This window comes from Xenorhabdus griffiniae (assembly GCF_037265215.1).
Lineage (GTDB): Bacteria > Pseudomonadota > Gammaproteobacteria > Enterobacterales > Enterobacteriaceae > Xenorhabdus > Xenorhabdus griffiniae.
Map to the genome: position 1 here is coordinate 3984186 of NZ_CP147737.1, position 54321 is coordinate 4038506.

The following is a 54321-nucleotide window of genomic DNA, read 5'->3' on the forward strand; positions in this document are numbered from 1 at the left end:
CACCAAACCCCTGTTAGGTGTTCGTGATGCGATATTCAAATCCCCGCCTCAACAGCATGACCGTGTGTTTGTGTACAGCATCAATGCTGAATTTACCGTGAGTGACGTGCAACCTGATAGTCACGGTGGAACACATTTGCAACTCAACAGGGTTAAACGTAAACAATGAACGCATCAACTATACGTAATTTGGTCGTTTTGGCACTCATCGGTAAAACGGATGCGAAATCCCGTGTTTATTCCCCGCGCGACTGGTCAACGCGGGGGCGTGACTATCCGTGTATATTGGTGCAAACGCCGTTTGATCATAAAAAATCGCTGGGCCGTAATATTCCGCAGTTTAATACCGTAACCACCGTCAGGGTCACAGGCAGAATAGAGGAATTTGACGACGATACTGATAGCGGTGCGGAACAGGCAGAACTGGCACTGGAGGCATTGCGGGAGCAAATCGAGCGGGCGGTAATCAACAGCTATGACCTGACAAAAGAAGTCCAACAGTTTGCTGAAATTCGGTCACAAATTGATATCGATGCCAGTGGCGAGGGACATTTTGCGCAGCTCCTGATGGACATTGATATCGAATACTATCAGGGACCGGAGGATTTTTACCCCATTGAGGCAAATCCGCTGGCGAGCATAGACATCACTGTCGCTATGCCTGAGCACACACCAGAACCCCATATTCATATTAATCTGGAGTAATTCCATGCTTGTAAAACCCGTTGCTGGGCGGCGTGTTCGCTGCCCGGTCAGGGGCGAGTTTTTGCCCGAATCCGGTGCAGATGTGCCGGATAATTTGTTTTGGCATCGCCGATTAAGAGATGGCGACGTCGAAATTTATCAGATGGTTGCTGAAACCAAAGTTGCCAAAAAAGGCACTCAGGAGACTGAATAATGGCAATTCCTTTTTCCCGAATTCCCAATAACCTCAGAACGCCACTGTTTTTTGTGGAATTCGATAACTCGATGGCGAATAGTGCCACAGCAACCCAGCGCTCGCTCATTATCGGGCAAATGCTGGATAATGCGGCGGCAACGCCAGATATTCCGGTACGTATTTCCTCCGCAGAACAGGCTGCCTCACAGTGTGGTCACGGCTCATTACTGCATGGTATGACCGCCGCGTATCTGGCAAACGATCAGGCCGCGGAGTTGTGGGTGCTGCCCCTGAAAGACGGCGATAATTTGCTGTCTGCCAGAGGGTCGATTGAGATCACCTCCCAGTCAACCCATGCGGGCGTGATTTCACTGTATATAGCCGGACAGCGTGTGCAGGTCACGGTCATGGCAACGGATAAAATGCCGCAGATCGCCGAGTCTCTGGCTACCGCAATTAACCGTAAAATTGCTCTGCCAGTGACCGCAACCGCGGCCAATAACACGGTCACATTGACCGCGAAAAACAAAGGCGTACACGGTAACGGCATGGATATCAGCCTTAATTATCGGGGGCAGGCAGGCGGTGAGGAAACTCCAGTAGGTATGGCGTTACGTATCACCCCAATGGCAGGCGGTGCGGGCGCCCCAGAGTTGAAAAATGGACTGGCTAACCTCAGCGATCGGGCGTTTGATTTTATCGTCAACCCGTATACTGATACGACGTCACTCGATGAACTCAAATCATTTTTATCCGATACCGGTGGGCGTTGGTCATGGGAAAATCAACTCTACGGCCATTCATTCAGTGCAGTGAGTGGCACCTACGGGGAACTGGCAGATACTGGTGAACGCCGGAATAACCAGCACGAATCGCTGCTGGGGGTCACCAAATCCCCATCCCCCAATTACATTTGGGCGGCGGCAATCGCTGGCGCAACAGCACCGAGTTTGCGTAATGACCCCGGCAGGCCGCTGCAAACATTGCCTGTCATGGGTGTATTGCCTCCCGCAGCAGAAAATCAGCTCGACCTGATTGATCGCAATAACCTGCTGCACAGTGGGATTTCGACGTTTACGGTGGCTGATGATGGCACGGTACAGATAGAAAACGTAATCAGCACCTACCAGAAAAACCCCTACGGCGACAATGACGACAGCTATTTGCAGATAGAAACGTTGTTTTTGCTGATGTTCGTCTCGCGCTATATCCGCACGCAAATTACGTCAAAATTTGGGCGAATGAAACTGGCAAAAGACGGCACCCGTTTTGCACCCGGTTCTGCCATCGTCACGCCTAATATTGTCCGAGCGGAACTCATCGCTCAGTACCGGACACTGGAATATAACGGCTATGTGCAGGACGCTAAATCATTTGCAGACGGACTGCGAGTCGAGGTGAACGCACACAACCCGAACCGTCTGGATGTCCTCTGGACAGGCACCTTGATCAACCAGTTGAGAGTGTTCGCACTGCTCAATCAATTCCGTCTGCAACCGACGTCATGAGGTAACTATGGGAAATACAAGTAGAAGGTTGGCGGGTACAGCCTACGTCACGGTAGATGGTATGTCCATTATGGTTGTGGGGGATTTTACCTACAGCCCCTCAACCGTCACCCGCGAGACATTAACCGGCATGGATTCTGTGCATGGGTATAAAGAAAAACCCAACGTGCCGTATATTTCCTGCCGGGTACGTGACAGTGGTGGGACCACGGTCGCAGATTTTAACAACCAGACCAATGCCACCATTGTGGCAGAGCTGGGGAATGGCAAAACCATCATCGGTGAAGGCATGTGGACGGTGAACACGCAGGAAGTGCGCAGCGAAGATGCGGAGTTCGAGGTTCGTTGGGAAGGTGTCTCGGTGACTGAAAACTAGGAGTTAACGTGGAAAAGACAAAAATTATACGGTTAGATACGCCAATTGAAAGTAACGGTGGCAAAGAGGTTTATCAGGAGATCCATCTTCGGGAGCCTGCATTGATTGAGGTTGAGCAGTTTTATGAGGCCCAGAGTAAAAACGCTCACAGTATATTGCCCGCAATGCGACTGTTAATTGCGTTAGTATCGGGTGTGCCTGAATCGGTGTTGAAAAAAATGGCAATCAGCGATTTTAACGTTTGTAGGGAGTTTTTGACGGGTTTTTTAGTCTACACACCCTCCGAGGTTGGCAACAACTAGCGGCGGATGTCACCTATTTTTACCGCTGGGGGCCACAGGATGCGTGGCTCCTGAGTCGGTCGCGGCTGAATTGGTGGGTTGAACAGGCTGAACGGATCAATAAAACGAGGTCGGGTAATGGGTAATGTATTTGATTTTCAAATGAATGCGGATGAAAACGTCACCAGAGCGATTTCTGAAATGGAGGCCAAACTAAAGCAGCTGAACCCATTGCTGAATTCAACCCGCGATGGATTGCGACTCGGCGGTAGTGAAACGCTGGAAAACACTAGTTCATTGAGCAACAAATTACGGGATATGTCACGCCATGCACAGGATAATGTGCAAAATATCGGTGATATGATCCCGCCGCTCAAGATGTTTGGGGAGTTATCGGGTAAATATCTGGATAAGGGATTAAAGTTGGGAGGTATTGGTGCTATCGGTTACGGTATCACCAAAATGGGGCAAAAGCTCAATGAACAGAGTAAAGATGCATATAACCTGAATGTCATGGCAAAAAACAACAATATGACCCCAGAGGAGTTTTCCCGATTATCCGGTGCGATGGTGATATTAGGTGCTGATGCGGATAAAGCCCGCGAGTCAGTCGATGGGTTATATAAAATCTTCAATGACCCACTCTGGTCTAGGAATGATGCAGCGTTAGCCCAATTAAATGAAATGGGCGTGTCTATTATTCGTAAAGACGATGGCACTGCCGATGTTACCAGGACAATGGAAGAACTAGCGAAGGTGTTTCCGACCTATTCTTCAGCCAAACAAAAAACCATTGCGGATTTTTTGGGTTTAGATGCGAATACACTGGCATTATTGCGTGAAGGCGCAAAATATAAGCAGTTATTAGCTAAATCAGACGCGCTAGGATTAACGGTTCCTAATGAGTTAAACCAGAAGCTCACTGAGTTAAATGGCACAATTAGCAGCTTGAATGCCTCATGGGAAGGGTTTAAGCAACGTGTCAGTAATTCAGTCACGGATTTTGCCCTGTCCGATGATTCAATTAATGATGGCCTTGACGGTATCAGTCAGGTCTTTGAGCATAATGACCGATTCGCCTACATGAAAGCACTGGGGGTGACACGGGGCAAGGAGGCGGATCAGTTACGCGAGGTGAAAGATAAGCCCGAATTCTATGATTCGTTGACTTGGGACGAAAAAACAGCAGTTAATTTAGGAATGATGACTGATGGTGTCAGGGGAAAATATCAGCAGTGGCAGCTTAAATATGGTGATAAAAAAATCGAATCGCCCCAAGTGCCTGAGCAAAAAACCGTTGAGCAGCAAAAGCATTATAAGGATATTTATAAAATGGCTGACTATTCTAACGGTGTGAATGTATTAGGCAAACAGCCTCGAGGCATTCGCAATAACAATCCGTTAAATATTGAATTTGCAAAGCAGAAAGGCGCGACGGTAGAGGATCACCCAGACAAACGGTTTGCTAAATTCAACTCACCTTACACTGGGCTGGAACGTACCGCTTGGCAGCTACGTCGATATTTCAATGGATTAACTGATGGGATCAAGCGCCAATCAGTTGAAGCAATAGTTGGAAAATGGGCACCTCCAGGCAGCACCGATAAAAATAGAACCGAGGCCTATATCCAACGAGTATCAAATATGATGGGGGTTAACAGAAGTGAGCGATTGGATTTAAACAATCATGATGTCATGTATGCGTTAATGAAATCGATGGGAATAGTGGAAAGTAAATCTTTTCCTTATGATAAAGATTTAGTTATGTCTGCTATCACAGGTGCTCCTGTATTAGCTCAGGCCTCAGAACCGGTTAAAGCACCAGTGCTAGCGCAAGCGCCAATTATCACACCACCCCAACTACCCGTTCAAAGTGAAGAGCCAAACATTAACGCTAATGCTGCCAATCACGAGGAGAAGAAAACACCGTCACTGTACGACAAGCAAAAGCAACAGTTTATATCGCTTTATGATCCACAAAGGGAGGTTGATGCAGGTGCTGAAATGACGAAATATTTTGCAAAAGCATTTCAGGAAGCGATAGGCGAAAATCCGCTTAAGCTTGAGATTACTTTGGTCAATGACAAAACGGGAGAACGGCAAAAATTCCTGTCTAATTCTGCCGGAAAAGTTACAACGTCGATGATATATTCTTAAGGAGATTGACATGTCGTCCACAATAGAAAAGAGATTCGATATTGGATGTAATTTCTGCGGCAAAATAAACGATGGTACTCATAAGTTCGTTGCGGGTTCGTATGGATATATCTGTTCACCCTGTATCACACAGTGTGTGAACATCCTTGCATCAGTCGCTGATGGTTCGACCTCTTACACCTTAAAGGGTGAGGAAAAGACTGGCAGCTACAAAAGTTAAATAAACTGCAGGTAAAGTCACAACTTCCATGCGTTATCCTTGAAGATGGCTTATATTTTATTCAGTAATGGTGGCTTTAGCATTCATGAATGAAATATGAGGCAGGTAGATAACAATGACTATATGGAATACTTTTTGGTTTATTATTGTGGTGTTTATTATCTCGCTGGTTATGGCTAAATTTTCAAAGTCAATCCAGCGTAGGAAAGTAGCAACTGTGATAGCTTGGTTGGCGGGCGGGTTTATAATTTTATCTATAATCACCATTAGTTGGCTACTGAATTCAAATGATCATACAGGATGTAATAATAAAGAAGGAGGGTTTTACGGAAGTAATAATAAACTCTGTTTTAATGATAATGAAGTCCAAGCTATAATAAATAAAACCAATGGAGAAAACACGGAAGTTTCTAAATTCACCGTATTGGGAAAGGATAAGGCTGTTATTTACATTAAAAACGCAGGTGAATATTTAATTTCAATTAATGGTAGTGATGTCAAAGTAACTCCATATAAAAAACAAGAGCAAGAAAGCCAAAATAACGATAGTGGCTTTAACAATAAAGAAAATGTAACTAAAATTAGTTGTTATAATAATTACATGGAAGACCCATATGATGGTTTTATATTTCCTAAGCGTAATAGTAGTCTTTATGGAGCGGAAAACCTAGTTTGCTATAAAGGTAGAGATATAACGACATGGGTTGCAGGGCATGGAATGAAAGTTACAACGGCGATAATCCCTAACCCTAGAGAATTATTCGCCATTGTTACGATAGAAGAGGAAAATCCCCAACAATACAAACCCAAAAGCAGCATCAGAGCAATCTATATAACTAGTGATGGTATTCGGGGAAAAAGAGACATCTTTACCCAAAGATACACTCAAGACCCTAAAAAAACATTATCTAAAATGAAAATAGTTGGCTACAACTACGAAAAAGGAATTGTTTATTTTTCTGTTCCTGCTTGGGCTGTTAGTCATGCTATACATGCTTTCACAATTCCTTTCGATAATAATTACAATTACGTAAGAGAGAAATTTATTACAGATGGTGATTTGACATTTGTAAATATGTCTAACTTATCAGGCAATCCAAAGGATGATAAATACATAGGTAGTTTAGTTGTTTCACAAAGTGAAATAATAGAGGGTGAGGGGCGCGTATACAACGAATACCTAATTTCACCAGAGGGAAAAAGGATCTGTGAATTGGATACAGATATTGAAGATTGGAAACTATACCTACCTTGTAAAAAATAGCCCCTAGGGGGCTATTTTGGTTGGCTTTATCAAAACATCTGCGGGAATACCGAACATGCAATGTAGGTTGCGGATCATGGGTAATGTCAAGCTACGCTTACGGTTCAAAACCTCATAAACGCGGTTCGATTTGCCGATAGCGGGTTCCAAGTCTTTAACTGTCAGACCGGATTGCTCCATTCTAAACTTGATAGCCTCAATGGGGTCTGGCGGGTCTATTGGATAATGCTCGGATTCATAAGATTCAATCAACAACACCATGACCTCCATAAAATCAAATTCAGGTGTGCCAATTTCTGGCTGATTATCAAACAGCGGCGCGATGGATTTTAATGCTGCTTGATAGTCTTGTTCAGTTCTAATGGGTTTAATATTCATTATTTACTCCGGTTCTACGGTGTTAGCATCTACAGCATCATATTGTTTATGTGTACCTATAAATTTGATGTACACCCAGCCCGCAGGATAAAAGATGGAGACGATTAATCGATAATCATTTCCTTTAATGTTGAATACCACACGATTGTTTTTCAGTATGCTCGCATTGCGATATTGAGCCTTGATGTCAGCAGGCGTCTTCCATATGGCTTTTTTGGCCTCATCAAACCAAGCTCTTAGTGGTTGTTCTGCGTCGGGGTGTTTTTTCCAAAACGCTTTCAGTGATGCAACGGATATTATTTTCATAATTTAATGATAGTCCCATAATGGGACTTTCGCAAGTGACAGTAAAATTTTTTAAAGAGGGTTCATATGGCCTTTATTAACGATGCCATTTCCTCATTGCTGGGGGGTGGCAGCGATGCGTCATGGAACTGGGTTGAGCATTTGCGCCCAGCGTCATTTCGTGGTGTACCATTTGCCGTCGTTTCTGGTGAGAGTGTTTTTGGTCGGCGTCAGGCCGTGCATGAATACCCCTACCGCGATACAGCATGGATTGAAGATCTAGGTCGGGCAACCCGCCGAATTACACTGAGAGGTTTTATTATTCAGGATAGCGTGATCTATAACGCACCGGATGTCATTACCCAACGTAAAAATCTGGTCGCGGCCTGTGAGACGGGTTCAACAGGCACGTTGGTACATCCGACGCTGGGCGAACTGACGGTCAGTGTGACGGAGAGCGGGTTACGCATGACGGAGAGCGTGGAATCAGGGCGGGTATTTGAGTTCACGTTGACGGTAATTGAATCCGGCCTGAAAGTTTTCGCGGTCACCAATAGCTCTAAATCCGCGACCGCGGTCGGTCAGAACTGGCTACGAACGCACACCACGATGTTAGCAAAATACATCTCAATGGTGCGGGGTGAAATTCGCTCCGTGGTGCAGGGAATACGAATTATTAGACAGACTGCGGATCAATGGATAGGTATGGTCACCCGTTCGGTGAATGAGGTCACAAACCTGAGTGATATGCTGAAAACCACGTTCGGCAGTGAACGTTACGGACGCTATCAGCGTGGGAAAATTGGTGGCACGGTCTCAGGAGCAACGGGTATCCGGTCACAGGATGATAAACCGCATAATGACGCTGAGGTAGTAAAAAAAACCACAGCCAATGTGGTGATGGGGCGCAAGACCATTTCCGATAATATTGAGAAATTGACGACCGCATCGACTGTAGAGGCATTCAGCGAGGCGGCAGGCAATGTCGTGATGGCAATTATCCATTCGGCGGGCAGCATCGATGAGAAAGTGGCGATTTTTGAAAATCTGTCCGCATTTCAAAATACTCGTTACCAGAACGGTGCAGTTGATCGGCACGTTACCGAAATGACGGTTTTATTGTTGGTAGTGTTGTCCGCGGGCGCAATGGCACAGGTCGCCAGTGAATTTACCCCGGCAAATAATCAGGAGGCGCATGATTTGCTGACGCGTGTGTGTCAGGCGCTGGATACCGCGCTGGTAATGGCCGGTGATTTGGGGGTAGACGAAATTTACGATTCTCTGCTGTCATTGCGGGATGAGTTTATCACCAGTGCCACACTGAAAGGCGCAGAGGCCGGCCGGTTAGCTCAATTCGAATTACCCACTACATTACCTGCACTGAATGTGGCCAACCGGATTTATCAGGATGCCGCTCGCAGTGATGAACTGGTTCAGGCTGCCAATCCTCGTCATCCGGCATTTATGCCAACGCGATTCAGGGCATTGAGACAATGAAAAAATCAGATGAATTGTCACTGGTGATAAACGGCAAACGTATTTATGGCTGGGACAGTGTGCGTGTGACGCGAGGTATTGAACGGTTGCCGTCCGATTTTGAACTGATGTTGATGGACTATTATCCGGGTAGCAGTGAAAAACAACTGGTCGAGGCTGGACAATCCTGTCAGGTATTGCTAGGCGATGACCCTGTGATTACGGGGTATATCGATATCTGGAACGCGTCCATAAACAAAAATAGTCATCAAATACGGGTGACCGGTCGCAGTAAATGTCAGGATTTGGTCGATTGCTCAGCCAAATGGCCGCAAAACGTCATTACCTCAGCGACGGCGCTACAAATCGCCCAGAAACTGGCGAAATGGTACGGCATTGAGGTGACCTCCGACGTGACTGATATGAAATCCGTGCCGCAATTTACCCTGAATTGGGGGGAGTCCTCGCAGGAAATCATTGATCGCATCACACGCTGGTCAGCTCTGCTCTATTACGACACGCCGGACGGTAATTTATTTTTGACTCGTGTCAGTGACAAATTGGCGGCCAGTGGTGTGGCACAGGGGAAAAATATCGAGCTGGCCGATTACCAATCCTCCATGAATGAACGATTCTCAGAGTACAGCGGCCTGTCAATGAATGTCAGCGGACTGAGTGAATTATCAGCCGGAAGAGGTTACGACGTGGTGACCATTGCCACGGCGAAAGATCCGGAAGCCGAAAAAATGCGTTATCGCAATTACGTCACCATTATCGAAAGCACACTGCATACATGGGGAAAGGAGCAGGACTCGATTAATTGGGAAATGAACCGCCGCTACGGGCGCTCTAAGGTCCTCAAAGTGCTGGTTGACAGTTGGCGGGATGTTGGCGGAACGTTGTGGACACCCAACACCCTGATACCGATACATTTACCCGTGTTTGGGCTGGAATCTGAACAGTGGCTGTTATCTGAAGTGTCGTATGTTCGTAATAAAGACGACGGCACGCGGGCAGAACTCACATTAATGCCCCCTGCGGCATTTACCGTACAACCGTATGAGTTCTATAGCGCCATTATGGAAACTCGAAACGGAGGATATAACCCAAATGGAAATCACTAAAAATTTATATCGACGGGCCATGATGATGCTCGGTTTAGGCAGGGTAACGACGTGTAACGATACAGGCGTTATCCAGCAGGTACAGTATCAGACTGCGATGGAGGTTCGGGATAATACCAAACGCGTCGCCGAGTTTGGATTCTCGTCAGGATTGCCCGCCAATACTGATGTGGTGCTGGCGTTCCTAGGGGGAGATCGCTCCAATGCCGTGGTGATTGGCAGTAATCATCAACACTATCGGCACAGGGGATTAAATCCCGGTGAAGTCGTGGTTTATAACCAGTGGGGTTTGCATATCCTGCTGACTGAATCGGGGATTACGGTGGAGGCTCAGGGACAGCCTGTTACAGTCAATAATGCCGCTCAGGTAACGGTTAATGCCTCAACGGAGGTTTTGCTGAATACACCCGTGTTACGAGTTTCTGGTGATATTATTGATAACTGTAACAGCAACAAAACCACGATGAAACAGCTACGGGATTCATATAACAGACATACCCATCCGGTTTCCGGTGTGAAATCAGGCGGTTCTACCGTGACCAGCCAGGTTACAGGAGAGACTGTCAAATGAGTGACATAACATCATGGTGGGATGTGAAAAATATCCATGCTGACTGGTCGATTGGGCGCGGGGATTTGATGACCGGAAACGACCTGCAAACCGCCATTATTATCAGTTTATTTACGGACCGACAGGCGCGGGCGGATGATGAAATTGACGGCACAGATCGGCGTGGTTGGTGGGGTGATAGTGAGTCCGATTATCAGATAGGGTCACGGTTGTGGCTGCTCCATCGGCAAAAATTAACCACTGCTGTAGCGTTGGCCGCCGAGGACTATGCACGGGAGGCGCTGCAATGGATGCTGGACGATGGTGTCGCAGCCTCTATTGATATCCGTACCCAGATTGTCTGGCCAAACCGGTTAAACATGATTATTCGTTATCAGCGTCCGGGGCGGGATAACGAGGATTTGCGTTTTTTTTGGGTCTGGGAGCGAGAAAATGCCGTTTAAACGAAAAACCCTCACCGAACTACGGGCACAGAACCGCAGTTATTTGCAGTCAGAATTGCAGGAGGCCGGACCGTTATTGCGTTTTTCCAATATGGGCGTACTGGCTGATATGGATGCGGGGATGGCTCATTTGCATTACGGCTATCTGGATTATATCGCCAAACAAACTACGCCGTTTACGTCCACGGATGAATGGCTGGCAGGCTGGGCGGCATTAAAAAAAATTTTCCGCAAACCGGCGATGGCAGCCGCGTGTGAACAGTATCAGTTCACGGGCGTAGCAGGCACCATTATTCCTGCTGGTACGATATTGAATCGAGGTGATGGTTACCAGTATAAAACACTCATTGAAACACGCATTGATGCCAGCGGACACGGCAATACCCGCCTGATTGCATTATTACCTGCGAGTACAGACGATGACGCCGGAGGCGGTGCAGCAGGCAATGCACCAGCTGGTACGGTATTAACATTGGATCAGAGTATTGCCGGTGTGGATGTGGAGGGGCGGGCAATTGTCGCAATAACCGGTGGGACTGATATTGAGCGTGAATCAGATTTTCGCTCCCGTATGCTCCTTGCCTATCAGGGTTCACCGCAGGGCGGTTCTGATGACGATTATAAACAGTGGGCGCTGGCTGTATCAGGAATTACCCGTGCATGGGTCAGACCCAGAGCGGCGGGCGCTGGGACGGTCGGTATTTACATTATGTGCGACAACAACGGACAGGGTGGTTTTCCCATCGGGACGGATGGGGTTTCATCTCACGAGTCATACGCTGTTCATGCCACAGGGGATCAGTTGCGTGTCGCTGATTACATCTATCGGTTACGGCCAACTACCGCATTAGTTTGGGCGTTATCACCAATAAAACGCACCATCAATTTTACCATTAATGGTATTGCGCATGTTGGAACGGACGTAACGGGTAAAATTGCGGCGGCAATTGATAATGTGCTGTTTGAACATGGCAATCCTGATGGAACAGGACGGATATTCATATCCGATTTGCAATACGCCATTGCGGATGTGCCAGGAACAGCAGGTTTTGTCATCACATCACCAGCAACCAATATTGAATTATCAGTAGGGCATTTGCCGATTAGAGGTGAGGTGCGATACACGTGAAACAATACAGTGTGAATAATTATACCGTTGCGCTGAATGGGTTATTACCAACAGGCATGGCATGGACGCGTCAGCCAAAATCGATAATGCGTGTGGTTATTCGGGCTATGGCGCGTAGTTATCAGCGGAGTGATCAGGACAGCCATTTGTTGTTAGAGGGCAGTTTCCCTGCGACGGCGACCATTATGTTACCAGAATGGGAAAAATCTCTGGGGCTGCCTGATGACTGCGCGATTGGGGAAATTGACAGTATTTCATTGCGGCAAAAATCCGTTGTTTCTAAATTGCTGCGAACGGGCGGCCAGTCGAATGAGTATTTTATTGGTTTAGCGGCTGAGCTGGGATTTAAAATAACGATCACCGAATTTAGGCAGGCGCGCGCGGGCATGTCCGCATGTGGGGCGGCGATTAATGGCGATGACTGGCCGTTTGTCTGGCGTATTAATGCGCCGACAACAACGATTAATTACGCCGTTGCAGGTGGGAGTTATTGCGGTGACCCATTGCGTTCGTGGGGAAATAAAAAACTCGAATGCCAATTCCGAAAAATTAGTCCATCTCATACCATTCTACAATTTGGTTATAACCATTAATTAATAATCAATTCAATTTATTATCACCTTAACTGAGTGAGGATTTTCTATGCAAAAAATAGGTGACGTGACAAACACCGCTGACAGCAATGGTGAATTCACGAATGGGAACGTGGCTGCAGGTGTGCCACCGACGTTGTTAGAGGCGCAGTGGTTTAATAGCGTCCAGCGAGAAATCATTAATGCATTGGCAGCGGCTGGAATACAACCAAATAAAAATAATGATGCGCAATTATCTGAGGCAATTAGGAAATTAATTTCCAGTGGAGCGCTCGAAAAATCCCGTAACGGCGCAGATATCCCCAACAAATCTGAGTTTGTGAAAAACCTCGGTTTAACGGCAGGCTCGGCATTACCGGTTGGAGTCCCCATTCCATGGCCATTAGAAACCCCGCCTGCTGGGTGGATGAAATGTAATGGTGCGACGTTTACCGCTGCTCAATATCCCGAACTGGCGCGTGTATACCCCTCACTGAGATTACCGGATTTGCGTGGGGAATTTATTCGTGGGTGGGATGACGGACGCGGGATAGATGACGGACGCGAACTACTGAGCTGGCAGGATGATAGTTTTCGCGCACATGATCATGGAATCACCGCGTTTGATGCCTGGAATCCCACGGTGTTGACACCCAATGACAGATTAGGGGACGCACTACTGTCAACCGACAACGCAATTGGACGTGGAGGTGATCAAAATGGAACCGTCAACAACAGATATCAAACTAGGAATGGGGGTGGAAATGAAACTCGTCCCCGTAACATTGCATTTAACTACATTGTGAGGGCTGTATAATGACGGCAAAATTAGACAAAAATCATATCGCCACTGTCGCAGGTAATATTACTGTTTATAATTATCACAGCGAAACGCGAGAATATAGTTCTGCATCTGTGGAGTTTTTACTCGTCGGTCTGGGGATTCCGGCTCACTCGTGTATTGATGCGCCGGGTGACCACAAACAGGGTTATGCCATTTGCCGAACGGCAGATTTGTCCGCGTGGGAGTACGTCGCAGATCACCGCGGCGAAACTGTTTACAGTATTGAAACAGGTGCCGCACAGGTGATTACAGCGCTCGGTGATTATCCGTCGAAAACAGCGCCGGAGGCACCCACAACACCATTTGACAAATGGAATGGCAAATGGTGGGTAACAGATATTCAGGCACAACGCCAGCATGAACAGCAACAGGCGGAATCCCGGAAACGGCACCTAATGACGCAGGCGGCAAATGCCATTGCCCCGCTGCAATACGCTGTCGATCTCCAGATGGCGACAGATACGGAACAGAGCAAACTGACAGAATGGAAACGGTACTGCGTTTTATTAAACCGCGTAGATTGTTCGACAGCACCAAACATTGACTGGCCTAAAGCGCCGGAGTAGCAATTAGGGGCTGCGTGCCCCTAAACACTATTTTGATTCAGCTAATTTCCGTTGCTGTTGATTCCAAATAGAATTTTCCGGCATTTGTACACGAACGGAAATAAATCTACCACTGGGAATATCAATTGGGTCGCCGTCGGCATAGCCCTCACGTACATTTCTGGCGAATGCGGGGGCATCTGCATGTTCACGGTGATAGGTCATCAATTTGATTGAACCGTCGGGTAACACGCGGTAATCGACCCAAATCAACGGTAATTTATTTTTGCACAGCGGTATCTCAACCCCACCATCGACTCCGCCCCATGCGGCATCGGCATTGAATCCCAGCACGTTTTTGATGAGATAAATACCCTCGGACAAACGCTCCACGATAGCACCTTCAGACTCGTTATTGGTTTCAAATTTACCCTCACGCCAAATTTTGATAATGGGCGAGGCTAATTTCAGGTAACCATCCCCGGTTATCCAGCAATTAGCGCCTAAAACGATGGCGGTTCCTTTGCCTTCCGGAAAGCGCACATCATGCCATTGGGAATTATTCCAAGTGTACGCTATGTGGGGACCGCCTTTTGTTGATTTCAATGCAATAGCTGCATTTCCCGACTGACAGTACACTTCGTTCGTCACAGTTAGACGATTATCTACTATTAACTCGCTCTGAATACTTTGTTGATTACCGTTAATCAGATCAGTTCGAATTACCTGGTCCATGAAATTTAGGTTGCTCACAAACACCGATTTATCGGTAATGTCCGCACCGTTAGCGTATTTGTTTAACGCGTTATATGCCCTATTAACAGTATCTTTTAACCCTATGTTATCAATAAATTTTGTTTTATCCTCAATATCTGCCCCATTCGCTTTTTTGGATAAGGCATTTTCCGCCAGTCGCTGGGTTCCCGCTAAACCGAGGTTTTATGAAATCCCACAATAGGCCGATTCGTGCATTAAAAACGGGTAACTGACTGTTGAACGCGTTGAAATTCAACAAATTATTAGTTCAATAAATGTGCAAAATGTGAGTTTGGAGGGATATGGAGGTGAATGGGGAAAATTTGGTCGGTTATTGGGTGGGATTTGGGGCAGGGGGTGAATAGCGATCATGATGGTTGAGGTCGGATTGCATAGGCTGGATGCTGCCAAATTAGGTGAGACGCATTTGGGACTCGAAAGTTTTTATAGGCATTCTATGTTTTTCTAACTTTTGCGAAATGGGACGTTGTGAGCGGCGGTTTTCGCTGTATCTAGTTGATTTAGATGATAGTTCTACGTTCTCATAATCGCTTGGTCGCTGGTTCAAGTCCAGCAGGGGCCACCAAATTTTAGCTGTAATATCAGCAAGTTAAGCCACTCTTAGACGAGTGGTTTTTTATTTCTGAAATAAAGTGGCTATGAAATGGCGATAGATATTTTTTTAGCATCCGGTGCCCCACTTCTTTTATTGCTCCCTAGCATGCTCACTTTACGTGCAGTCAGAATAAGCCAATCCTATATTGCTTTTCTTTAAAACTGAATTCGTTATCCTTAGCGCTTTTTAAAATATAAGGATGCTTAACACATGGCACTTAAGAAATGTAAGGAATGCGGAAAGGAAGTTTCTGCATCAGCAAAAACATGTCCACACTGTGGGGTTAAAGATCCCGGAATTGGAGCCAAAGAAAAGTTGGGTGGCTTTATTATCCTATTTCTTATTATCGGTGGGATTTGGTTTTATTTTTCAGGGGATGATGATTCTAATAGCAATGAGGCAACCTCAACGGCTAAAACTTGCGAGTCAACGGATGGTCAGTGTCTCTTTAATCAAAATTGGGCAGAAGCAGCGATGAACTGTAGAAAACCAATAGAGAAGTTAGCTAAATTCGATCACGAGTGGACAGATGGCGTTTTAACACCAATATTTACACATTTCGAACTTGATGCAACAAACAACCAAATGACCTTTATTGGCGATAAGGTTAAGTTCACCAATGGTTTTAATGCGAAAATCCCAATGATTTATAACTGCACAGTGAACTTAAAAACTCAAGAAATCCTAAATGTAAGTGTTGAGCAAGGAAAACTATAAATTTCAGTTTAGTTGCTCCCTTAAAGCCGCGCTCTGTCTCAGTTTTACAATTAAGCGCGGCTTTGTCTTGTGATCCAACAACCTCACGTAAAATAGAATTTTCCCTTTAATATCATTACATTGATATTTTCCCCGCGATCCGTTTTAGATCCAAAAACTGAAATTGCCTGAAAATCTTTTCACACCTTTCAGTTTGGGATTTTTTCCACGCCGCCAGTACTGGCGCGCTCTGGCGATTCGGTTTGCAGGATTTTCAAACTGAAAAAACTTTTTGATCCAAAACGTGCAGGCGGGTGCGGTGTAGTCCGTTTTACGTGGGGTTTACGTTTATTTCGTGGGGATTGCGCAGCGTGGGCGCTACGTAGGAACGCGATCCAAATTAATCGCAGAGAGTCAGTAGGTTTATGAGTGAGTGGCGCTGTGTGCGTTATACAAAGGATAATAATTTGATGAGTAGAGAAGATTAATTGTGCGCCAGCAATGTTAAAGGCCACCGGGCGGTTAACCCGATGGCCTTATCTACGTTTCCGCGACCTATTTCAAAAAGGTACGGATCAATTCTAAAAGCGCAACTAGCGCTTTTAGAACGATGATAGTGGTGTTAATAACCTCTTTCATCCGTTCGCTCCTATGAGCAGGAGCACGACTAAACCAGCCATTGCCTTTACATTGCCTGTCTGGTTGGTCATCGTAATTGTTAGTTTAGATGTGTCGCACTCTGGCCGAGGCACTGAAACCAACACCACTTGTATTTCAGCCAGGGCTTTTATCCATCCCGTAAAATTTACGAAATGTTGAATTCCTTTTCTAAATAAAATACGGCCACAGTGCTTATCCAGCTAACAAGCATAGATTATAGGTTTATTTCAGGATGATTCAATCAATTCAAGTGATAAGCAGATAAAAACAAAAAAACCAACTGGTGAGGTTGGTTTCTTTGTTTTTACCCTTGGTGCGGGGTAATTGTTTGTATGCTATACGAGATTGGTAGCCTCGGCTCTAGCGCGACACATCTAAACTAACATCTTCAGTCTAATACCTGTAGCATAAAATATCAACCTATGGTACAGCGCAGAGAATCTCACACAAATAAACGATATTCAGCCAATCACCGGCGAATACTTCTGTTTCAGCCCGTCCGATCTATAGGCCGTGTTCCTTATCGCACTGGCGTTCTCTGGTGTGCCGGTATTGTGATGGGTATGGGCGGCGGTCAGTTCGGCCAACTCCTTGACCACATCCAGTGTCTCTAACATCAACGTCATCACGTTAAGTTGTTGGCTGCCCACCCAAACCACCGGCGCCACGATCTCTTGTTTGACTCCGGCAATGCTTTGCTTAAGCATCCCGATTTTCTCAACCAGCTTTTGGCCAACCTCAATATTCGCGTCTTTCTCCACACTGGCAACCAGATTTGATGACGTTGCTATACAGTAATCCCCGTCCGCAATGTGCTGGACAGCGCCCGCCAGTAGTGTTGATGTGCCTAAAACTATCGTTTTATCGGTAGCCTGTAGGGTGGTTTCCCGTGCGACCACGGTACGGGTTTCTGTATCGGCCTTAACTTCGCGGTGCATAGACGATTCATTAATGGTCTGGTCGGTCTGCCTGATCCAACTGCCTTCCTGTGTGACCCGTTGTGACACTTCCGCCCGCTGCTGCTGCAATTGTTCACCCGGCTTAATATCGGGCAGCGTGTTGCCCTGGCTTAAGGTCTGGCGGATAAAGGGCTTGTCAGGTCGGCCGCCCTCGAAAGCAATCTCAACCACGGTGCCAACGGGCGGATACTGGAACATGCCCGATTCAGCGCCTGCCATCGGTAACGGTAACGGGACAGCACGGTAAACCGGCGCGGCGGCGTCTTTGCCGTCCGATTCCAGCAATTGCACATCAACCGCATAGCGTGGCCGGAAGGGATCGGCCATATCGCCGCTGGCCGTGTTTTCGGTGTGAGCTTCAATGCGGGCAAATTTAGGCAGGTGCGTGCCCGCCGATAATTCGGGGTAAGCGGCATCAACCTGGCGCTGGGCGGGGGTTTTATCCGCGGGCTTCCCGTTGGGCAACCACGTGAGGGTCATATTTTCGTTGTTCAGGTTGACCTTGCAAAGCCGCTGCTGATTGACCATAAAACCGGGGCGCAAGGATTGGATCATCGGTATGGTCATGGCATTACCTGCCGACTGGCTCTGGCTAAATTCATTGGGGATCTCGACGCCCTTGCCCTGAAACATCGCATGCGCCCAACTGCCCAGATAGACCGAACCATCCGGCAATTGGTGCCAGACATAATCGTCAATGGCAAAGATCTGCCCCAGATTTGCCAATAGCTGGTAGCCTGTGCCGTGATGGGTATAGTGCGGGATGGGTTTATCGGTATAGGGCGCATCCGGTAGGGTGAACGTCAGGCCGCTGTGCTCTTGCAACCAGTCTACTATCTGGCGCAAGGTCGGGTGCTGAAACGAGCACGGCCACGCTTTATCAAACACACCGACCAGCTCACGCACAAACAAGCGTTGATAACCGTTCTGGGCGGGCTGTGAACGTTCCACATAGCCCGTAAACCAGCGCAGTACCAAATCGGTATAGCCCACATCAAGGCGCACCAGTTTTCCGGTGTAATCGGTCGTGGTTTCCGCCGTGATAAACCCGCGGCCACAGGATGAAAGTTCCAGCATAATATTGACGTCAACCAAATGGATCTCATCACCGGACAGGTAAAGTCGGTTAATCGGTTTCATGATGATGCAGGCCCTATTAAATCGTCATTTATCGGCTTCAAAATCTCGCGTTCAAACCAGTTTAATTTTTCCGGTTCTTCCTTGGCGGCTCCGCTTCCCTGTCTGGTCTGCTTTTTAGCCTGAATATTGCCAGTTGCACGGGCATCGCGTTTTTCCGCGACCGATAAGTGCTCCCGTAAAGTAAAGGTCACCTGCCAGGCCTGCTTACCGTCTACCTTGCTGGCATCAATCGTGCTGGTAAATGTGCCGATACGAAAGTTAATGGCCTGTGCGGTGAGATTTGCGACCCGGTAGCGTTTCAGGTTGCCGTCCTCTTTGGCTTCCGCCAGTGCAAACAGGCGCGACAGGGTTTTCTGTTCGGTAAAGGGAATAATGCCCGTGATACGCAGCTCTTTCGGCTTAATGCCCTGTTCGGCCACCGCCGTACTGGAAGACTGCCCGCTTTGGTCGGTATCCTGAAACATCATGGAGGGGGTGACAGTGAGACTTTTTAAGGGGATCGCCTCGCCATCAAGGGCGAGGGTGATAATCTGGCTCATGGTGTAGCATCCTTTCTAATGGGTGAAGATCCTCTCCGGCAAATAACGTTGCCAGGGTATAAACAGCATCGGGTTCGGGAATGTTCTGTCGCAGTTTCTCCGCGATGTGTGTGGCGTTCCCTTTCCCTGAGAACGCCCAGACCGTGGCAGATTTTCCCGCCAACCCACTCATGGCATCGGTGACTTGCTGCAACGCAGCTTGTCGGGCAGTGGTAAACGCGGTTAATTGTGATTTTAACCCCGCAATACTGCTGCCTGCACTGGCCTGCGCTTTGGCCTGTCCGATCAATTGCGCATTGACGGCCAAACGGCTGGTTGCGGTTGACAGCGGCTGCGGCAATGGCAACCCGCCGCCCTGCTTGCCCGGCAATTGCATCTTGGTGATGGCAAGGCTTTCTGCGGTTTTCGCCATACGCCTGACCTGTGCCAGCACCGGAAGCGGCAATACCGATGCAAACTGCGTCAGGTGTTGCATAAATTCATCGTGGGTTTTGGCGCAGATCATCAGCACCAGGCTATGGATATTGCCCGCGCCCGTGAGTTTATTCGACAGCGTATCAATGGCGTTCGCCGGGCTTAAATAACTGCCGCTGTCGGTTTGTTGCCCGATGCCGTAGACAAAGGGGTGAACGGGAACAATAGCAGCGGATATCCCCGATAAGTTCGGGGATAGTTGCATCCTCTTACGCTGCCAGCGCATTATTCGGGTTGCTCCGGCCAATCGATATCGGGAATAACAAATAAATCAATATCCGTTAATTTAACACTGTAGATTTCCCATTCCTGCAATAAAGTCATATCCTGCTTTGTCGCCATTCCCAATCGTTTTCTACGCTCCAATTGCCTGATACGATCTTCTGCATGATGCAACAAAGCTTGTCGATGTTCTTCTGCTTGCCGGGTCTGGTATTGATTCCGGGCAATAGTATCCGTGTTCCACTGCTTCCCATCCCAGACATCAAAGTCGGTGACGGGTTTCAGTAATGTGATTTCAGGGGGTAACTCTCCAAGCTGCTGTATCTGCCGCGGTTCCCTGCTCTGTGTATGATACCCCGTCTTTCCTCTGTGGTCCGCAACTTGCACCCACGACTGACCGTCTAGACTACGGCAAATAGCAATATCATCAGACTCAGGCAATTCAGGCTCGTCCAGATATGCCCCTGCTGCCACACTGACCCCAATGAATGTGCGTTCCATGTCAACACCCAGATATTCGCCGGTATCTTTGTGTGCCCGATATACCTTCACCCAGCCATTGACTGTGGCAAACCCTGCATCATCAAAGGTAGCCGGAATTATTTCAGTTATGTATTTCATTATGCTGCCCTCACGATGTATAAAAATGCCATGTTACGCGGACGGGTTTCTGTCGCCGTCCTGACCACGCGAGCCGCATCAAATAGCCAATCACCATTTCCTGCCACCGTGTTACCCGTGTGCCCCGCTACGGTTTCATTATGAAACACCGCTTTAAATACCCCACTCGCACGCGCCATTTCTATGCCTTTCCCCATCCCGATTGACCCAGTAATATTTTGTAAGGCATCTTCCTGCCATGACAAAATCTGACGGCCTTTATCGATGCCGCGGCTGGCATCCCATCCTCGGATAAACTCGCCCCGTAAATCAGGCAGAGTACCGGACGGGTAAATCAGGGCTAACCGCGGGTAGCGCTGGGTGTTGAATGTATTCCCATCACATATCACGTATCCCTCCGGAGGCGTGTCCAGCGGCCAGGGGATCGGTGAACCCACCGGAATATTGTCGCGACTCACATCGGGATAAACGATTTGCCAGTCTTCCCAGTTCCCCCCCCAATCCCATGACTGGCGGATGGCAATTTGCCCCCGATTAGTGGTATAGCGCTGAAAAATTGCTTCGCCGACACACTGTACCTCCAAAATACCAAACCCATAAAAAGGCGTATCGAGCGAAATCTTCGGCAAATCGGCCACAGACGATGGATTAGGAATATTCACCTGATAAAAACCTGATGACATATAGTGTTGTAATTTAGTGTTGCCTCTAATAATACCCTGCCCAGTCGCACTAATGGCTCCGACATCCGTCGCGGTGGGGGATGTTTTTTACTGTAAACTGCCGCCCAGTCCCCATTGTCAAAGCGCTCATACAAATCGTCACCGACTAACCATCCAGCAGCATTAACATTACCGTTAATTTCGCCCCCTGTTTGCGGGTACGCCCCAATATTTCTTGCAAATAAAGCCTTATCGAAAATATCTGAACCATTCTTTGATTTTTCGAGTCGATTATTCACGTTGTTATTAACAGCATTGATTGCTGCATTTAATACTGAATTCGTTGCATAATCGCCTTTCCCCTGTTTTTCATTCAAGCCACTAAATAGGGCTACTTTCGTTGCATAACCTTGTTTAACGCTGTCAAGCTCGCTATTCAGCACGACAATATTTCGCGCATTCAATGACCCCGTAGGCCGTAAATCAATGACATTCCCATCACTATCAATCTGCGCCACCGCAAACACATAATGCGGATAGCCCGCTGCATCGATATCGTTTTTCAGCTCATTAGCTACCGTAATCTTCACGACCGTTTGCCACTGACTCACCAGATTGCCCTGATAGCTAAAATCCGCATACACACGGGTATTACGTTGGCTGTTTAACGTCTGGTCAAACTCCAGCATTCCACGCAGCCCGCCAACATAGGCCAGCCCTTTTTTCACGGTGTACTGTTCGCCCTGACGCACCACAGCAAAGCCATCACCAAAGAACGCCGCTTCGCCGTAGCTGTCGGTATTGATCAAACGCTGCATTTCGTCAATGCCCGTCAAACGCGCGGTAAAATCAATCTGCCAGGTTTCCGCCGTGGTGGTGATAGCGGTCTCTTTAGCCGCACCGTCAAATTCCAACAAAAAAGAGCGAGTCAGCACATTGCCCTGCAAGCCATTGGCGGTCTTGATTTTCTTCTGCGTCGGCGCATGGGTGATCATCCCCATCACACCGGAAGCCTTATTTATCAAGCCAATCCAGTTAAAATCAAAATTGCCCGCTTCCGTGCCCAGCGTGACGCTGTAAGCGACGGCATTCTCACTGGCAAGCCCCGTTTTATTGACCGCCTGACGGTGTACGATATGGCTTTGGGCAGGCAATTTCTCATTACGGCTGATGGGTTGAGTGGGATCTAAATCCGGCACATAAGCAAAGACAAACTCGTCCAGTACCACGGGATTTCCTGCGGCGACTTGCTGTGCTTTCCAGTTTTCAAAGTCCAGGGTAATCACTGAGGACATCTTTTTTATTTCCTTATAATGAGGCACCGTAGGTGACGTTCGGTGCATGGCTTTCCTTGAGGCGGGCACTGTCACAGACGGCAACACCTGCGATATGCCCTACTTTTATTAATAATGGCGGGGTCGGGATGGCCGCGGCATAAGTGCAATAGTCTGCACCCACGCTCCCCACTCGCATCAACAACTGATTTTTCGCTATCACTTCAAAACGGTAGCGACGACAAGTGCGCCCGTACTGGCGGATAATATTCATCAGCAAATCGGGGTTAGCCGCTATCTGACCGTCACTGAGACGCAAAATAATCACATCCCAGTCAATGCCCGGCTGGCGTTCCAGCAACTCCACATAACCCACGCCGAGGCGTTCAAAAATGGCAATAAATCCGGCAATGCTGCCGGCATCTTTGGCATTGATAAAGGCGTACTTCACCCGCTTACGGAACAGCGGCAGCGGTTCACCGTTAAAACGCCGGATATCCCGCTGATACGCCAGCATCGACAACAGCGCTTCTGAGCAGGTTTCCGCGTCCAGTTGGGCAAGCGGCCATGTCAGCCAGCCATAAACCTGTGTCCAGAATGCCCGCGCCGCGCCCAATAATTTGGCGGGTTCGCCCTTATCCATCCAGGAGGGCAGAGCCAGCCGTTTGAGGCGTTCCTTAAACGCCGCCATTTTTCACCTCCACAGACAACGATTGCAGCCGGGGCACACTCAGATCACTGAGAATGTCACCCAATGAAAAGGCCAGGGATTCAATCTCAGTGAATTCACGGTGTAGCTCACGCCCCAGATTTGAAAAAGAAAAGCGTGAGTACGGCCACGTTTTTTTAACCTGATAGTCCGTATTTTCCCGAAAGGCGCAGCGGATCAGGTTGCTGACATCCGTTTTGAGTGTCGCTATCTGTTCCTGGCTGTAGTTCGCCCTGTTCGCCACAAACAGCGTCACGGTTAGCGCGTGATAGGTTTCCGGCATGGGCAGGCACTGCATATCATCGCCATGCCCGTGATGCCCCTGATTGGTGATATAATCGTTAACCGCCTCAATAAACGGCTGGCTAATTACCCCTGAATCCAGCAACAGATACGCATTGGCGGTGCCTGCCCCACGGGGCGCATCATGCAGAAAGAAGATGCGATCAATACTCAATCCCGCAACGGCGGCAATCATACCGCGGTAAACCGCATCGGTATGATAGTTCCCCACCAGGTTATATTGGTTGCGGCAACGGTCACGTAAATCATCATCGGATTCCGCATCCGCGCCGGGGGTTAACAGCCAGCCTTCTTCATTCTGCACCCGCGCAATCCCGGAAACGGCCACAGGCAAAATGCGAAAATAACCGGGTGCCAGATTGAATGCGCCGCCTGCCACTTCGGCCGTTACAGGCAACAAAGCACTGCTGACCCCTTCGGCCATCACGACACTTTCTGTGGTGCTGACCCGATAGATCTCGCCATTAATGCGCTCAGTCTGGATCACCGTTCCGGCGGGCACGGTCACCGCCGAAGCACCCGCCGATTTGTAAAAACGGATCACGCCCAGGGCTGCCGATGCGGGCTTGCGTTTTAGGTTAACGCCCCACGCGAACATATCCAGCCATGTGCCCGACGCGGTGGCCAGATACATGTTTTTCAGTGTGACCTGAATCAATGCCTCTTTGAGCCACAACACAGGGCGCGTCACTATCGTGTTAATCAGCCGCCAGAACGGGGACATGCGCGAGGTGTTGGTCACCAAACCCGTGTCATCTACAACCCGGGCAAACGCGGCGGTGATTTCGGTTTCCGTGGTCGGCATCCCGCTGTCACGCAAGATCTTCTCATAATCTATCGTCGGTTTAGTGTCCATGCCCCACACTCACACTCAGGCGGCCAAAATCATAGGTTTCCGCCGTGATCCACAATTTAGTCGGCGACTCTTCGTTAATGATGACCGTGCCCGGCATAATCCGCTCGTCGTCTTCGACCAAAATTTCTATCTGGGTACGGATATCCGCCCGCAGGGTTGGGCTGCGCTCTGCCACCAATTCCGTGGCCAGGCCACTTTCCAGAATGGCATGCACACAATCCTGACCGACTGATACGCGGTTATGGCAAAATTGCGGCTCGTTGCCTGAATTGAGCGTGAAATTACCGCCCGTGATCAACAGATCAATGTATTTCGGCTCATCCATAAGCCACCTGTTCCCACTCCGTAAGTTGTGCCGGTGTGACGTTACCCTTAACATTCAGCGTCACATTTTCAATCCGGCGACTGTTATCCGTGATGGTCTGTGAATTCGTTGTTACCGCTTTCATCAGACCTTGCTTGCCAATGCCTTGCTTTTTCCCGCCCGTTAATACACCCTCGGTTTCGGGCGGCCGAATGGCTTTCACTGGCTGAGGCATTGCTTGAGGCTGTCCCTGCAAAATCCCATTGGGTGGGGCTATCAGTTTCTGGGTATTTTCCCCGATGCCCTGCACTGGAGCCGCCGCTTTTCCTGTCGGTTCAGTGACCGTCTTCTCAATGGCCTGGGTTTCAATATTGATGCCCGGAATGTAGTTCAACTTGTCGATAATCCAATTATAGGCTTCGCCAAATGATCCTTTTAGCCAGTCCCATAAGCCACTAAAGAGATTGCTGACACTGTCCACCATGCCGGAAAAGGTATCGGCCAATGAAAAATTGCTGAACCAGTTGCACAGGTTATCCCATGCTTCGCCAATCCAGGCAAAAACCTGACCAAAGATCTCCCCGACCCATTGCACATAAGCTGCGACCACCTTAAACGCTGTTGTGTTCATGATGGCCGCCTTGATGGTATCCCAATGCTTAATCAACAGGTAAATGCCGACAGCCAGCAACGCGATAGCGGCAATAATCAGTAAGATCGGCCACGTCATAAAACTGAAAGAGATCCCCGCCGAAAAAGCCGCAATCCTGACAGCCAACAATACGCCCCGCAAAACCCGTAATGTAGTATTCCATGCAATAATAGCGGCGTTATAGAGCCACACCGACGCCGTGCCCAGTTTCATCACCAGTGTACAGGCCGCCCAAATTCCCTTAAGGCCAACCCAAATAAACTTAGACACGCCCATTACAATATTGGCCGCTGCCCCCGCCGCGGCAAAACTCAGTATGCCGACCGAAATATACCCGATCCAGCGGGCGATATTGGGAAACAGTTTCAGCCAGCGCACCAGTAATTGACTGGTATTCGCCATCCGGTTTACCAGTGACGCAACCGCAGGCAGCAGCGTTGAACCCACCGCAATGCGGATATTTTGCCAGATGACTTGCAGTCGTTCCCACGGGTTCGCCATCCGTTCGGCCATCTCCTGCGTGCGCTTCATACCATCATTCGCGCCCAGTGCCGTCATGTTCTTGCGCAGCACATCAACATTGCCGTAAAGCTGTTTGACCACCACGGCAGAATCCCCGAACGCGGCTTCAATTTCGGCTTGTGCTTTCAGGTTGCCTTCAATGCTTTTGCCGTATTTGGCCTGTAGTTTTTCCAGCATTTCCGGCATCGACAGCAATTTCCCGGAGGCGTTGGTAAAACTTAACCCCAGTTTCTTGCCGCTGGCTTCTGCATTGGTGATAAACGACTCATACGCGCCGCTGGCTTCACTGCCCAAGGAACGCTGTAATTCCCCCAATACGGCCAACTGTTCATCAATGCCGACCCCAAACTGAGTCCCGGCCGCGCGTGCCCCTTCCATCTGATCCGCAATGTCGGTCATGGACATGCCGAACGTTTTTGACATCACCACCGCCTTGCCGGCCAGTTCCTCAGCAAACTGGAGGTGCCCCACCGCGTTGGCCTGGCTGGCGAACTGCGCAAACATTTTCCCCATATAACTGGCGGTGTCGCTGGCACTGGATTTCAGGGCGGCGGCGGTCGTGTTGGCAATCTGGGTCATCTGGGGCAGATCACTTTGGGACAACACGCCGATCGCTTTGCTGATTTCCGATGTTGACTGCACAAACTCAATGGACGATTTGCCATACTGGGAACTAAACGTCATGGCATCTTTAGCGACTTTCTCCATCACGCTGCTGTCAATGCCCTGCAAAGACGCTGATTTCAACGCCTCGTCCATTTCAATGGCCGGATCAAGAAATCCCTTGACAGACCAGAACGAGGCGGCCAATCCCGCCCCGCCCACGGCCAATTTTCCAAAGGCATCCTGCGACGACTGGGCAAACCCGGACACCGCCGCCTGGGCTTTTGCCAGCGGTTGTGTGATCTTATCAATCAGGCTTAAGGTAAAATCTAACCCACTCATGGTTCACCCTTGAACGCCAATGCAATGCCATTTGCCGTCGCAATACGCATATTTTCCCAATAACGATTATCCAGCCAAATAGCCCGGGCTAAATTGTCCGTATTATCTTTTTCATTCGGTAAATAATGACGGCGTAATATTAAAGCCTGCTCAAATAAACTCTGGTCAATGGCCTTAACCCGTGTATTTAGTTTTTTATTTCGATGTCCAGTTTAGGCGCATATGCCGAATTGACGCGCTCGACAATCTGCATGGCCGCACCGGGGATTTGCAGGAACTCATCCAGCACGGCTTTAGACGCAGGCTGCACAATGCGGCGCAAATAAGTGACAATGGGCACAATCTTATTCTCCAGTGTCATATCATTAATCATGCTGTTATAGGCGATAATATTCGGTTCAAATTGAATTTCCGTTTCACCAATCATTAACGTGATCATTTTATTTTCTTTCATAAGTTAATTCCTTTCGTTTATTGATTTCATCCACTAATTGATTATGCCGGGCGGCGCAATGGCCATAGAGTTGGATATAATCAATTAAAATATTGGCTAAATTATTTCCGGTCATTCCCGCCAATCGGGGTAACCGTTCCTGGCAGGGGGTCAGTAAGTTTTCCTGATAAGGTTCGTTCAATACGGTCGGCTGTCTCGTTGTACATCCTGACAAACTCAGGGCTAACGCACACAGCAGTAAAAACAGGCTTAACCACCTCAGTACGTATTTCTCTGGGGGCAGCATGGGCGATTTCCTCCAGTTTGCCTTCCAATTGCCGGGCGGCGGCGCTGGAAATGGCCTGCAATTCCTGCCGGAGGGTCTGTCCGGTTTTCGCCGCTGCCCGCGTGATGTTCAGTTCCATGCTGTCACGGTAATAATGGTTAACGCGCCAGCCCGCAACGAACGCCAATGCCACGATGAGGAAATAGAGCGTCCGCACCTTAAGCATCATTTCACCCCGTTATGTGCCAGCGAGAAATGATTGCCATCGGGACGGGAAAAGCGCCCGCCCCATGTCCCGCCCAGGGATTCCCAATATTCCCCCAATGGCAAGTACGCCTCGCTACGGGTCTGGTATTTGCCCTGGATAAACAGGTTAAGATCAACCGCTAAACGTTGGGTATGCAGGCTATTAGCAATACCTGTCCCTTTTTGCGCATTCAGCTTCGCCTGCTCCGGTGTCCGGTAAGCCTCCCCGAACGTCACGCGGTAACCGCGTTCGTCCGCCCATAAGATCAATTGAGCCATCAGGACGGCAAATAACTGCTGTTTTTCACTCAGTGTCATTTCTTTAGCTTCCCTGTCAGCAATGCGCTGCCGCGCTTACGTAACCAGACCTCAATGAGCTGATAGCCGGCAATGCCCAATGCGCTGCCAATGCCGGTCACCGCTATCGGGCTGATACCCGGCCACCAAATCAACAAGGCGCCTGCCATCACCGACACCGCAGAACCCAGGATCACGCGACCGATAAATAGCCGTAACGTAATGGGTTCGTGGCCTGTCAGCATCTTGCCTAACGCAATCAGTGCCCCCAATAGCACCAGCGTCACAAAGGTTTTCTCATGTTCTTCCATGAACTGCCATCCCTAGCCAATCAGGCTTTGAGTCAATTCCGCTTCCAGATAGGGAATGCCATTGATACGCACAAAGTCGGGTGACGTCACCACAAACTTGACTTTGTGGGTCATGACGCTGCCCCCTTTCGGATCAACGTCCAAAATATCGCTGACAATCAGTTTGCAGCCGTAGGCTTCAACCTTGATCTCTTCATTGCCTGCCTTAGCATACCACATCAGGTCAACGGGCTGAATCCCGCGCCATGATCCCGCCGAACGGGCTTTGGCGGTGACAATCGCCAGATATTTGGTGCTGAGTTCAATTTCCCCCTCCGCCGCGACATCCCCGGCAATATAGCCATCCGGTACGCCCTGGGTCTGGGCGGCGGCGGTGTTGTCGGTAATGGACAGGTTGACCTTTTCAGCATGAACCAGATCCCCGTCCATATTAAAATCTATCGACTGGCCTGATATCCGTTTGCTCATGCGCTTTTCTCCAGACTGCTATCCAGCAACAGACTCACTGAAATACCTTTCGGACATTCATAGGTGCGGATAGTGATATAAATTTCCACCGTGTTTTTATTGCGCCAGGTGATAGCGACATCCCCCTCTTTCGGTGACTTCACTTCGCCGGGGAACGTCACCCCGTTAATGTCGGTACTACGTGACATTTCACGTAACGTGCGGGCAAAGTAAGCCTGGTGTGTTGCCACACTGCCCGGCGTACTGTTTAGACTCCGGTCGGCAATTTTGGCAATCGCCTGCAACCGCACCCGGCGCGCCACTTTATCGACGACGCGCAGATTTTCGATGCTCTGGTAGTCCCCGCCTTCCACGTCCAGGGTGCGGCCATCTGACCAGTACAACCCGTCATAATCGGGATACCACATTGGCACGCTGAAACGCAGTTTTTCCAGTGCCTGCAAGGTCGCCAGATCAATCGGCTGGCCTGTGCCATCCAACGGAAAATCGGTTGACCCTAAATCCATCAGGGCACCTGTCTGTACCCGTGCGGGACTGTCGGCCACAGTGACGGCACGGTGACACAAACGCCCGGCCAGTACGCCCGCCTCATTCCCCCACAGGCACGGCACCAGTTGCACTGAGGGCACAGCCTCACCCTTTTGCAGTTCGGCCAGACGGGTGACATAATCCGCCCACGGCTCTTTGGATTGTGGGCTATCCACGGCCAGGATCGCCCACTGCCAGCGGCCAAACTTGGCGATGGTGTTGGCACGCAGGGTTTGCGCGGCCTTGATCATGGCTTTATTGGCACCGACCGTCAGGACATAGCCCTCAACGCTGGCGACCGTCTGCGCCGCGGTCACGGCCTCGATAAAGGCCAGTTCATCCGCCGATTCCGGCAGAATATGGACATAGCCCGACCAGTTTTGCCCCGCGTTTGCCATCGCTGCCAGAACATGGCGTTTGAGCGCGGTGTTTGCCGTGCCCAGCACGGCATCAAAGTCTGTCTGGGTATTGACAGAGAGCGTCTTGCCGACGTGGGTTTTTCCCGCCCCGACAAAGAGCAATACCCGTTCAATCTCCTGGGTTTCGCCTTGCAGTTGGTTAACCTGGTTAACCTGAACATGTGGCCACATAATTTAATTTCATTCCTTAATTAAGGCGTTTATCCTGCGCCGTACCCAATCCCTTGTAACTGGCGTTCCAGCGCCTTGCTGAATTCTTCATCATTCATACCCAAGAACGCGCGGGCAGGGATCGTAATTTCCCATTGGCTTTTGATGGTTTCGCCACTTAATATGCGGATCATGGTTCCGGCCTGAATAAATTTCATATTGGCAGTAATCTCCTTGATTGGGGGTTTACGCCAGCGTTTCCCTTTTTTGACTTTATAGCCTAAGTCACGCAACTTCTTTGCTTGCCCGATGGTCGCCATCCGTTCACGGTCAACGTTCTTTTTCACCTGCTGTCGGCTAACCTGAACATTCATCCCGTATTGCTGTGCATAACCCACAACACCCGCAGGCACTGACTGGCTGCCATTCCGGTAATGCCCGCCTTGCAGATAAACCCGCACCGCGTCAATTTCCGGCATTTCCCTGATATGCAACAGCTTCGGCATATTCCTGAGCATCTTCTGTCGCCTTGGGCTTTTTCTGGCAGGCCAGCTTTCGCCTTCGGGTGATCGCTGGTTGCGTACATTGCGCTTGGCGGCATCAATCAGCCCATATTTGGCAATGCGCCATAACAAGCGCTGGCGCTTTTTTTCCGGCAGATCAAGGCTGCGCAACTCATCTTGCAATTTCTTAAGCTGGTTGCGGTTTAACTGACCGTGGATCATATCGGGCGTTTCCCAATCTGGGCACCCGTCTCATCCACACTGTGCACCGCGCCTTGTTCAGCGAACCAGACTTCGGACTCGGCCAGTGACCAGCGCTTGCCATCAAACGGGATCATGCCTTTTGGATCTTCCCGTATCACCACGGGTTCAGCCAGCGACAGCGACACCACGACAACCGCCGTATTGCCGTCCACTTCAACGGTCAATGTCGGTTGTTCCTGCTCGACATTGACATCATTAAAACTGTCTCCCTGCGCGGTTAACCATACGTCAATCAACAAGGGAATATTGCGCGGATCACACTCCCTGTAGGGGAAGCGTCCCCAGGCAATCACTGCCTCATATTGCTGGACAAACATCTGGTATTGCCCCAGCCCTAAATCCCGTTGCGCCGGAATAAAGCGGATTTCATCCATTTCACTGGTAAATTCCGTCTCACAAAGGCGGGCAGGCAGGTTTTCCCGTAAAAAAGCCGTCAATTGCTGCAATTTGCTCATATTGAACGCACCGTGACACGTTTATGCCCTTTCATATTGCGCAGTACCACGGCAGCTTCTGCCAGCAGGCGGGTGCGCACTTCCGGGCTTTCCTGTCCCGGATTGGGGGCACGGCTAACCAGTGACGTATATTCGCCCAATAGATCGGCTTTAGCCCGGGCATACACCGCTTTTTTATACTGGCTGACCAGGGCGTTACTCCCGTTGATGGTAATGCCTGCTACATCTGCTGCCCGCTGATAACCTTTGGCCTGCAAACGTGATCTCAGGCGCTGTAAATCCAGATTGATCTCGGCCACGGTCGCCAGCAATGCATTGGCTAACATATCGTTATCTAAGTCCGCAGGCAGCCTGCGATTGACCTGAAATTCCCGCAAATTCAAATCCGGCCAAAAGCCATCATTGGTCAATGGGGCGTCCCGGTAATCCACGGTATTGCCATTAAACATCGTGTTCCTCCCTGAAAAAAAGCGGGCTGTCCGGTTTCCACGGCCATCAGCAATCAATTGCCCTGCCTCCACCGCGCCCGCTCCGGCTTGCGGTAGTCGTTGTTATTCGGTTGTCAGTGCCCGTATACGGGCGGCGATCCGTTGCCGATAGGTTTTCACACCTGATGCAGGGTTGCATTGATGCGCTTTTGCCAGCCAGCTATCGGCTTGCGCCAGCACGTCCAGACTCTCCACGTTGCTGGCTTTAATGTCGGTGTTATCGCCTTTCAGTCGCGTTAACGCAGCAAATTTGTAGTACTTGGCCTTAATTTTCTCGTGAACTTGCCATTTTTCAGTCACATTGTGAAATGTCCGTGAAAAATAGGGTTCAACAGAATGACCCGCTTCCGCTTCCCGTTGTGCCCAAAGCAATATGGTATCGGCCACGAACGCAGGGAAGCTGCTGCGAAAATTGTCGGGGGTGAGCTGTCCCTGCTCAATGGCGATATCCGCCCAATCCAATCCCTGACTGAATTCCCCAATATCAAATAACCAGATCACGCAGTAGGCGAAAATCGGGTTGCGGTACACCTCGCCCTCATCCAGGTAACGTTGTGCTGTCGGTAAATAATGCGGCAACAGTTCCCGCTTTTTCATCTCAACCCGTTCTGCGGTCAGTGTTAACTGGCGCAACCGCTTGACATCCTGCTCAATGGCACGGGCTTGCAGGTGCATACTCGCGCCATCGGCAATGGCAACGGCTTGCTGCCGTGCCAGTTTCTGGCGCAGTTCCACTTCCGCCCGATGGCGTTGAGCAGGTGACAACATTAGTCTGTACTCGGTTTTTCAGCAGGTTCCGCCACCTTGCCAATCTTCACAGCCCCTTCGTCATAAGCGGCATACAACTCTGGCGTTTCCAGTGCATAACCTTCGTTGCGCAGGTATTTGTTTTCGAACTGCTTACGATCGTCCGCAAATTCCGCTTTACGCTGACGGGTATTGCGCTGGGTCAGAATTTGCAGGTTCGGCAACATGGTGACCACCATACGCTTACCCGGCATAAACGGCGGCACCATCGCCGGACGCCCTGCGATAGAATTGCCCAACATCTGCGCGGCAATTTTTTCAGTCGGTCTATCCGCTGACTGATAAAGCCGGTACTGTTCGGCGGCGACCAAATCTGCACCTACCAACACGACCAGACGTGGGTCATGGATAAATTGCTGTGGAATGCAGGTGTTAATCAGGTCAGACGCCATCGAATCCAGTGATTTATGATCGCCGTGTTCATCCAGTGTGATAGGCGTGGTAAGCACCTGCTTGCCGCCATCCCACGCTTTAGCAATTTCATGCCAGCCTATGTTGACATCCTCGCCGTTCGGGTTCGCGTCAGGGTCGGTTGTGTCCGCCGCACTCTTACCGTTAAAACCGATACGCAGCATATCCAGCGCAAACGATTCATTGATAAATGCCTGCATACGCTGGAAAAACTCGTTTTCATTGCCGGAGTTTGCCCAAATGGACAACAAGTCCCATTTCAACGCCGCACCGGAATCAGTTTCTCTCAGTTTATATTCGTTACCATCCACACCTGTATCACGTATAAAGCGGCCAGATTTCTTACGTCCGGTAAACAGTCCCGGATTACCCACCGACACCACCTGACCGGAAAGCTGATCCACATCCGCACAGGTAATCATGTTAAGGAAATCGACCGACTCCAGCAGCGCGGTACGTAGAGCGGTTTCTTTTGGGTCAGTCAGCGAGAAATAACGTGAGGTGTCTTCAATTTCAACCCCATAGGATTCGGCCAATCCCGCCGTATATTTTTGCAAAAATGCCCGTGCCCGTTGATTTAGTTGCATAGCTCTTCCCTTCGCGGTTATAGGAAATTAAAACGGGCGTTTTTATTGCCTTTCGGATTGCGTGACGGCACACGGGTTGCCAGCGTGTCCAGCTTGCCGAAGTTTTTCACAATCTTCTGCAAGTTATCGCGCAGGCAGGCAAAATCTTCGGTATCCACCACTTCTTTAACGGTTTCGACATCTTCCTGTACTTCTTCCACGGTCTGCTCAGTGGATTCCAGCTTGCTTTCGACGGCGGTCATTCGCTTATCCATCTCGGCCAACGCCTCAGCGATAGCCTGCAACGCATCGTCACCCGTAGTTTCGGCTGGGGTTTCTTCCGGCTCTTCCATGTTAAAAAAGCTTCTCCATCCTTTTTTGGCCTTTGCCATCTTGCTTTCCTTAATCTGTTTAACTTCGTCAATTACCAGCGGTTTATACGTGCCTGACCGATGAAATTTTTTCTTTTTACTGAACTGTAAGCGTGTTGTACCTACACTCGCTGGCGAGTCCGTGACTGCCAGTCCTTCCAGATAGGTTTTGCCTGTGCCGCGAAAATTACCGTTCGGAGTAAACTCAACGGAGGTGAATAACAGTTGCCCGTCCCGGTTGGCATCCAACAAGCGGTGATTGGGTCGCAGTTGCGCATAGAGACGCAAAGCTCCGTCCTCCCCTCGTTCGGCCTTGACCGCGAGCACTTCCCCCATAGCTCCAAACCAGCGGTCGTGTTCCGGCCAGATTCGGGCGGTATACAGTTGAGGGTCGTAGAGTTCGGCGGCATCCAGAATCCATTGCGGTTCCATCACCCGGCCATCAACGGTGTCGCCTTCCATGGCAATACATATCCAGTTAGTCATTAACTGAGACATATCGCATTCCTTATCATTGCTTCACACACAGTATTGCGAATTAAATCAGCGACGGCGAGCGGTGCAATGCGGATGAATTCGGATATCACGCATAACCGAATGTAACCGAAGTAAACCGAACGAAAGCGGCCTGTTCGCCCGGCATAATGAGGGCATCATAAAACAAGGATGTTTAACAATGGCCAAATACTCAGATGAACTGATCAAAGTAGCGAAGTCGCTTTATCTGCGCCGCTATACGCCAGTTGAAATTGCCCGTGAATTAAATCTACCCAATCGGCGGATCATTTATTACTGGGCGGAAAAATGGCACTGGGCGGATATGCTCAGTCATGAAAGTGTGATTGAGGCAGTAAATCGCCGGATTGCTCTGCTCAGTGAACGCAATGATAAGAATGCCGTCGAGCTGGACGAACTCGACCGCCTGATAGCCCACCATGTCAAACTGATGGCGCAGGAAAATAAACATAAAGAGAAGCTGGCTGAGATTAAGGCGCAGGCAGGCTCTGGCAGTGAAAGCGAATATGCCCCATCCGGGGACGGTGATCCGAAGAAAAAGAAACGCCAGCGTAAAAATGATATTTCCATGCTGACGGAAGAAGATTTCCAGCAGTTTGCTGATGAACAGCTTTTCGGTTATCAGCAGCACTTACGCAGCAATCTCACCAAACAAATCAGGAACATTCTCAAGAGCCGCCAGATTGGGGCAACATGGTATTTTGCCTTTGAAGCCTTCGAAGATGCCGTTTTAACGGGAAAACCTCAGATCTTTCTGTCAGCGTCCAAACCGCAAGCGGAAGTCTTCCGTTCTTATATCGTTAATATTGCCGAACAATTCTTCAGGGTAACACTGACGGGTAACCCAATTCGCCTGAGTAACGGAGCAGAGCTGCGCTTCTTGTCCACCAATAAGAACACCGCGCAGTCTTATAGCGGTCACTTGTACTGTGATGAATATTTTTGGGTGCCTGACTTTAAACGCCTCAATGAAGTGGCGTCGGCTATGGCAACCCATAACCATTGGCGTACCACCTATTTTTCTACACCGAGTGCCAAAACTCATCCAGCCTATCCGTTCTGGACGGGTGACGAATGGCGCGGCAATGATGCCAAACGCAAAAATGTGGCCTTCCCTGCTTTTGATGAATATCGCGATGGCGGGCGAGATTGTCCTGATGGGCAATGGCGTTATGTCATTACGCTGGAAGATGCCATCAAGGGCGGCTTTAACCTTGCCAGCATTGATCGCCTGCGCAACCGCTATAACCAGGACACCTTTAACATGCTCTATATGTGCGTGTTTGTGGATAGCGGTGCCTCTGTATTCAAATATCACCAACTGGAAAAATGCGGCGTTGATATCAACCTCTGGGAAGATCATGACCCCAACGCCTCGCGCCCGTTTGGTGAGCGTGAAGTCTGGGGCGGCTTCGACCCTGCCCGTTCCGGTGATACCTCTACCTTTGTGATTGTTGCCCCGCCGTTGATGGCAGGCGAAGCCTTTCGGGTGTTAGCCACATTCTACTGGCAGGGCATGAACTGGAAGCACCAGGCGAAACTGATTGAAGACCTGTTCAAACGCTACCGCTTTACCCATATCGGCATTGATACCACGGGCATTGGGCACGGGGTCTATGAAATGGTGCAGGACTTCGCGCCCCGCCAGACACAAGCCATTCACTACAGCCAGCAAAGCAAAAACCAACTGGTCATGAAGATGATCGATGTGGTCAGCGAAGAACGGCTCGAATGGGACGGGGAACAAAAAGAAATCCTGGCCTCATTCCTGGCTATCCGCCATACCACCACGGGCAAAGGCGGCGCCATGACCTTTGTTGCCGACCGTTCGCAGGAAACCGGACACGCCGACGTATTTTGGGCTATTGCCCATGCCCTGATGAATGAACCCCTCAATTACGAGAAGAAACGCACCTCCAAATACCAATTTTCAAAGGCAGCATGATGAGCAAGAAAACGTTAAGGAAAACCGCCAAGGCAGCAAATACCCCCCGTCAACGGAAAATGAGCCTGATCACGCTGGGTAAGCCTGAGCCAATACTCACGACCATGACGGATTACCAGAAAATCTGGTATGACAACGATTATGATCATTACACCCTGCCCATTGACCGTCTGGCACTGGCGCAGCTCACCAACATGAACGGGCAACACGGCGGTATTATCTACTCCCGCCACAATATGATTGCGTCGGATTACCTCGGTGGCGGACTGAGCCACGAACAATTCAGGGCAGCTATTATCAATTTCCTGATTTTCGGGGATGTGGCCATCCTGAAAATGCGCAACTTCTGGGGTGATATCGTCAGATTGGGGGTGCTGCCCTCCCTTTACCTGCGCCGCCGTAAGGACGGGGATTTTGTGGTCTTGCAGGAAGGTGAGCCACTGGTTTACTCACCGGAAGAAGTGATCTTCATTAAGCAATATGATCCACAACAGCAGGTTTATGGTTTGCCGGATTATATCGGCGGTATCCATGCGGCCTTGCTCAACTCAGAAGCGACCATCTTTCGCCGCCGCTATTACCACAATGGTGCCCACACGGGCGGCATCATTTACACCAATGATCCCAATATCTCTGATGAAACCGAAGAAGAAATTATCCGGAAACTGCAACAAAGCAAGGGGATCGGTAATTTTGACACCCTGTTCGTGAATATTCCCAATGGCGATCCAGACGGCATCAAGTTTATTCCGGTCGGGGACATTTCCGCCAATGATGAATTTGCCAATGTCAAAAGTATCAGCTCACAAGACGTGCTGACCGCCCACCGATTCCCGGCCGGCCTGGCAGGCATTATCCCGACCAATGCCGCCGGATTGGGTGATCCGGAAAAGGCGCGGGCGGCCTACCGCCTGGATGAAGTTATCCCTGTTCAAAATATGTTCATGAATGCGATGAATAACCCGGATGTGCCAGAAATATTACATATCCGTTTTAAACAAGATAACGCAGTTTCGGGTGAAGAATGAGCAAGAAAATGGTAAAATCGAGGCAAATCGACACATTAGGGAAAAGAAACATGCGGGTATTAAAAATCATCTGCCCTGAGTGCGGAGCTAAGTCGGTCATCCGCAAAACCAACCGGATGCACCACCAGATCGCTGATATTTATTGTTCATGCTCTGATGTGGAATGTGGGCACACTTTTGTGATGAATCTGACGTTCTCACACACCCTTAGCCCCAGCGCTAAAACGGGCGATACCCTGTTGCAGACCGTGATTAATAACCTCAATCCGCAACAGCGCCAGATGGCATTAGACTTGCTGCAAGCCAATGCAGCATGACTTAAGTTTTAAGAAGCCACTCTCAGTGGCTTTTCTATTTAGGTTTCCAGCTCACTTTTTACTTGCTTAATCAACTCGCCAAGCCAAAACAAGGCAGTCTGCCTGTCATTATCATTTAAATATTCCGATCCTCCCATTTTGCAAATTAATTCAATACGATCTAAAAGAATGGAGGTGTTTAAAGAATCTAACATTTTATCCCTACGATTTGAAATACAACACTCACAACACTGTATATATAAACAGATGTAAATTAATATAATTGCTCCCTGAATTAATTGCATTAGGCAATATTTAATTGTGTGACTTACCCGATATTTCTAGAATTTTTCCCTAAAAACACCACATAAATCGCTTTTTTATTGGAAGAATGACTTTTAAATCAATGTGTAAATTTAGGCCATCACTTGAGCAATAAACCTCTTTTGGTGACGCCAGCTTCCTGCTGGCGTTGACGTTGGGTGGTTTTGTGTGATTACCAGCGAGGGTGAGGTAAACGGCACAAATAAAGCTCTTCAAATACCTGTTGTGGCAATCTCCCAGCAATTCGTTCTTTATCCATGCGATTTTCAACATCATCAAACAACGTCACCTGCCTGCATTTATGCAAAAAGCGGTTACGATGATGTTGATTGGCTTTCCAGCGTTCCTGCCAACCAAGTAAATCTAAAACAAATTTACGGTGAATGTGGTTAACGATTTCGATATCTAAATCAATTCCTAAATCAATTCTCATTGCTTCCTCATTTTCCCAAGTCTATTAATCCGCGCCCGCAATCCATCACGGCGCGTCTCTTTTTGCCGTTCCGACTCCACAGGAATAAAACTGCCATTCGTCCATAACTTAAATGGCTGTTCATTGATGCTGATCTTTCCACCGATAATTAATGACTGCGCCATAAATCGGCTAAAATCCATCCCGATGGAATCGGCATAATCGATAATTTTTTCAATCAGTTTCTCACTACTGCCTCTGGCTGTATCAGACAACCCCGTACAGTTATTGACAGAACTCGAACTCCTAGGCGGTGCGGACGCACCGCTAAAACCTGCCTCCGCTGACGCTTCGGCTAACTTCGGCACAATCTTCCAGCTCTTGAGCCGGGTCAAAATTGGGGTATCCATGCCCACCAAGGGCGAAAAAACGCCCTTGATGCGGATCACCTCCTCACCGTGGGTGTTAGTTTCCGGCTGTGTCTCATACCACAGGCGCGCGACCAAATCGTCACGGCGAACGAATGGGCCACCCTGCGCATTGATATAATTCGCCCAGTCACCGTTATCCGCCGCATCATGTACAGCGGCAAATTCAACACTCAGCCCCATAGCTACATCATGGTCTGCCATGCGGCGCAATTCGCGGTAAACCGTCACAGGTGCACCACCTACAAATTGGAATTGACGGATACGCCAACGCGCCGCCCAGGCACTGGCCGCCACAGCCGCTTCTTTCATAGGGCGATTGCTTTCATCATCCAGCTCGTCGTCCATCGCGTAGCCATCAATGTTCTTAGAAATGTATTTCGCCACATAGCCCGTTGCTGACCCTTTTTCCGGATCAATCTTCTCGGCATGAAACCGCGCTTTCAGGGCTTTTTCAGTGCGCAGTTCGTGGTGGTCTTCCTTCAAAGCATACTCACGGATGATATCGCGCACTTGATCCGCCTGGTCTGGCTGCATAAAAAACAGCATGTGCCAATGGGGTGTACCATCGTGATGAGGTTCAGCCACGCGGATACCAAAGATACGTAAATTGTTACGATGAAGTTTGGCTCTGATTTTTGCCCAAAGGCCGCTTAAATATTGTTGCGTATCTGCCGGACTGCATCCTTTCCACTTACGATTACGGTGTCCGTGGCGGGTCGTGGCGTGATATTTAGAGGGGGCGGTTAGGGTGTAAAACTCAGCCATGTAGCCCAGTTCATTACAGATATTTTCAAAGCCACGGATGCGCACCATCATTTCGGTACGACGGATCGCAGGATTGGCCACGCTGCCATAATATTTATCAATCAGGCTGATGCGGTTGCCCTCTTCGTCTTCCAGTTCCATCGACTTGATAAAGTCTTTGGTGCGGCGCTTTTGCTCTTTCCATTCGGAAATTGCCATCTTGCTGGCGTAGATACTTTTCTGTTTGCTAACATGATTGATTGAGATCTGTAAATGCTCACGCCACTCCGCCGCCAGACGGCGCAGGCGACCTAACCACCATTTATCGGAGATCATGCGAGAAATAGCCGCCATCGCCTGCGTTTCATCAAAGAAGCTGCCTGTTAACTTATCCCAATAAGGCACATTCTGACGGTAGGCTTTGGTGATCGCCGCCGACCGCATATACAGGACATATACCCGTTTTAGATCGCCTTCTTCTGGTCTAGAGTCTGCAACAGCTTGCAAGTCCCGATTGATGAAATCAGCGATATCACACGCCAGCAGTTCGAGATCTTCCCGTGACATATCAGGAATACGGTTAAACCGCGCCATATACAGCGCGTTATCCACGTTCATTTCCTGAATCTGGTAACGCTCAGTCACTAACGTCACTCTGGGTAAGATACGATCAACGAATGTCTTAGATAAAAAAGCCTCGGCGCGTGGTGTCCCTTGCTCCTTTTCTAAAACACTCGCTTTGTATTGAACATCAAGGCGAACGATAGACGGCTGCTTTTTTAGTAGCTGCTGAACATATTCACGTTCTTTGATCACCTTAACAATCGCTTGGTGCTCTTCTTCTTTCTGGTATTGCTCCGCATAGGTTGGGAACGGTCTGGTTATTGGCTGGACAGGCTTATTCCACGGCGTAGAAACGCCAGCAGCCAGAGCTGCGTTATGTGGCATCTCTGGCTGAAATTTACTGTGTTGGCGGCGCGGTTTGGATTGTGCGCCGCTGGTTGCAGGTACGGGGTTCACTCACAAACCCCAGCAGACACTGAGCTACATGTCTGTACTTCTTCCTCATTAGCACCTTCATAAAAAAAATGTTCAGGTGTTAGCAATGAATATTCATAAAATGAAATATTGACTTCACTAGGATTATCTAGCTTGTCCCGAAGATAATAAACCTCATCAATTAATACCGTAATTCGCTGCTCGATATCATCAAGCCAATCATACCCCCCCTCCAGAGAAAGGACGACATAATCACCTTTTTTGAATTCGGTAGATAAATTTTGATTGTCAAAAATATTCTCAATACCCACACTTTTGACGATAAAGCATTGATTTACCCTATCGAGTATTTCGACGCAAGCTTCCTCACAACCATTATTTAAGACACCAATACAACGGTTTTTATTATTTCTAATGGTAAAAAAATCAGCATCATCAAGATTAACAAAATGAATATTAGCCATATCATACATCTCTATAATGTTTCTTAAATGTTTCTTAATTAATTCAAAATCACTCTGACAATCCACACAGCGAGTACAACCCATCACCTGAGCACGGCGTGTTTCGGGAATAGCTTCGCCGCAGTCTTCACACTCAAACGCTGAAACACCGACCGGACGGTTAATATGTGCAGCAATCTGGCGTTCCAATATTTCCTCAGCGTACTGGGTACTGGCAAGCACGGTCAATCACATCAAACATAGTGCCATTCCTGCGCCTGGCGGTTGATGTTCTCGGATTCACTTTTCAGCAAGGCAGCACTCACCGAATATTCCATTTTGTTTTTCAAAACATGCGCGGACAATTTGTCCAAACGGGATGAAAACAAATCAGCATAATGCTTGCGCTCATCCTCCCGCACCTGCTTTATTAATTGTTCAATATCTTTATGTTCCATTCTTTATTTCCTGTTTTCAGATAAAAAGAATCCCTGACGTATTGACGCCATTAAAATTAAATCAGTAATTATTGTTATTTAATTAGGCAGTGATAAACCCGTGGGTAATAATGGAACGGCTGCCTTAATTTTATTGATGGCTTTAATTAACTCGCTTCGCTCTGCGATGCTAAATTGATCTAATTCCAATCCATGCCGTTCTTTCTTAATATTGGCAATAAAGAAAATGGCTGCCAGTACGCGAATATTATCGACATAATTCGGATTGCGTTTATTTCGCATCTCATCAACAAAAGCCTTTAATTGCTCGTTACCCGTTTTTAAATGTTGCTGCCTAATTTTAGCCAGTTGATTTAAACCATTCACGCGCACATCAAAAGCGATTTTGCTGGCTCGCTGTTCTGTTGATTCAAATTGGCATTCCGTGTTCATAAAAACATCACCGTATAAGAAACAGAAAAAAATAAGCAACGGAGCATAAGACAATCGGGAAAATAAATCCGTCACCTGACTTTGTATGAAACGACTTACTACTTAACCTGTACTGGTGCTGCTGTTGCTTTAATGCGTTCATGCTCACCTCAGACTAACGATGCTCCCATCCCTGCCATTGCATCAACTGCTGAACTCAATGCAGGGTTTGAGTGCAATCTTGATGAAATCGTGACACCTGCCAACGTTAATAACCTCACTGCGTTATTAACCGTCTTCTTAAACTCCGCGACACGGGTCTGGTTAAGATGCCCACCCGAAACAGCTTCACTTGCCAGCTTGCCCACTTCTGCCGTAGCACCTAATAAGTAACCTGGCATGTTGGCATCACAAACTTCATTCACCGGCACAGAGGGCTGACACTGTAATTGCTCCAGCAGACCATCCAAAAGGGAAGCATCTTCTGTCGCATCGGTTAACTTTATTAAGTCAACACAAGCCAGCATGTGGGGCTGCTCAGGGTTCAATTTATTTCGCAGCATTTGCGGCGTCATGCCGATGCTTTCGGCAATTTGTACTAAGCTACCTCTATGCGCATTGGAGAACGCACGACACGCATTATCAAAGTGGGGTTGTTTGGATACTTGATAATCAAACATGTTTCACCCTTATGATTCACATAAAATGAATTAATTGCCAATAACGATTTGAAAACGTGCATGTCCGAACGCTTCACGCATTTGTTCTTCTTTCCAGCGTGCGTAATAAACACGGATTGGACCACCCGCTCTTTTATTGCCTTTGCGGATAACACGTTTTTCTATTGGTACACGAGGATTATCGCCAGTAGTCCAGCGGTAGGCGGTACGTTCAGAAATACCCTCAAGTTCTGCAAATTCTTGGAGAGAGACGATAGGAGCAGGTATTTTAATGATTGCGGTTTCAGAAGCCATATTGCATTATTCCCATTTTGACATAGTTTGCAATTGATGCACCTTTGTTTGCCAACTTGTGACATCAATTACGTTCATTTACACAAACTATATCTCCATATTGAGTAACTGTAAATAGGTTTTATCGAAATGAGAATTGATTCTTTAGGATGGAGCAACATAGATGTACTGGATCGAATCTGCATGGCGTATGGGTTTTCTCAAAAAATTCAATTAGCTAACCACTTCGATATTGCATCCAGTTCTCTGTCTAACAGATATACTCGTGGCGCTATTTCTTATGACTTTGCAGCACATTGCGCATTAGAGACAGGGGCAAGTCTTAAATGGTTATTGACAGGAGAGGGGCAGCAATTCGATGGAAAATCTTCACCAGTAGATATCAAAAGACTCGAGGCTTTCACATTAAGTGAAGAAATCCTCAAAATCGAAGGCTCTCTCGGTATCGATGGTTATTTCTTTTCGAAACCCTTATCCAAAGGAATAGCTGTTCGTACTGATGGAAAACTCTATTTTATCGATAAAGCGTCATCGCTGTCCGACGGTATGTGGTTGGTCGATATTGAAGGGGCTATTAGCATTAGAGAATTAACTAAACTACCAGGTAAAAGATTGCATGTAACAGGTGGAAAAGTACCTTTTGAATGTAGCATTGATGATATAAAAACATTGGGTCGTGTTGTGGGTATATATAGTGAGATTAATTAATGACCGTTCGTAAAAACCCAACAGGTGGATGGATTTGCGAACTTTACCCTAATGGGGCAAAAGGCAAACGTATTAGGAAGAAATTCGCGACCAAAGGCGAAGCCTTAGCTTTCGAACAGTACACGGTGCAAAACCCGTGGCAGGAAGAAAAAGAAGACAGGCGAACCTTAAAAGAACTGATTGATGCTTGGTATAGCGCTCATGGCATCACACTTAAAGATGGCCTTAAGCGTCAACTGACAATGCATCATGCTTTCGATTGCATGGGTGAACCATTAGCCAGAGATTTTGATGCACAGATGTTTTCTCGCTACAGAGAAAAAAGACTCAAAGGGGAATATGCCCGTACAAATCGGGTTAAAGAAGTTTCACCCCGCACGCTTAACCTTGAACTGTCTTATTTTCGTGCGGTATTCAATGAACTTAATCGCCTCGGTGAATGGAAAGCAGAAAACCCTTTAAAAAATATGCGCCCTTTCCGCACTGAAGAAATAGAAATGGCATGGCTTACTCAAGAACAGATAGCACTGCTTCTTGCAGAATGTAAGCGCCATGATCATTCTGACTTAGAAACCGTTGTTAGAATATGCCTTGCTACTGGTGCGAGATGGTCAGAAGCAGAAGGTCTGCGTAAAAGTCAGCTTGCAAAATACAAAGTGACTTATACGAATACAAAAGGCAGAAAGAATCGAACGATACCTATCAGCAAAGAGCTTTATGATTCTCTTCCTAATGATAAAAAAGGCAAGCTCTTTACCGATTGTTATGGCGCATTCCGTTCTGCTTTAGAAAGAACAGGAATTGAATTACCCGCAGGCCAATTAACTCACGTTCTAAGGCATACTTTTGCCAGTCACTTTATGATGAACGGAGGAAATATACTCGTGTTACAGCGTGTACTTGGTCACACTGATATCAAAATGACGATGCGATATGCACACTTTGCACCTGACCATTTAGAGGATGCAGTTAGGTTAAATCCGCTAGCGATGAATGGCGATAGAGTGGCGGTAGAGGTGGCGTAGATTGGCTTTTGAATGATCTTTGCGGTCAATGTATGTCAATGATAAATAAAATAAACTATTGATTCTTGGTAATTCTGGTAGGTACTCATAATCGCTTGGTCGCTGGTTCAAGTCCAGCAGGGGCCACCAGATTTATCAAGGGGTTGCATCAACAGTGCGACCCCTTAGTTTTTTCTAGGATACCCATAGGATACCTTCTGGCAGTAGCGTGAGGTATAACTGATTAACACTCCTACGGTAATGAGCCGTTGTCGTATTTCTCTCTGTGATACTTATCACATCACTTGAAAATACGATGTTTGCCTTTCTTCTTCCCTAATCGCCACTTGAAATGCAAAACGCCATGATTTCTAAAATGGCAAAATTTGAATCTCAAGAACTGATAAGTAATTATTTCAGTGGATTATTACGAGCATGACGCTCAATTAACTGACCATAAGAATCAAAATAGCGACTCGGCCAGATTTCTGAGGGATGTATTTCGAGATAGTTAGCAATGATCCATTCGCCTTTCGGCCACGGACGACTGAGAGTATTTGCTAGTGTAGATGAACTGAGTCCTGCTTCACGGGAAACAGCCGCTAAGGTTGTTCCACGTTTACGTAATGCAGCAATAATATCGGCTTGATGCCAGTCTTTTTTTATATCAATCATTCCTGCTACCCCTTCCATTAATTGAACATTGATGGTGGCAATTCAGACAGGGTTAGCACTACTGGGAGCTACCTTCCAGCGAGGCCGAAGCCTCCCCTGCCTGAATCGCCATTGAATGGGCGATAGCAGACACACTGGTAGAAACCTCCTACCAGTGATAGCTCTTTGCAAGGGTGCTAATCCTTGACCATTGGATTTTGCCAATGGCGGGGCTACTTTAACTGATTGGTTTATCGGACTCAATAAGCGAATCAGTATAAACGCTTAACTTTTTGCGTTATATCTTATTAAGCGCGTTAAGGTGCTACTACTGTTCTTCACTCAAGATAAATATCTGCTCTGTATTCAGGCCATTGGAAGCTTTTTAGGCCTGTTACTATTCGGTTGGAGATGAAGAGCCTATGATATTCTGAAGGATATTGGTTAGACATCCATGTCTAGATTGGTATGTGATCGGTAGTAGTGATATTTGAAAATATACACTGTTATAAAAAAACACCAATACGAATCAGTATGATATTTATTCAATTATGGTAAGAGAAATTCATCTCTATAAGACTAATATCCGATAGCTATATATTGCACTCGGGAACCTGACCAATTTCCCAGCGAGTCGTGAACAACAATTAAAAACTCTTCTTTAGATCTAATTTCAGCAGATATACCTTGTCCCCAATCACCACCTCTAACATAATTACCAGTTACAACAAAGCATTTGTTTTTAAATGGAATTGAGAATTTACGCACGTCTATTGTACTTGTTGAACCGATTACAACCCCCCACTGAATCATTAATCCACTAGGAAGCATTTGATACCCAGATTCATTAAGTTTCGCATCAAAACTGTTCATATCTGGTACTTGGTTTGGTCCATTCCCTACGGCTCTATAAACTAATTCAGATAAACCAAGATTCTTTACAAACTCCGCTTTATCCGGGATATCTGCCCCGTTCTGCTTCTTCTCTAAATAGAGATTTGAGTTATTATTGAGGGCGTTTTGGTTGGCTATATTAGCTAGATCATATGCTTTTTTAACAGCTTTAGATGTTGCGACGGTTATTTCACTGTCACTATCTGTTTCATTACTTAGTGTAACAAATCCCGGTTCTGCCTGAGTTGCGTAAGGATGATTTCGGCTCTGGGCGTGTTCTTTGATCGCGTCCTTCACATATTCGCGAGTTGGTACAACTACAACGTTATCTTCTAGGATTTTTGATTCAGGCTTTTTATCTTGCATATTTATTCCCTCATTTAATCAACAATACAGATTGCTAAATAACATGAAGGCGGTGAGATACTTCTCCGCCAGTGAACATCAATAAAATTGGTTCATCAATATTGGAGAGTACGACTTGATTTAATTTAGTGGATGAGTTGCATGTTTTGTTGGCAGGATGACATAAAATAATAGATGGTAAATTAATAAAATTTATCCAGTGACTGACAAAATTCAGTGAAGTAAAGGTAAGATATCTCACCTCCTGAGCATTTGTTTTTCTTAAACCCCATCAAAGATATCCAGCCTCTGCTTCTGTTTTTCACTTAAGCTAAATGCAAACTCTTCATGATCGACTTGCCATGTGCCAAAACTCATCAGGAACGCAATAGCCGGATCTATCTTATTCGCTGATTTATTCTTGTTCGGTTTGATATTGGCGTTCGCGTCCGTTTCCATCACCACATTGGACATCGCCCACGCCAGCACCGGATCGCCATTGTGACGAATAATTTTGCGGTTAACAAAGACTTCGGCGGATTTGGCTACGGGACTATACCGCATATAAGTTTGCGGGAACGGCTCAACATCTAAGCCTGCCCCCTGTAATTGCGTTCGTAGGTGTGTGGCGTTCCATGTATCGAAGCCCACCAGTTTGATATCAAAGTGCTGGCTGTCTTTGAGAATGTCATCACGGATACGGTCATAATCAATACAATCGCCGGTCGTGGTACGTATCCAGCCCATTTGTGCCCATTGGCGATACACTGCCCGATTCTTATTGGCCGGATTCTGTAACTGAGCTTCCGGCAAGTAATGGCGGGTCAGTAATAACAGTTCATTATCCACGGGGAACGTGTAACAGATACTGGTGATATCCCCCGTTGAAGATAAATCTAACCCAGCGTAGCATTCCAAACCTTTGAGGTCGTTTTCATCATAATCTGTCTGGCAGGCTTTCCAAGCCCCTTCGCCCATCCACGGCGTTTCACCCTGACACCAGATATTAAAGCGTTTGGTTAACATCTCTGTCCATTGTGAGGGAATGCCGCGGGCTTTCTGTATCGTGTCATGCAGTGCGGCGCTGTCTACTGAGACATCCAGATTGGGATTGGCCTTTATCCAAAGGGCTTCATCATCAATCTCGTTTTCGTCGTCCAGTTCGTAGATCAGGGCAAACAGGGATTCATTTTGTTCTTCACCCTCCAATATCTGACAGCAATAATCATAGTGCTGTTTACAGGCGGATATCACGTTACTGCCCGCTGTGGTAATGGCAAACAGGATACCTTCGGGACGGGCACCCATCCCCAGCTCAAGGGCAGAGTAAACCGCGTTATCCGGGTGCAAATGATATTCATCGACAATGGCGAGGCTGGGGTTCGTGCCCTCAATGGTGGCGGCTTTGGCGGCCAGTGGCTTTAACAGGCTGTTGCTCTTGGTATAAGTCACTTTGTGTTGCTGAATGGATACCCGTTTCTTGAGTGGTTTTGATAACAGGCACATCTGGCGGGCATCATCAAACACAATGCGCGCCTGATCACGGCTCACAGCGGCGGTATAGATATCCTGCTGCCCGTTCTCCATCACCAGAAACCAGTTAGCCAGTATCGCGGCTACCGTGGATTTGGCATTTTTGCGCGGCACCTGAATGTAAGCACTGCGGTATTTGCGGCGACCGGTGGCCTTCACTTTGAAGCCGAACAGGTTAGCAAAGGCGAATTGCTGCCACGGCTCAAGCATGATGGGTTTACCGCGCAAGTGCCCTTTGACGTGCGGGCAGAGACGGGCAAAGCCAATAAAACGCGCTACGACTTCGGTATCGAACACATAAAGCGGGTTATTCCGGTCATTATAATAGCGTTTCACGGCCTGTTTTACGCGCTTACAGGCCGGAATTGTGCCGTTTTCGATATCAAAAGCGTACTGTTCCCATGCGTTCATCGGGGTATCACTCAGGCCATCAGCACATCTAAATCGTCGGGTTCATCGCTTTCTACCGGATTTCGGCGGCGGGATACCGGATCAAAGCCCAACAGTGAGGACATTTTTATCATGATTTTTTCGGCATCGGCCTTCGCTTTCAGTGATGGGTTACTGGTCGCTGCACCGCGTGAACCTTCCACTGCGAACCCGCGCACTTCAATGTCTTCAACGGCTTTACGGTAAATCGCATAGTTGACGCAATAGAGTTCTAAGTTGTTCCAGTCCGCCGGGCTGAGATCTTCCCGTTCATTGAGGATTTTGGCTTTCGATTTCCATTGCTGCGCGGCGATATCATTTAAATACTCAGGGGGTTTGGGTGCTCTTGCCATAATAGATTGTTTCCTATGAAGTTACTGCTATTGAAAAAAGTACCGTGCATAAAAATTGGAGGAGGCGGGCGGTTCCTCTGAGAGGGGCATTTGTCATTTTTTACTCCCCCACCCTAATCATTTCATTTGAAACTGTTTTTCGTGCAATGAATATCAAATCGTGATGTGACTGTTTCATTCTGCAACTAACCAGCCTCGATGCCTGGCCGCTTTTGCTTCCAGTTCCCGATACTCACCGTTCTTGCGCTTCTGCTTGGTGATGGGATCTGTCTGCACGGTCTTACAGTTATGGCAACCATGACACAGGGCTTGATGGTTGGATTCAGGCCAGAACAGCACATCACTGTCACCGTCTATCGGGATAATGTGATCCACGATGGTTGCAGGTGTGTAGGTACTGGCTTTCAGGCAAATCACACATAAGGGATTCGCTTTCAAATACATCAACCGATATTTACCCCATCGGTTGCTATAACCGCGTGCTGTTCGGGTTCCTCGCTTACTGTCCTGCTGTCGTCTGGCTTCCCGTTTGTGCTGCTCACAGCGACCAGACGTTACCCGCTCACGACAACTCGGATAAGTACAGCGTTTTAATGGTTGCCACGGCATCAGTAGACTCCTACATCACGATAGACAGACCACAGGGATTTAATGGTAAAAGGCACCTCTTTAAGTTCTGCTTCCGTTTCCATCGCCCGATTCTCATACAGCAAGCCGATATAGAGTAAGCAGCCCACTTTAATAGCAGGGCTGAATACCAAGCCTTCACCAAATCGTTTACCGATATGTTGCTGGCAAACTTCCAATGCAGCCCCGGCATAGCCCTTAAGCAGTTCATCTTCAAGCGTATTGCTTTCGTCTATCCGGCAATGTTGTTTGATTTCATTCAGGGGGATTTCGATATCAGGCATATTTCACACCTCCCTTGCAAAGCAGTTCTAACTGAGTTCGTTTCGGATCGGGAATAACCATCACAATGTCGAAAAATTGACCTTGAGTACTGTCACCCTGATAGAAGATACGATTTGCGGTGGTGATATCAGCACGGTAACGCAGCCAGATACGCACGGTGGCTTCGGTGAACACTGCACCAGAGGCGAGCAATTCCCGCCCGTTAATGTGCCTGATCTCCGCCCAGACGGTCGCGACATCCTGCCATTCCTGCATACGTTGACCTGACGGTAATTTGATCTGGGTGAAGTTCTGCAATGTAATGCGATGTCTTAATGCTCCTGCTCTCATTCCTTGCCCTCCGGTTGTTTCTTCACTTCTACCGTTTGCTTCCATGCCTGACTGAATTCATCGCCCCCTTCACGGGGGGATAAGCCTTCCCGTTCACGGGCTTCATTCGGGCACATCACACCGGATTTAATCGCCGTCTCATAACTCTGGAAGCGTTCTTTCGGATTGGCGCGAAGCAGGTCAGCGGTATCAAATTCGACTTGGTAGCGAATGCCTCTTGTTGGTGATGTCATCAGCAAGGCCGATTTGATTTGTTGCTCAAAGTTGGCAAGCCACGGGCGCATGGTAATAATCAGAAAAGCGCGGGACGCTTCGCTAAAGTTGCTGTAGGTACTGTTTGAGTACTCTTGCAGGAAGATAGGGCTGACATTGAACATCCGGGCAATATCTTCAATCGTGAAGCGACGAGAGGCCAGCCATTCGGCATCTTGGTTGCTCATGCCTAATTGCTGGTATTCCATCCCGCCCTCAAGAATGGGCGTTTTGCCAGCATTACGGGCACCTTTGTAACGTTCGAGGGCTTCCAGTGCCTTATTGCCCTTGAGTCCATCCAGCCAGTCAGCGGATTTAATCACGCCCGCCGCCATCATGCCCTCTTTCATAATGCTTGCGCCGTGGCGCTGTTGTGCCAGCCCTAAGCCCAATGTCTCACGGCAAATAGTGACAGGTGAGCGACCTAAAAAGCCATCTTCGGTGGCATAGCGTAAATGCAACACTTCTTCTTGCAGATAGGTTTTCACTTTGCCGCTATAAGGTTCGGTGATGGTATAGGTGAATCGGTGATCGGATAGCCGTTGTGCTACCACCGCCGACGGCGGGTAAGGGTGTAAGGATTGCGGCTGACCATCCCGCCCCCAGACTATCACGGCATAGGCATTACCATTGAGTAAGCAATGACGCATCAGGGTGCGCTTAAACTGAAAAGGCGTCTGGCAGTCATTCGGGCATTCATTGAGCAAATAATCTACGGGGTGATCACTGAGCCATTCACGGGACTCTTTGCCGTTCTGGTGCCGAACCCGATACAGGTAACAAGGCATGGTCGCCACGGCTTCACTAATCACCGTGACGGCATTCATCACCGCGGGCAGGCCTTCGGCTGTCGAGGGTGAAACATGCTCACCCGATTTGGTGTTAGATGTGCCTGCCAGAGAAAGAAAATCATCAATGGTCATGCTGCGCGTTTCTGGGGCTTTTCGCTTAAAAGGCCACATAGTTACACCTCGGACAGTTGCAGCCAGTAATGACGCAAATCAGCATTGTTGGGCTTGACTGCGTTTAATGAGCGCTTGGCAATCTCAACACTGCTTGTCGGATAGGCCGGAATGCTGGTCAGACTGATTTCCCTAAGCTCTGCTACCAGAACAGTTCTGATATAGGGTTCTTGACCGACATCCCATTGATCTTTGATTGCCCTGAATCCAAAGCTAACGCCTTCTATGTCGCCCCGATTAATCATGGTGAGCGCATCACGCCCCAATTGCGTATCAGGTAACACCAGTTCAAAGCGTAACCCGGTATCGTCTGCACTCACGGTCAGCGTTTTAGATGTTGTTCTACCCAGCAATGAAGCATGGTCGTGTTCCCACAAGAAACGAATATCTGCATTATTAGTTAAACAGGCAGCAAAGGCGCTTTTATCGAATCGTTCAATAAATTCACCAAACAGCAATTGTGAATTATCCATCCAGCGCACGGCGTAACCGGTGATCTTTTTCTCATTAATTGAAAAGTCAGCCGTTCTTAATTCAATATCATTCATTGTGCTATCCCGTGATTTTTATGGAAACCATACTTCTTTTTCTCCATTTCATAAGATTGGTGAGCATCATGAGGTGTGTCATAACAACCAATATGCTTCCTGCCTTGTGGTGATTGAATCTGTGCTTTCCATCGTTTTCCGTGACGAGTTACACCGACATAGCCAGAAGTGTTTGTATTTTTTAGTTTCAAGTTTTTAATATTTTCTTGATGGGTAACCAGTCGTAGGTTCTTCATTCGATTATCAGTTCTGTCATGATTGATATGATCGACCTGTAAGCCAGTTTCTATAACTCCGTAATGAAGCACCCAAATTATTCGATGTTGCTTATATTTTTTGCCATCAAGGGTGACACCTAAGTAGCCGCCAGTATTTTTAGCTAAACTTACTTTCTTACCTGAGAATTTATGATTGAATATTCGCCAGCCTTTCAATGAGGAAAAATGGCACTGAGGCCTCTCTTTCCAACTCAGCTCGCCATTTTTTTCGTCGTAGTTAAAACATTCATTGAGATAGCTTTTTGTGATTAGCTTCATCTATGGACTCCAAGACTAAAAAGGGGCGTTGTGCCCCTCTTGCTTATTTACTGGCTGTTTTCACTTCCAGTACTTTGATGGCGTTGGAGTCCACCAGCCCACCGCCTAAATATTTGTCGGAGTGCACCTTATAAAATCCTGGCTCGGTGATATTGTCAGGGCGGGTACGGGTGCCGGTTTCATGGTCAACAATGAAGTAACCGCGTTTGAAGTCGCCCAGACCAATGAGGCTATCGGGCATAAATTCAAGATAATGGACAGGCAAGCCCAGCAGCATATCAGGATCACCGGCTTGCAGACGTTCGCGCCAGATATAATCCCCGTTACCGTTTTTCAGCTTCTGCACTTGGGCGGCTGTTGTGGAGTTCATTACCCACACTGCATTTTTGCGGTATTTGTTCCTGAGCAGGAATTTAAGGTCAATCAGGCTATCGGCTTCCAGTTTGGTTGCTTCCAGCTTTTGCAGGGTGCCAAAAGTGCGTACCTTATCGGCTTGGGTATCACGGGGATAAGACAGGAAGCCTTTTGCTTTTTTGCTGCCATCACCACTCACAAGATCCGTTTCTTCGGTATCCACAAAGGTGTCTGCAATTTCTGAGGTTAGCCAGCCTAAAATATCTACATCGCTAAAATCGATGATTTCTTGGGTAGTCTTAGGGTAGGCATAGATAGGAAACAGTTTGATGCTGACTTCTTCCATCTTCGGTGTCACCGTCTCACCGCGTGCCTTGCCTTCTTCCCCGTGGGCTACAACGGCGCCACCGACCGAAACAAGTTGTTTATATTCGTTGCTGCGTGTGGTCTTGATTGTACAGATTCGGCGCATGACCGACTCATCCGCCAGTTGCTGCATGATCTGCTTGTTCAGTTCCGGGATAACGGTATAGCCGCCCTCTGAGGGTACGCCCGTAGACAAGGTGCGGGTTTCTCCGGTCAGAATATAGTGGCGCAGTTCGTCATTGCTGAGTGTTTCATTGGCAGGCTGTTTTTTTGCCCGATTGCGTTCTTCATCAGACAGCGCCTCATAACGGGCGATTTCAGCATTGAGTACATCAGATTGGCTGCGCAATTCGTCGAACTGTTTCTCTTCATCTGTGGTCAGGGAGCGCTTTTCGTCTTCGGCTCTGGTCAGCAACGAGCGCATTTGTTGGGTTAAATCGGCTTTTTGCTGGCGTAATTCGAGTAATTTTTTCATGTGCTTTTGATTTATTTATTTTTCCAATAAATAATTTTTTAACACTATGAAAAGTAATGAAAGGATTCTGACTCTGTTGAGTAAGCACACAACTACCATTTCACACCTAATTTAGAAATTAATTTTGTGTAAGATATTTTTACTTAGGCAGTAATAATGTAATTAAATTTTACCAATATTAATGAATGTTTTATTATTGGAAAGTAAATATTAGGTAATAATGCAAAGCTAGTAGTTTTTGAAAATTACAATCACCATTTGAAATTAGTCTTATTTAATATTTTTGATACAGACTGATGCTTAGAGTGAATTTATATTTAAAATACGTCACTTACTAAAAAGTGAGATTGGGATTTACTAATCTACTATGTAATTATATTATCTATACTCTATAGAAACTTATTGTTTGGTGTCAGGTAATAAAACAGTAACTTAATAATTTTGCGTATTATCATATATCTAAAATTTTATGGCGTACTTAACTAAATTACAGGAGTTTTCATGAGTAGTAGAAGTGATGTAATAGAAGGACGGTTAGTTTATACCGAAAAATTAGGGTGGGTAGATACTGGGCATTCAAAAGGTAATGATGCCAGAATGTTAATGGCTGCTATAAATTCAGGTGATGATACTAAAGAATCATACTTTACCATTAAATACACACAATACATGGGTCTTGGATTAAAATATGGCACATCTAAAATAACAAGATGGAGGGT

General features: G+C 47.8%; 70 protein-coding genes (2 of these 70 running past the window's edge). 24 read left to right on the plus strand and 46 right to left on the minus strand.

Features of this window, described 5'->3' with window-relative positions:
• From WDV75_RS17970 to WDV75_RS18005, 9 genes are all read left to right on the plus strand, one after another.
• A protein-coding gene (locus WDV75_RS17970) for a head-tail joining protein (protein ID WP_273571864.1) crosses the window boundary here: on the plus strand, nt 1-169 show its 3' portion. The gene continues 167 nt to the left of window position 1, outside the view; the window shows 169 of its 336 coding nt (coding positions 168-336); its start codon lies beyond the left edge, outside the window; it ends in the stop codon at nt 167-169.
• Entirely contained in the window at nt 166-705 is a 540-nt protein-coding gene (locus tag WDV75_RS17975) for an ATP-binding protein (protein WP_273571865.1), read from the plus strand. Before WDV75_RS17970 ends, WDV75_RS17975 begins: the two co-directional genes overlap by 4 nt.
• Before the next feature lie 4 nt (nt 706-709).
• On the plus strand, nt 710-898 hold the full coding sequence (locus tag WDV75_RS17980; RefSeq protein WP_273571866.1) for a DUF2635 domain-containing protein: 189 nt from the start codon (nt 710-712) through the stop codon (nt 896-898).
• A complete protein-coding gene (locus tag WDV75_RS17985) occupies nt 898-2388 on the plus strand; it encodes a phage tail sheath subtilisin-like domain-containing protein (protein ID WP_273571867.1) in 1491 nt (496 codons plus the stop codon). The genes WDV75_RS17980 and WDV75_RS17985 overlap by 1 nt, the downstream gene beginning before the upstream one ends.
• A 7-nt stretch (nt 2389-2395) precedes the next feature.
• Nucleotides 2396-2764: a phage tail tube protein gene (locus WDV75_RS17990; RefSeq protein WP_273571868.1), complete on the plus strand. Its 369-nt coding sequence runs from the start codon at nt 2396-2398 to the stop codon at nt 2762-2764.
• A gap of 8 nt (nt 2765-2772) precedes the next feature.
• Nucleotides 2773-3066 (plus strand): phage tail assembly protein, encoded by a 294-nt coding sequence (locus WDV75_RS17995; protein ID WP_273571869.1) that lies wholly within the window; start codon nt 2773-2775, stop codon nt 3064-3066.
• A gap of 117 nt (nt 3067-3183) precedes the next feature.
• Nucleotides 3184-5202 (plus strand): hypothetical protein, encoded by a 2019-nt coding sequence (locus WDV75_RS18000; protein WP_273571870.1) that lies wholly within the window; start codon nt 3184-3186, stop codon nt 5200-5202.
• 10 nt (nt 5203-5212) lie between these two features.
• Entirely contained in the window at nt 5213-5422 is a 210-nt protein-coding gene (locus WDV75_RS22195; RefSeq protein WP_420497560.1) for a ClpX C4-type zinc finger protein, read from the plus strand.
• A gap of 115 nt (nt 5423-5537) precedes the next feature.
• Nucleotides 5538-6686 (plus strand): hypothetical protein, encoded by a 1149-nt coding sequence (locus tag WDV75_RS18005; RefSeq protein ID WP_273571871.1) that lies wholly within the window; start codon nt 5538-5540, stop codon nt 6684-6686.
• A 3-nt stretch (nt 6687-6689) separates the two neighbouring features.
• Here the strand turns inward: WDV75_RS18005 and WDV75_RS18010 are convergent, their stop codons facing one another.
• The gene (locus tag WDV75_RS18010; protein WP_273571872.1) at nt 6690-7064 is read right to left on the minus strand and encodes a helix-turn-helix domain-containing protein; all 375 of its coding nucleotides are present in this window, start codon (nt 7062-7064) and stop codon (nt 6690-6692) included.
• Between the two features lie 3 nt (nt 7065-7067).
• Nucleotides 7068-7370: a type II toxin-antitoxin system HigB family toxin gene (locus WDV75_RS18015; protein ID WP_273571873.1), complete on the minus strand. Its 303-nt coding sequence runs from the start codon at nt 7368-7370 to the stop codon at nt 7068-7070.
• 66 nt (nt 7371-7436) lie between these two features.
• On the opposite strand from WDV75_RS18015, the gene WDV75_RS18020 reads away from it, so the two are divergent.
• From WDV75_RS18020 to WDV75_RS18055, 8 genes are read left to right on the plus strand one after another with little or no spacing between them, the layout of a single operon-like run.
• Nucleotides 7437-8846, plus strand: coding sequence for a DNA circularization protein (locus tag WDV75_RS18020; protein WP_338860254.1), 1410 nt, complete (start codon nt 7437-7439; stop codon nt 8844-8846).
• Entirely contained in the window at nt 8843-9949 is a 1107-nt protein-coding gene (locus WDV75_RS18025; RefSeq protein ID WP_273572226.1) for a phage baseplate assembly protein, read from the plus strand. Before WDV75_RS18020 ends, WDV75_RS18025 begins: the two co-directional genes overlap by 4 nt.
• Nucleotides 9936-10520, plus strand: a complete 585-nt coding sequence (locus WDV75_RS18030; protein WP_273572228.1) for a phage baseplate assembly protein domain-containing protein — start codon at nt 9936-9938, stop codon at nt 10518-10520. The genes WDV75_RS18025 and WDV75_RS18030 overlap by 14 nt, the downstream gene beginning before the upstream one ends.
• A complete protein-coding gene (locus WDV75_RS18035) occupies nt 10517-10963 on the plus strand; it encodes a phage GP46 family protein (protein WP_273572230.1) in 447 nt (148 codons plus the stop codon). The genes WDV75_RS18030 and WDV75_RS18035 overlap by 4 nt, the downstream gene beginning before the upstream one ends.
• Complete coding sequence (locus WDV75_RS18040; RefSeq protein ID WP_273572232.1) at nt 10953-12092, plus strand: baseplate J/gp47 family protein; 1140 nt, start codon at nt 10953-10955, stop codon at nt 12090-12092. The genes WDV75_RS18035 and WDV75_RS18040 overlap by 11 nt, the downstream gene beginning before the upstream one ends.
• Nucleotides 12089-12685: a YmfQ family protein gene (locus WDV75_RS18045; protein WP_273572234.1), complete on the plus strand. Its 597-nt coding sequence runs from the start codon at nt 12089-12091 to the stop codon at nt 12683-12685. Before WDV75_RS18040 ends, WDV75_RS18045 begins: the two co-directional genes overlap by 4 nt.
• A 49-nt stretch (nt 12686-12734) precedes the next feature.
• Nucleotides 12735-13481 (plus strand): tail fiber protein, encoded by a 747-nt coding sequence (locus tag WDV75_RS18050; RefSeq protein WP_338860256.1) that lies wholly within the window; start codon nt 12735-12737, stop codon nt 13479-13481.
• Nucleotides 13481-14074 carry a tail fiber assembly protein gene (locus WDV75_RS18055; RefSeq protein ID WP_337927193.1) on the plus strand — a complete coding sequence of 198 codons (594 nt, stop codon included), beginning with the start codon at nt 13481-13483 and terminating at the stop codon, nt 14072-14074. The genes WDV75_RS18050 and WDV75_RS18055 overlap by 1 nt, the downstream gene beginning before the upstream one ends.
• 27 nt (nt 14075-14101) lie before the next feature.
• On the opposite strand, the gene WDV75_RS18060 is transcribed toward WDV75_RS18055, so the two are convergent.
• Nucleotides 14102-14788 (minus strand): hypothetical protein, encoded by a 687-nt coding sequence (locus tag WDV75_RS18060; RefSeq protein WP_338860257.1) that lies wholly within the window; start codon nt 14786-14788, stop codon nt 14102-14104.
• An 847-nt stretch (nt 14789-15635) separates the two neighbouring features.
• On the opposite strand from WDV75_RS18060, the gene WDV75_RS18065 reads away from it, so the two are divergent.
• A complete protein-coding gene (locus WDV75_RS18065) occupies nt 15636-16142 on the plus strand; it encodes a zinc-ribbon domain-containing protein (RefSeq protein WP_273570615.1) in 507 nt (168 codons plus the stop codon).
• A gap of 534 nt (nt 16143-16676) precedes the next feature.
• Here the strand turns inward: WDV75_RS18065 and dinQ are convergent.
• The 24 genes from dinQ to WDV75_RS18180 all read right to left on the minus strand — a co-directional run bounded on the left by dinQ (nt 16677) and on the right by WDV75_RS18180 (nt 34464).
• Nucleotides 16677-16760 (minus strand): damage-inducible type I toxin DinQ, encoded by an 84-nt coding sequence (dinQ, locus tag WDV75_RS22200; protein WP_420497542.1) that lies wholly within the window; start codon nt 16758-16760, stop codon nt 16677-16679.
• Between the two features lie 482 nt (nt 16761-17242).
• A complete protein-coding gene (locus tag WDV75_RS18070; RefSeq protein WP_273570613.1) occupies nt 17243-18880 on the minus strand; it encodes a hypothetical protein in 1638 nt (545 codons plus the stop codon).
• Complete coding sequence (locus WDV75_RS18075) at nt 18877-19419, minus strand: hypothetical protein (protein ID WP_273570611.1); 543 nt, start codon at nt 19417-19419, stop codon at nt 18877-18879. Before WDV75_RS18075 ends, WDV75_RS18070 begins: the two co-directional genes overlap by 4 nt.
• Nucleotides 19391-20119, minus strand: a complete 729-nt coding sequence (locus WDV75_RS18080; protein ID WP_273570609.1) for a hypothetical protein — start codon at nt 20117-20119, stop codon at nt 19391-19393. Before WDV75_RS18080 ends, WDV75_RS18075 begins: the two co-directional genes overlap by 29 nt.
• Complete coding sequence (locus WDV75_RS18085) at nt 20119-20736, minus strand: tail fiber assembly protein (RefSeq protein WP_273570607.1); 618 nt, start codon at nt 20734-20736, stop codon at nt 20119-20121. Before WDV75_RS18085 ends, WDV75_RS18080 begins: the two co-directional genes overlap by 1 nt.
• The gene (locus tag WDV75_RS18090) at nt 20736-21398 is read right to left on the minus strand and encodes a phage tail protein (protein WP_273570605.1); all 663 of its coding nucleotides are present in this window, start codon (nt 21396-21398) and stop codon (nt 20736-20738) included. The genes WDV75_RS18085 and WDV75_RS18090 overlap by 1 nt, the downstream gene beginning before the upstream one ends.
• Nucleotides 21395-22693, minus strand: coding sequence for a phage tail protein (locus WDV75_RS18095; protein ID WP_273570603.1), 1299 nt, complete (start codon nt 22691-22693; stop codon nt 21395-21397). Before WDV75_RS18095 ends, WDV75_RS18090 begins: the two co-directional genes overlap by 4 nt.
• 13 nt (nt 22694-22706) lie before the next feature.
• Complete coding sequence (locus tag WDV75_RS18100; protein WP_273570601.1) at nt 22707-23363, minus strand: phage tail protein; 657 nt, start codon at nt 23361-23363, stop codon at nt 22707-22709.
• Nucleotides 23350-24540, minus strand: coding sequence for a baseplate J/gp47 family protein (locus tag WDV75_RS18105; RefSeq protein ID WP_273570600.1), 1191 nt, complete (start codon nt 24538-24540; stop codon nt 23350-23352). Before WDV75_RS18105 ends, WDV75_RS18100 begins: the two co-directional genes overlap by 14 nt.
• Nucleotides 24530-24865, minus strand: coding sequence for a DUF2590 family protein (locus WDV75_RS18110; RefSeq protein WP_273570599.1), 336 nt, complete (start codon nt 24863-24865; stop codon nt 24530-24532). The genes WDV75_RS18105 and WDV75_RS18110 overlap by 11 nt, the downstream gene beginning before the upstream one ends.
• Nucleotides 24858-26963: a phage tail tape measure protein gene (locus WDV75_RS18115; protein ID WP_273570598.1), complete on the minus strand. Its 2106-nt coding sequence runs from the start codon at nt 26961-26963 to the stop codon at nt 24858-24860. The genes WDV75_RS18110 and WDV75_RS18115 overlap by 8 nt, the downstream gene beginning before the upstream one ends.
• The gene (locus WDV75_RS22205) at nt 26960-27133 is read right to left on the minus strand and encodes a DUF6890 family protein (RefSeq protein WP_422399070.1); all 174 of its coding nucleotides are present in this window, start codon (nt 27131-27133) and stop codon (nt 26960-26962) included. The genes WDV75_RS18115 and WDV75_RS22205 overlap by 4 nt, the downstream gene beginning before the upstream one ends.
• Before the next feature lie 17 nt (nt 27134-27150).
• Nucleotides 27151-27417 (minus strand): putative phage tail assembly chaperone, encoded by a 267-nt coding sequence (locus WDV75_RS18120; protein WP_273570596.1) that lies wholly within the window; start codon nt 27415-27417, stop codon nt 27151-27153.
• Nucleotides 27418-27518: 101 nt separating this feature from the next.
• A complete protein-coding gene (locus WDV75_RS18130; RefSeq protein ID WP_420497539.1) occupies nt 27519-27911 on the minus strand; it encodes a hypothetical protein in 393 nt (130 codons plus the stop codon).
• Nucleotides 27908-28246, minus strand: a complete 339-nt coding sequence (locus tag WDV75_RS18135) for a M15 family metallopeptidase (RefSeq protein WP_273570592.1) — start codon at nt 28244-28246, stop codon at nt 27908-27910. The genes WDV75_RS18130 and WDV75_RS18135 overlap by 4 nt, the downstream gene beginning before the upstream one ends.
• On the minus strand, nt 28243-28536 hold the full coding sequence (locus tag WDV75_RS18140) for a phage holin family protein (protein WP_273570590.1): 294 nt from the start codon (nt 28534-28536) through the stop codon (nt 28243-28245). The genes WDV75_RS18135 and WDV75_RS18140 overlap by 4 nt, the downstream gene beginning before the upstream one ends.
• Nucleotides 28537-28548: 12 nt before the next feature.
• Nucleotides 28549-29004, minus strand: coding sequence for a DUF2597 family protein (locus WDV75_RS18145; protein WP_273570588.1), 456 nt, complete (start codon nt 29002-29004; stop codon nt 28549-28551).
• Entirely contained in the window at nt 29001-30125 is a 1125-nt protein-coding gene (locus tag WDV75_RS18150; protein ID WP_273570621.1) for a DUF2586 domain-containing protein, read from the minus strand. The genes WDV75_RS18145 and WDV75_RS18150 overlap by 4 nt, the downstream gene beginning before the upstream one ends.
• 26 nt (nt 30126-30151) lie before the next feature.
• Nucleotides 30152-30826, minus strand: coding sequence for a hypothetical protein (locus WDV75_RS18155; RefSeq protein WP_273570586.1), 675 nt, complete (start codon nt 30824-30826; stop codon nt 30152-30154).
• The gene (locus WDV75_RS18160; RefSeq protein ID WP_273570584.1) at nt 30823-31323 is read right to left on the minus strand and encodes a phage tail protein; all 501 of its coding nucleotides are present in this window, start codon (nt 31321-31323) and stop codon (nt 30823-30825) included. The genes WDV75_RS18155 and WDV75_RS18160 overlap by 4 nt, the downstream gene beginning before the upstream one ends.
• Nucleotides 31320-31844 carry a head completion/stabilization protein gene (locus WDV75_RS18165; RefSeq protein WP_273570583.1) on the minus strand — a complete coding sequence of 175 codons (525 nt, stop codon included), beginning with the start codon at nt 31842-31844 and terminating at the stop codon, nt 31320-31322. The genes WDV75_RS18160 and WDV75_RS18165 overlap by 4 nt, the downstream gene beginning before the upstream one ends.
• Before the next feature lie 30 nt (nt 31845-31874).
• Nucleotides 31875-32579, minus strand: a complete 705-nt coding sequence (gene gpM / locus WDV75_RS18170; protein WP_273570581.1) for a phage terminase small subunit — start codon at nt 32577-32579, stop codon at nt 31875-31877.
• Entirely contained in the window at nt 32579-33616 is a 1038-nt protein-coding gene (locus WDV75_RS18175; RefSeq protein ID WP_273570579.1) for a phage major capsid protein, P2 family, read from the minus strand. The genes gpM and WDV75_RS18175 overlap by 1 nt, the downstream gene beginning before the upstream one ends.
• Nucleotides 33617-33633: 17 nt before the next feature.
• On the minus strand, nt 33634-34464 hold the full coding sequence (locus WDV75_RS18180) for a GPO family capsid scaffolding protein (RefSeq protein ID WP_273570577.1): 831 nt from the start codon (nt 34462-34464) through the stop codon (nt 33634-33636).
• A 178-nt stretch (nt 34465-34642) separates the two neighbouring features.
• Here WDV75_RS18180 and WDV75_RS18185 point away from each other — a divergent pair, with 178 nt between their 5' ends.
• Genes WDV75_RS18185 through WDV75_RS18195 form a run of 3 tightly spaced genes read left to right on the plus strand, consistent with a single transcriptional unit; the run spans nt 34643 to nt 37772 of the window.
• Entirely contained in the window at nt 34643-36427 is a 1785-nt protein-coding gene (locus tag WDV75_RS18185; RefSeq protein WP_273570575.1) for a terminase large subunit domain-containing protein, read from the plus strand.
• Complete coding sequence (locus WDV75_RS18190; RefSeq protein WP_273570573.1) at nt 36427-37455, plus strand: phage portal protein; 1029 nt, start codon at nt 36427-36429, stop codon at nt 37453-37455. Before WDV75_RS18185 ends, WDV75_RS18190 begins: the two co-directional genes overlap by 1 nt.
• Complete coding sequence (locus WDV75_RS18195) at nt 37452-37772, plus strand: ogr/Delta-like zinc finger family protein (RefSeq protein WP_273570572.1); 321 nt, start codon at nt 37452-37454, stop codon at nt 37770-37772. The genes WDV75_RS18190 and WDV75_RS18195 overlap by 4 nt, the downstream gene beginning before the upstream one ends.
• Before the next feature lie 38 nt (nt 37773-37810).
• On the opposite strand, the gene WDV75_RS18200 is transcribed toward WDV75_RS18195, so the two are convergent.
• From WDV75_RS18200 to WDV75_RS18235, 8 genes are all read right to left on the minus strand, one after another.
• Entirely contained in the window at nt 37811-37966 is a 156-nt protein-coding gene (locus tag WDV75_RS18200; protein ID WP_273570570.1) for a hypothetical protein, read from the minus strand.
• Nucleotides 37967-38247: 281 nt separating this feature from the next.
• The gene (locus WDV75_RS18205; protein ID WP_273570568.1) at nt 38248-38508 is read right to left on the minus strand and encodes a hypothetical protein; all 261 of its coding nucleotides are present in this window, start codon (nt 38506-38508) and stop codon (nt 38248-38250) included.
• Nucleotides 38505-40610 carry a replication endonuclease gene (locus WDV75_RS18210; RefSeq protein ID WP_273570619.1) on the minus strand — a complete coding sequence of 702 codons (2106 nt, stop codon included), beginning with the start codon at nt 40608-40610 and terminating at the stop codon, nt 38505-38507. The genes WDV75_RS18205 and WDV75_RS18210 overlap by 4 nt, the downstream gene beginning before the upstream one ends.
• A gap of 68 nt (nt 40611-40678) precedes the next feature.
• Nucleotides 40679-41347, minus strand: a complete 669-nt coding sequence (locus tag WDV75_RS18215; protein WP_337927177.1) for a TraR/DksA family transcriptional regulator — start codon at nt 41345-41347, stop codon at nt 40679-40681.
• Nucleotides 41348-41358: 11 nt separating this feature from the next.
• Nucleotides 41359-41562, minus strand: a complete 204-nt coding sequence (locus tag WDV75_RS18220; RefSeq protein ID WP_273570567.1) for a DUF2732 family protein — start codon at nt 41560-41562, stop codon at nt 41359-41361.
• Between the two features lie 78 nt (nt 41563-41640).
• Nucleotides 41641-41994 carry a DUF5347 family protein gene (locus WDV75_RS18225; protein WP_273570566.1) on the minus strand — a complete coding sequence of 118 codons (354 nt, stop codon included), beginning with the start codon at nt 41992-41994 and terminating at the stop codon, nt 41641-41643.
• 149 nt (nt 41995-42143) lie between these two features.
• The gene (locus tag WDV75_RS18230) at nt 42144-42653 is read right to left on the minus strand and encodes a phage regulatory CII family protein (protein ID WP_273570564.1); all 510 of its coding nucleotides are present in this window, start codon (nt 42651-42653) and stop codon (nt 42144-42146) included.
• Nucleotides 42654-42683: 30 nt separating this feature from the next.
• Nucleotides 42684-42947, minus strand: coding sequence for a hypothetical protein (locus WDV75_RS18235; RefSeq protein WP_273570562.1), 264 nt, complete (start codon nt 42945-42947; stop codon nt 42684-42686).
• A 129-nt stretch (nt 42948-43076) separates the two neighbouring features.
• Between WDV75_RS18235 and WDV75_RS18240 the strand changes: the two genes are divergently transcribed.
• Both WDV75_RS18240 and WDV75_RS18245 read left to right on the plus strand, forming a co-directional pair.
• Nucleotides 43077-43655, plus strand: a complete 579-nt coding sequence (locus tag WDV75_RS18240) for a phage repressor protein CI (RefSeq protein WP_273570560.1) — start codon at nt 43077-43079, stop codon at nt 43653-43655.
• Nucleotides 43655-44680: a phage integrase gene (locus tag WDV75_RS18245; protein ID WP_273570558.1), complete on the plus strand. Its 1026-nt coding sequence runs from the start codon at nt 43655-43657 to the stop codon at nt 44678-44680. The genes WDV75_RS18240 and WDV75_RS18245 overlap by 1 nt, the downstream gene beginning before the upstream one ends.
• A gap of 390 nt (nt 44681-45070) precedes the next feature.
• On the opposite strand, the gene WDV75_RS18250 is transcribed toward WDV75_RS18245, so the two are convergent.
• The 11 genes from WDV75_RS18250 to WDV75_RS18300 form a co-directional block, all read right to left on the minus strand.
• Nucleotides 45071-45334 carry a helix-turn-helix domain-containing protein gene (locus WDV75_RS18250; RefSeq protein WP_273570556.1) on the minus strand — a complete coding sequence of 88 codons (264 nt, stop codon included), beginning with the start codon at nt 45332-45334 and terminating at the stop codon, nt 45071-45073.
• Nucleotides 45335-45892: 558 nt separating this feature from the next.
• Nucleotides 45893-46573: a phage tail protein gene (locus WDV75_RS18255; RefSeq protein WP_273570554.1), complete on the minus strand. Its 681-nt coding sequence runs from the start codon at nt 46571-46573 to the stop codon at nt 45893-45895.
• Between the two features lie 261 nt (nt 46574-46834).
• A complete protein-coding gene (locus WDV75_RS18260; protein WP_273570552.1) occupies nt 46835-48496 on the minus strand; it encodes a terminase large subunit in 1662 nt (553 codons plus the stop codon).
• 11 nt (nt 48497-48507) lie between these two features.
• Nucleotides 48508-48867 (minus strand): phage terminase small subunit P27 family, encoded by a 360-nt coding sequence (locus tag WDV75_RS18265; protein WP_074019010.1) that lies wholly within the window; start codon nt 48865-48867, stop codon nt 48508-48510.
• Between the two features lie 174 nt (nt 48868-49041).
• Nucleotides 49042-49476, minus strand: coding sequence for an HNH endonuclease signature motif containing protein (locus WDV75_RS18270; protein WP_273570550.1), 435 nt, complete (start codon nt 49474-49476; stop codon nt 49042-49044).
• Nucleotides 49476-49778: a head-tail connector protein gene (locus tag WDV75_RS18275; RefSeq protein WP_273570549.1), complete on the minus strand. Its 303-nt coding sequence runs from the start codon at nt 49776-49778 to the stop codon at nt 49476-49478. Before WDV75_RS18275 ends, WDV75_RS18270 begins: the two co-directional genes overlap by 1 nt.
• On the minus strand, nt 49771-50109 hold the full coding sequence (locus tag WDV75_RS18280) for a phage head closure protein (RefSeq protein WP_273570547.1): 339 nt from the start codon (nt 50107-50109) through the stop codon (nt 49771-49773). Before WDV75_RS18280 ends, WDV75_RS18275 begins: the two co-directional genes overlap by 8 nt.
• Nucleotides 50106-51323, minus strand: coding sequence for a phage portal protein (locus tag WDV75_RS18285; RefSeq protein WP_273570545.1), 1218 nt, complete (start codon nt 51321-51323; stop codon nt 50106-50108). Before WDV75_RS18285 ends, WDV75_RS18280 begins: the two co-directional genes overlap by 4 nt.
• 2 nt (nt 51324-51325) lie before the next feature.
• Complete coding sequence (locus WDV75_RS18290) at nt 51326-51871, minus strand: HK97 family phage prohead protease (RefSeq protein WP_273570543.1); 546 nt, start codon at nt 51869-51871, stop codon at nt 51326-51328.
• Nucleotides 51868-52407, minus strand: a complete 540-nt coding sequence (locus WDV75_RS18295) for an HNH endonuclease signature motif containing protein (RefSeq protein ID WP_273570541.1) — start codon at nt 52405-52407, stop codon at nt 51868-51870. Before WDV75_RS18295 ends, WDV75_RS18290 begins: the two co-directional genes overlap by 4 nt.
• A gap of 43 nt (nt 52408-52450) precedes the next feature.
• A complete protein-coding gene (locus WDV75_RS18300) occupies nt 52451-53602 on the minus strand; it encodes a phage major capsid protein (protein WP_273570540.1) in 1152 nt (383 codons plus the stop codon).
• Nucleotides 53603-54103: 501 nt separating this feature from the next.
• Here WDV75_RS18300 and WDV75_RS18305 point away from each other — a divergent pair.
• Nucleotides 54104-54321 carry the 5' portion of a hypothetical protein gene (locus tag WDV75_RS18305; protein ID WP_273570539.1) on the plus strand. 469 nt of this gene lie beyond the right edge of the window, so 218 of the gene's 687 nt are visible here — the first part of the coding sequence; the start codon lies at nt 54104-54106; the stop codon falls past the right edge of the window.

What these genes read in the sequence shown, in the direction of transcription:
- WDV75_RS17975 (WP_273571865.1), top strand. Translation starts at nt 166, where the DNA reads ATGAACGCATCAACTATACGTAATTTGGTCGTTTTGGCACTCATCGGT.
- WDV75_RS17980 (WP_273571866.1), top strand. Translation starts at nt 710, where the DNA reads ATGCTTGTAAAACCCGTTGCTGGGCGGCGTGTTCGCTGCCCGGTCAGG.
- WDV75_RS17985 (WP_273571867.1), top strand. Translation starts at nt 898, where the DNA reads ATGGCAATTCCTTTTTCCCGAATTCCCAATAACCTCAGAACGCCACTG.
- WDV75_RS17990 (WP_273571868.1), top strand. Translation starts at nt 2,396, where the DNA reads ATGGGAAATACAAGTAGAAGGTTGGCGGGTACAGCCTACGTCACGGTA.
- WDV75_RS18000 (WP_273571870.1), top strand. Translation starts at nt 3,184, where the DNA reads ATGGGTAATGTATTTGATTTTCAAATGAATGCGGATGAAAACGTCACC.
- WDV75_RS22195 (WP_420497560.1), top strand. Translation starts at nt 5,213, where the DNA reads ATGTCGTCCACAATAGAAAAGAGATTCGATATTGGATGTAATTTCTGC.
- WDV75_RS18005 (WP_273571871.1), top strand. Translation starts at nt 5,538, where the DNA reads ATGACTATATGGAATACTTTTTGGTTTATTATTGTGGTGTTTATTATC.
- WDV75_RS18010 (WP_273571872.1), bottom strand. Translation starts at nt 7,064, where the DNA reads ATGAATATTAAACCCATTAGAACTGAACAAGACTATCAAGCAGCATTA.
- WDV75_RS18015 (WP_273571873.1), bottom strand. Translation starts at nt 7,370, where the DNA reads ATGAAAATAATATCCGTTGCATCACTGAAAGCGTTTTGGAAAAAACAC.
- WDV75_RS18020 (WP_338860254.1), top strand. Translation starts at nt 7,437, where the DNA reads ATGGCCTTTATTAACGATGCCATTTCCTCATTGCTGGGGGGTGGCAGC.
- WDV75_RS18025 (WP_273572226.1), top strand. Translation starts at nt 8,843, where the DNA reads ATGAAAAAATCAGATGAATTGTCACTGGTGATAAACGGCAAACGTATT.
- WDV75_RS18030 (WP_273572228.1), top strand. Translation starts at nt 9,936, where the DNA reads ATGGAAATCACTAAAAATTTATATCGACGGGCCATGATGATGCTCGGT.
- WDV75_RS18035 (WP_273572230.1), top strand. Translation starts at nt 10,517, where the DNA reads ATGAGTGACATAACATCATGGTGGGATGTGAAAAATATCCATGCTGAC.
- WDV75_RS18040 (WP_273572232.1), top strand. Translation starts at nt 10,953, where the DNA reads ATGCCGTTTAAACGAAAAACCCTCACCGAACTACGGGCACAGAACCGC.
- WDV75_RS18050 (WP_338860256.1), top strand. Translation starts at nt 12,735, where the DNA reads ATGCAAAAAATAGGTGACGTGACAAACACCGCTGACAGCAATGGTGAA.
- WDV75_RS18055 (WP_337927193.1), top strand. Translation starts at nt 13,481, where the DNA reads ATGACGGCAAAATTAGACAAAAATCATATCGCCACTGTCGCAGGTAAT.
- WDV75_RS18060 (WP_338860257.1), bottom strand. Translation starts at nt 14,788, where the DNA reads ATGGACCAGGTAATTCGAACTGATCTGATTAACGGTAATCAACAAAGT.
- WDV75_RS18065 (WP_273570615.1), top strand. Translation starts at nt 15,636, where the DNA reads ATGGCACTTAAGAAATGTAAGGAATGCGGAAAGGAAGTTTCTGCATCA.
- dinQ (WP_420497542.1), bottom strand. Translation starts at nt 16,760, where the DNA reads ATGAAAGAGGTTATTAACACCACTATCATCGTTCTAAAAGCGCTAGTT.
- WDV75_RS18070 (WP_273570613.1), bottom strand. Translation starts at nt 18,880, where the DNA reads ATGAAACCGATTAACCGACTTTACCTGTCCGGTGATGAGATCCATTTG.
- WDV75_RS18075 (WP_273570611.1), bottom strand. Translation starts at nt 19,419, where the DNA reads ATGAGCCAGATTATCACCCTCGCCCTTGATGGCGAGGCGATCCCCTTA.
- WDV75_RS18080 (WP_273570609.1), bottom strand. Translation starts at nt 20,119, where the DNA reads ATGCGCTGGCAGCGTAAGAGGATGCAACTATCCCCGAACTTATCGGGG.
- WDV75_RS18085 (WP_273570607.1), bottom strand. Translation starts at nt 20,736, where the DNA reads ATGAAATACATAACTGAAATAATTCCGGCTACCTTTGATGATGCAGGG.
- WDV75_RS18095 (WP_273570603.1), bottom strand. Translation starts at nt 22,693, where the DNA reads ATGTCCTCAGTGATTACCCTGGACTTTGAAAACTGGAAAGCACAGCAA.
- WDV75_RS18100 (WP_273570601.1), bottom strand. Translation starts at nt 23,363, where the DNA reads ATGGCGGCGTTTAAGGAACGCCTCAAACGGCTGGCTCTGCCCTCCTGG.
- WDV75_RS18105 (WP_273570600.1), bottom strand. Translation starts at nt 24,540, where the DNA reads ATGGACACTAAACCGACGATAGATTATGAGAAGATCTTGCGTGACAGC.
- WDV75_RS18110 (WP_273570599.1), bottom strand. Translation starts at nt 24,865, where the DNA reads ATGGATGAGCCGAAATACATTGATCTGTTGATCACGGGCGGTAATTTC.
- WDV75_RS18115 (WP_273570598.1), bottom strand. Translation starts at nt 26,963, where the DNA reads ATGAGTGGGTTAGATTTTACCTTAAGCCTGATTGATAAGATCACACAA.
- WDV75_RS18120 (WP_273570596.1), bottom strand. Translation starts at nt 27,417, where the DNA reads ATGAAAGAAAATAAAATGATCACGTTAATGATTGGTGAAACGGAAATT.
- WDV75_RS18130 (WP_420497539.1), bottom strand. Translation starts at nt 27,911, where the DNA reads ATGATGCTTAAGGTGCGGACGCTCTATTTCCTCATCGTGGCATTGGCG.
- WDV75_RS18135 (WP_273570592.1), bottom strand. Translation starts at nt 28,246, where the DNA reads ATGACACTGAGTGAAAAACAGCAGTTATTTGCCGTCCTGATGGCTCAA.
- WDV75_RS18140 (WP_273570590.1), bottom strand. Translation starts at nt 28,536, where the DNA reads ATGGAAGAACATGAGAAAACCTTTGTGACGCTGGTGCTATTGGGGGCA.
- WDV75_RS18145 (WP_273570588.1), bottom strand. Translation starts at nt 29,004, where the DNA reads ATGAGCAAACGGATATCAGGCCAGTCGATAGATTTTAATATGGACGGG.
- WDV75_RS18155 (WP_273570586.1), bottom strand. Translation starts at nt 30,826, where the DNA reads ATGATCCACGGTCAGTTAAACCGCAACCAGCTTAAGAAATTGCAAGAT.
- WDV75_RS18160 (WP_273570584.1), bottom strand. Translation starts at nt 31,323, where the DNA reads ATGAGCAAATTGCAGCAATTGACGGCTTTTTTACGGGAAAACCTGCCT.
- gpM (WP_273570581.1), bottom strand. Translation starts at nt 32,579, where the DNA reads ATGTTGTCACCTGCTCAACGCCATCGGGCGGAAGTGGAACTGCGCCAG.
- WDV75_RS18175 (WP_273570579.1), bottom strand. Translation starts at nt 33,616, where the DNA reads ATGCAACTAAATCAACGGGCACGGGCATTTTTGCAAAAATATACGGCG.
- WDV75_RS18180 (WP_273570577.1), bottom strand. Translation starts at nt 34,464, where the DNA reads ATGTCTCAGTTAATGACTAACTGGATATGTATTGCCATGGAAGGCGAC.
- WDV75_RS18185 (WP_273570575.1), top strand. Translation starts at nt 34,643, where the DNA reads ATGGCCAAATACTCAGATGAACTGATCAAAGTAGCGAAGTCGCTTTAT.
- WDV75_RS18190 (WP_273570573.1), top strand. Translation starts at nt 36,427, where the DNA reads ATGAGCAAGAAAACGTTAAGGAAAACCGCCAAGGCAGCAAATACCCCC.
- WDV75_RS18195 (WP_273570572.1), top strand. Translation starts at nt 37,452, where the DNA reads ATGAGCAAGAAAATGGTAAAATCGAGGCAAATCGACACATTAGGGAAA.
- WDV75_RS18200 (WP_273570570.1), bottom strand. Translation starts at nt 37,966, where the DNA reads ATGTTAGATTCTTTAAACACCTCCATTCTTTTAGATCGTATTGAATTA.
- WDV75_RS18205 (WP_273570568.1), bottom strand. Translation starts at nt 38,508, where the DNA reads ATGAGAATTGATTTAGGAATTGATTTAGATATCGAAATCGTTAACCAC.
- WDV75_RS18210 (WP_273570619.1), bottom strand. Translation starts at nt 40,610, where the DNA reads ATGCCACATAACGCAGCTCTGGCTGCTGGCGTTTCTACGCCGTGGAAT.
- WDV75_RS18220 (WP_273570567.1), bottom strand. Translation starts at nt 41,562, where the DNA reads ATGGAACATAAAGATATTGAACAATTAATAAAGCAGGTGCGGGAGGAT.
- WDV75_RS18225 (WP_273570566.1), bottom strand. Translation starts at nt 41,994, where the DNA reads ATGAACACGGAATGCCAATTTGAATCAACAGAACAGCGAGCCAGCAAA.
- WDV75_RS18230 (WP_273570564.1), bottom strand. Translation starts at nt 42,653, where the DNA reads ATGTTTGATTATCAAGTATCCAAACAACCCCACTTTGATAATGCGTGT.
- WDV75_RS18235 (WP_273570562.1), bottom strand. Translation starts at nt 42,947, where the DNA reads ATGGCTTCTGAAACCGCAATCATTAAAATACCTGCTCCTATCGTCTCT.
- WDV75_RS18240 (WP_273570560.1), top strand. Translation starts at nt 43,077, where the DNA reads ATGAGAATTGATTCTTTAGGATGGAGCAACATAGATGTACTGGATCGA.
- WDV75_RS18245 (WP_273570558.1), top strand. Translation starts at nt 43,655, where the DNA reads ATGACCGTTCGTAAAAACCCAACAGGTGGATGGATTTGCGAACTTTAC.
- WDV75_RS18250 (WP_273570556.1), bottom strand. Translation starts at nt 45,334, where the DNA reads ATGATTGATATAAAAAAAGACTGGCATCAAGCCGATATTATTGCTGCA.
- WDV75_RS18255 (WP_273570554.1), bottom strand. Translation starts at nt 46,573, where the DNA reads ATGCAAGATAAAAAGCCTGAATCAAAAATCCTAGAAGATAACGTTGTA.
- WDV75_RS18260 (WP_273570552.1), bottom strand. Translation starts at nt 48,496, where the DNA reads ATGAACGCATGGGAACAGTACGCTTTTGATATCGAAAACGGCACAATT.
- WDV75_RS18265 (WP_074019010.1), bottom strand. Translation starts at nt 48,867, where the DNA reads ATGGCAAGAGCACCCAAACCCCCTGAGTATTTAAATGATATCGCCGCG.
- WDV75_RS18270 (WP_273570550.1), bottom strand. Translation starts at nt 49,476, where the DNA reads ATGCCGTGGCAACCATTAAAACGCTGTACTTATCCGAGTTGTCGTGAG.
- WDV75_RS18275 (WP_273570549.1), bottom strand. Translation starts at nt 49,778, where the DNA reads ATGCCTGATATCGAAATCCCCCTGAATGAAATCAAACAACATTGCCGG.
- WDV75_RS18280 (WP_273570547.1), bottom strand. Translation starts at nt 50,109, where the DNA reads ATGAGAGCAGGAGCATTAAGACATCGCATTACATTGCAGAACTTCACC.
- WDV75_RS18285 (WP_273570545.1), bottom strand. Translation starts at nt 51,323, where the DNA reads ATGTGGCCTTTTAAGCGAAAAGCCCCAGAAACGCGCAGCATGACCATT.
- WDV75_RS18290 (WP_273570543.1), bottom strand. Translation starts at nt 51,871, where the DNA reads ATGAATGATATTGAATTAAGAACGGCTGACTTTTCAATTAATGAGAAA.
- WDV75_RS18295 (WP_273570541.1), bottom strand. Translation starts at nt 52,407, where the DNA reads ATGAAGCTAATCACAAAAAGCTATCTCAATGAATGTTTTAACTACGAC.
- WDV75_RS18300 (WP_273570540.1), bottom strand. Translation starts at nt 53,602, where the DNA reads ATGAAAAAATTACTCGAATTACGCCAGCAAAAAGCCGATTTAACCCAA.